General features: G+C 30.5%; 53 protein-coding genes and 1 pseudogene. 40 read left to right on the forward strand and 14 right to left on the reverse strand.

Annotated features, from left to right (window positions below; translation table 11 throughout):
- Nucleotides 1-510: 510 nt before the first annotated feature.
- Entirely contained in the window at nucleotides 511-960 is a 450-nt protein-coding gene (locus tag Q1X91_RS03540; protein WP_300753468.1) for a PepSY-like domain-containing protein, read from the reverse strand.
- A 170-nt stretch (nucleotides 961-1,130) separates the two neighbouring features.
- On the opposite strand from Q1X91_RS03540, the gene Q1X91_RS03545 reads away from it, so the two are divergent.
- Nucleotides 1,131-2,477, forward strand: a complete 1,347-nt coding sequence (locus Q1X91_RS03545) for an MATE family efflux transporter (protein ID WP_300753470.1) — start codon at nucleotides 1,131-1,133, stop codon at nucleotides 2,475-2,477.
- An 85-nt stretch (nucleotides 2,478-2,562) separates the two neighbouring features.
- Here Q1X91_RS03545 and Q1X91_RS03550 read toward each other — a convergent pair whose 3' ends face one another.
- Both Q1X91_RS03550 and Q1X91_RS03555 read right to left on the reverse strand, forming a co-directional pair.
- Complete coding sequence (locus Q1X91_RS03550; protein WP_300753472.1) at nucleotides 2,563-3,540, reverse strand: cobalamin biosynthesis protein; 978 nt, start codon at nucleotides 3,538-3,540, stop codon at nucleotides 2,563-2,565.
- 47 nt (nucleotides 3,541-3,587) lie between these two features.
- Entirely contained in the window at nucleotides 3,588-4,184 is a 597-nt protein-coding gene (locus tag Q1X91_RS03555; protein WP_300753474.1) for a histidine phosphatase family protein, read from the reverse strand.
- Nucleotides 4,185-4,552: 368 nt separating this feature from the next.
- Between Q1X91_RS03555 and Q1X91_RS03560 the strand changes: the two genes are divergently transcribed.
- The 4 genes from Q1X91_RS03560 to Q1X91_RS03575 all read left to right on the forward strand — a co-directional run bounded on the left by Q1X91_RS03560 (nucleotide 4,553) and on the right by Q1X91_RS03575 (nucleotide 11,778).
- A complete protein-coding gene (locus Q1X91_RS03560; RefSeq protein WP_300753476.1) occupies nucleotides 4,553-6,076 on the forward strand; it encodes an aryl-sulfate sulfotransferase in 1,524 nt (507 codons plus the stop codon).
- A 344-nt stretch (nucleotides 6,077-6,420) separates the two neighbouring features.
- Nucleotides 6,421-8,814, forward strand: coding sequence for a sodium-translocating pyrophosphatase (locus Q1X91_RS03565; protein ID WP_300753478.1), 2,394 nt, complete (start codon nucleotides 6,421-6,423; stop codon nucleotides 8,812-8,814).
- Between the two features lie 141 nt (nucleotides 8,815-8,955).
- A complete protein-coding gene (locus Q1X91_RS03570; RefSeq protein ID WP_300753480.1) occupies nucleotides 8,956-9,711 on the forward strand; it encodes a hypothetical protein in 756 nt (251 codons plus the stop codon).
- Nucleotides 9,712-9,945: 234 nt separating this feature from the next.
- A complete protein-coding gene (locus Q1X91_RS03575; RefSeq protein ID WP_300753482.1) occupies nucleotides 9,946-11,778 on the forward strand; it encodes a methyl-accepting chemotaxis protein in 1,833 nt (610 codons plus the stop codon).
- A 193-nt stretch (nucleotides 11,779-11,971) separates the two neighbouring features.
- On the opposite strand, the gene Q1X91_RS03580 is transcribed toward Q1X91_RS03575, so the two are convergent.
- From Q1X91_RS03580 to hisIE, 11 genes are all read right to left on the reverse strand, one after another.
- On the reverse strand, nucleotides 11,972-13,615 hold the full coding sequence (locus tag Q1X91_RS03580; RefSeq protein WP_300753484.1) for an iron ABC transporter permease: 1,644 nt from the start codon (nucleotides 13,613-13,615) through the stop codon (nucleotides 11,972-11,974).
- 5 nt (nucleotides 13,616-13,620) lie between these two features.
- Nucleotides 13,621-14,733 carry an ABC transporter ATP-binding protein gene (locus tag Q1X91_RS03585; RefSeq protein ID WP_300753486.1) on the reverse strand — a complete coding sequence of 371 codons (1,113 nt, stop codon included), beginning with the start codon at nucleotides 14,731-14,733 and terminating at the stop codon, nucleotides 13,621-13,623.
- 69 nt (nucleotides 14,734-14,802) lie between these two features.
- Nucleotides 14,803-15,828 carry an ABC transporter substrate-binding protein gene (locus Q1X91_RS03590; RefSeq protein WP_300753487.1) on the reverse strand — a complete coding sequence of 342 codons (1,026 nt, stop codon included), beginning with the start codon at nucleotides 15,826-15,828 and terminating at the stop codon, nucleotides 14,803-14,805.
- Nucleotides 15,829-15,921: 93 nt separating this feature from the next.
- A complete protein-coding gene (locus Q1X91_RS03595) occupies nucleotides 15,922-16,647 on the reverse strand; it encodes an OmpA family protein (RefSeq protein ID WP_300753489.1) in 726 nt (241 codons plus the stop codon).
- A 22-nt stretch (nucleotides 16,648-16,669) separates the two neighbouring features.
- Nucleotides 16,670-17,326: a tia invasion determinant gene (locus Q1X91_RS03600; protein WP_300753491.1), complete on the reverse strand. Its 657-nt coding sequence runs from the start codon at nucleotides 17,324-17,326 to the stop codon at nucleotides 16,670-16,672.
- Nucleotides 17,327-17,337: 11 nt separating this feature from the next.
- Nucleotides 17,338-17,601 carry a hypothetical protein gene (locus Q1X91_RS03605; RefSeq protein WP_300753493.1) on the reverse strand — a complete coding sequence of 88 codons (264 nt, stop codon included), beginning with the start codon at nucleotides 17,599-17,601 and terminating at the stop codon, nucleotides 17,338-17,340.
- A 3-nt stretch (nucleotides 17,602-17,604) separates the two neighbouring features.
- Nucleotides 17,605-18,270, reverse strand: coding sequence for a cell envelope biogenesis protein OmpA (locus tag Q1X91_RS03610; protein WP_300753494.1), 666 nt, complete (start codon nucleotides 18,268-18,270; stop codon nucleotides 17,605-17,607).
- Nucleotides 18,271-18,298: 28 nt separating this feature from the next.
- Nucleotides 18,299-19,006 carry a hypothetical protein gene (locus tag Q1X91_RS03615; protein ID WP_300753496.1) on the reverse strand — a complete coding sequence of 236 codons (708 nt, stop codon included), beginning with the start codon at nucleotides 19,004-19,006 and terminating at the stop codon, nucleotides 18,299-18,301.
- 12 nt (nucleotides 19,007-19,018) lie between these two features.
- Nucleotides 19,019-19,927 (reverse strand): hypothetical protein, encoded by a 909-nt coding sequence (locus Q1X91_RS03620; protein WP_300753498.1) that lies wholly within the window; start codon nucleotides 19,925-19,927, stop codon nucleotides 19,019-19,021.
- A 19-nt stretch (nucleotides 19,928-19,946) separates the two neighbouring features.
- The gene (locus tag Q1X91_RS03625; RefSeq protein WP_300753500.1) at nucleotides 19,947-20,480 is read right to left on the reverse strand and encodes a hypothetical protein; all 534 of its coding nucleotides are present in this window, start codon (nucleotides 20,478-20,480) and stop codon (nucleotides 19,947-19,949) included.
- Nucleotides 20,481-20,796: 316 nt separating this feature from the next.
- Nucleotides 20,797-21,462 (reverse strand): bifunctional phosphoribosyl-AMP cyclohydrolase/phosphoribosyl-ATP diphosphatase HisIE, encoded by a 666-nt coding sequence (hisIE, locus tag Q1X91_RS03630; protein WP_300753502.1) that lies wholly within the window; start codon nucleotides 21,460-21,462, stop codon nucleotides 20,797-20,799.
- Between the two features lie 409 nt (nucleotides 21,463-21,871).
- On the opposite strand from hisIE, the gene rpsL reads away from it, so the two are divergent.
- The 35 genes and pseudogenes from rpsL to Q1X91_RS03805 all read left to right on the forward strand — a co-directional run bounded on the left by rpsL (nucleotide 21,872) and on the right by Q1X91_RS03805 (nucleotide 42,497).
- Complete coding sequence (gene rpsL / locus Q1X91_RS03635) at nucleotides 21,872-22,246, forward strand: 30S ribosomal protein S12 (protein WP_013114298.1); 375 nt, start codon at nucleotides 21,872-21,874, stop codon at nucleotides 22,244-22,246.
- A gap of 14 nt (nucleotides 22,247-22,260) precedes the next feature.
- Nucleotides 22,261-22,731, forward strand: a complete 471-nt coding sequence (gene rpsG, locus Q1X91_RS03640; RefSeq protein WP_300753505.1) for a 30S ribosomal protein S7 — start codon at nucleotides 22,261-22,263, stop codon at nucleotides 22,729-22,731.
- Nucleotides 22,732-22,751: 20 nt separating this feature from the next.
- The gene (fusA, locus tag Q1X91_RS03645) at nucleotides 22,752-24,833 is read left to right on the forward strand and encodes an elongation factor G (RefSeq protein WP_300753507.1); all 2,082 of its coding nucleotides are present in this window, start codon (nucleotides 22,752-22,754) and stop codon (nucleotides 24,831-24,833) included.
- Between the two features lie 70 nt (nucleotides 24,834-24,903).
- Entirely contained in the window at nucleotides 24,904-26,130 is a 1,227-nt protein-coding gene (tuf, locus tag Q1X91_RS03650) for an elongation factor Tu (RefSeq protein ID WP_300753509.1), read from the forward strand.
- An 84-nt stretch (nucleotides 26,131-26,214) separates the two neighbouring features.
- A complete protein-coding gene (rpsJ, locus tag Q1X91_RS03655) occupies nucleotides 26,215-26,520 on the forward strand; it encodes a 30S ribosomal protein S10 (protein WP_008723370.1) in 306 nt (101 codons plus the stop codon).
- 104 nt (nucleotides 26,521-26,624) lie between these two features.
- On the forward strand, nucleotides 26,625-27,278 hold the full coding sequence (gene rplC / locus Q1X91_RS03660; protein ID WP_013114302.1) for a 50S ribosomal protein L3: 654 nt from the start codon (nucleotides 26,625-26,627) through the stop codon (nucleotides 27,276-27,278).
- A 25-nt stretch (nucleotides 27,279-27,303) separates the two neighbouring features.
- Nucleotides 27,304-27,951 (forward strand): 50S ribosomal protein L4, encoded by a 648-nt coding sequence (rplD, locus tag Q1X91_RS03665; RefSeq protein WP_012671620.1) that lies wholly within the window; start codon nucleotides 27,304-27,306, stop codon nucleotides 27,949-27,951.
- An 11-nt stretch (nucleotides 27,952-27,962) separates the two neighbouring features.
- Nucleotides 27,963-28,256, forward strand: coding sequence for a 50S ribosomal protein L23 (gene rplW, locus Q1X91_RS03670; protein ID WP_187287622.1), 294 nt, complete (start codon nucleotides 27,963-27,965; stop codon nucleotides 28,254-28,256).
- Between the two features lie 12 nt (nucleotides 28,257-28,268).
- Nucleotides 28,269-29,105: a 50S ribosomal protein L2 gene (gene rplB / locus Q1X91_RS03675; RefSeq protein ID WP_013114304.1), complete on the forward strand. Its 837-nt coding sequence runs from the start codon at nucleotides 28,269-28,271 to the stop codon at nucleotides 29,103-29,105.
- Nucleotides 29,105-29,374: a 30S ribosomal protein S19 gene (gene rpsS, locus Q1X91_RS03680; RefSeq protein WP_008723378.1), complete on the forward strand. Its 270-nt coding sequence runs from the start codon at nucleotides 29,105-29,107 to the stop codon at nucleotides 29,372-29,374. The genes rplB and rpsS overlap by 1 nt, the downstream gene beginning before the upstream one ends.
- 11 nt (nucleotides 29,375-29,385) lie before the next feature.
- Nucleotides 29,386-29,793, forward strand: coding sequence for a 50S ribosomal protein L22 (rplV, locus tag Q1X91_RS03685; RefSeq protein ID WP_300753513.1), 408 nt, complete (start codon nucleotides 29,386-29,388; stop codon nucleotides 29,791-29,793).
- A 3-nt stretch (nucleotides 29,794-29,796) separates the two neighbouring features.
- The gene (rpsC, locus tag Q1X91_RS03690; RefSeq protein ID WP_020004613.1) at nucleotides 29,797-30,534 is read left to right on the forward strand and encodes a 30S ribosomal protein S3; all 738 of its coding nucleotides are present in this window, start codon (nucleotides 29,797-29,799) and stop codon (nucleotides 30,532-30,534) included.
- The gene (rplP, locus tag Q1X91_RS03695) at nucleotides 30,534-30,947 is read left to right on the forward strand and encodes a 50S ribosomal protein L16 (RefSeq protein ID WP_008727113.1); all 414 of its coding nucleotides are present in this window, start codon (nucleotides 30,534-30,536) and stop codon (nucleotides 30,945-30,947) included. Before rpsC ends, rplP begins: the two co-directional genes overlap by 1 nt.
- The gene (rpmC, locus tag Q1X91_RS03700; RefSeq protein ID WP_013114307.1) at nucleotides 30,947-31,153 is read left to right on the forward strand and encodes a 50S ribosomal protein L29; all 207 of its coding nucleotides are present in this window, start codon (nucleotides 30,947-30,949) and stop codon (nucleotides 31,151-31,153) included. The genes rplP and rpmC overlap by 1 nt, the downstream gene beginning before the upstream one ends.
- Nucleotides 31,154-31,165: 12 nt before the next feature.
- Nucleotides 31,166-31,426: pseudogene (gene rpsQ, locus Q1X91_RS03705) on the forward strand (30S ribosomal protein S17); the annotation flags it as partial.
- Between the two features lie 107 nt (nucleotides 31,427-31,533).
- Nucleotides 31,534-31,902 (forward strand): 50S ribosomal protein L14, encoded by a 369-nt coding sequence (gene rplN, locus Q1X91_RS03710; RefSeq protein WP_013114308.1) that lies wholly within the window; start codon nucleotides 31,534-31,536, stop codon nucleotides 31,900-31,902.
- A 2-nt stretch (nucleotides 31,903-31,904) separates the two neighbouring features.
- Nucleotides 31,905-32,246, forward strand: a complete 342-nt coding sequence (gene rplX / locus Q1X91_RS03715; protein ID WP_020004615.1) for a 50S ribosomal protein L24 — start codon at nucleotides 31,905-31,907, stop codon at nucleotides 32,244-32,246.
- Nucleotides 32,247-32,261: 15 nt separating this feature from the next.
- Nucleotides 32,262-32,825, forward strand: coding sequence for a 50S ribosomal protein L5 (gene rplE, locus Q1X91_RS03720; RefSeq protein WP_300753517.1), 564 nt, complete (start codon nucleotides 32,262-32,264; stop codon nucleotides 32,823-32,825).
- On the forward strand, nucleotides 32,825-33,010 hold the full coding sequence (locus tag Q1X91_RS03725) for a type Z 30S ribosomal protein S14 (protein ID WP_008723403.1): 186 nt from the start codon (nucleotides 32,825-32,827) through the stop codon (nucleotides 33,008-33,010). The genes rplE and Q1X91_RS03725 overlap by 1 nt, the downstream gene beginning before the upstream one ends.
- Before the next feature lie 17 nt (nucleotides 33,011-33,027).
- Nucleotides 33,028-33,429, forward strand: a complete 402-nt coding sequence (rpsH, locus tag Q1X91_RS03730) for a 30S ribosomal protein S8 (RefSeq protein WP_013114311.1) — start codon at nucleotides 33,028-33,030, stop codon at nucleotides 33,427-33,429.
- Between the two features lie 21 nt (nucleotides 33,430-33,450).
- Nucleotides 33,451-34,023, forward strand: a complete 573-nt coding sequence (rplF, locus tag Q1X91_RS03735) for a 50S ribosomal protein L6 (protein ID WP_300753519.1) — start codon at nucleotides 33,451-33,453, stop codon at nucleotides 34,021-34,023.
- 10 nt (nucleotides 34,024-34,033) lie between these two features.
- Nucleotides 34,034-34,390 carry a 50S ribosomal protein L18 gene (rplR, locus tag Q1X91_RS03740; RefSeq protein WP_300753521.1) on the forward strand — a complete coding sequence of 119 codons (357 nt, stop codon included), beginning with the start codon at nucleotides 34,034-34,036 and terminating at the stop codon, nucleotides 34,388-34,390.
- A gap of 47 nt (nucleotides 34,391-34,437) precedes the next feature.
- Nucleotides 34,438-34,920, forward strand: a complete 483-nt coding sequence (rpsE, locus tag Q1X91_RS03745) for a 30S ribosomal protein S5 (protein WP_033425242.1) — start codon at nucleotides 34,438-34,440, stop codon at nucleotides 34,918-34,920.
- Nucleotides 34,920-35,099 carry a 50S ribosomal protein L30 gene (rpmD, locus tag Q1X91_RS03750; RefSeq protein WP_300753523.1) on the forward strand — a complete coding sequence of 60 codons (180 nt, stop codon included), beginning with the start codon at nucleotides 34,920-34,922 and terminating at the stop codon, nucleotides 35,097-35,099. Before rpsE ends, rpmD begins: the two co-directional genes overlap by 1 nt.
- Nucleotides 35,100-35,110: 11 nt before the next feature.
- Nucleotides 35,111-35,599, forward strand: coding sequence for a 50S ribosomal protein L15 (gene rplO / locus Q1X91_RS03755; RefSeq protein ID WP_300753525.1), 489 nt, complete (start codon nucleotides 35,111-35,113; stop codon nucleotides 35,597-35,599).
- Nucleotides 35,600-35,610: 11 nt separating this feature from the next.
- A complete protein-coding gene (gene secY, locus Q1X91_RS03760) occupies nucleotides 35,611-36,951 on the forward strand; it encodes a preprotein translocase subunit SecY (RefSeq protein ID WP_300753527.1) in 1,341 nt (446 codons plus the stop codon).
- 5 nt (nucleotides 36,952-36,956) lie between these two features.
- Entirely contained in the window at nucleotides 36,957-37,175 is a 219-nt protein-coding gene (infA, locus tag Q1X91_RS03765) for a translation initiation factor IF-1 (protein WP_008727096.1), read from the forward strand.
- A gap of 24 nt (nucleotides 37,176-37,199) precedes the next feature.
- A complete protein-coding gene (gene rpmJ, locus Q1X91_RS03770; RefSeq protein WP_008723415.1) occupies nucleotides 37,200-37,316 on the forward strand; it encodes a 50S ribosomal protein L36 in 117 nt (38 codons plus the stop codon).
- A 22-nt stretch (nucleotides 37,317-37,338) separates the two neighbouring features.
- Nucleotides 37,339-37,728, forward strand: a complete 390-nt coding sequence (gene rpsM / locus Q1X91_RS03775) for a 30S ribosomal protein S13 (protein WP_008723417.1) — start codon at nucleotides 37,339-37,341, stop codon at nucleotides 37,726-37,728.
- A 58-nt stretch (nucleotides 37,729-37,786) separates the two neighbouring features.
- Nucleotides 37,787-38,155 carry a 30S ribosomal protein S11 gene (rpsK, locus tag Q1X91_RS03780; protein ID WP_047117487.1) on the forward strand — a complete coding sequence of 123 codons (369 nt, stop codon included), beginning with the start codon at nucleotides 37,787-37,789 and terminating at the stop codon, nucleotides 38,153-38,155.
- Between the two features lie 38 nt (nucleotides 38,156-38,193).
- Nucleotides 38,194-38,820: a 30S ribosomal protein S4 gene (gene rpsD / locus Q1X91_RS03785; RefSeq protein ID WP_020004620.1), complete on the forward strand. Its 627-nt coding sequence runs from the start codon at nucleotides 38,194-38,196 to the stop codon at nucleotides 38,818-38,820.
- 30 nt (nucleotides 38,821-38,850) lie between these two features.
- Entirely contained in the window at nucleotides 38,851-39,825 is a 975-nt protein-coding gene (locus Q1X91_RS03790; protein ID WP_300753529.1) for a DNA-directed RNA polymerase subunit alpha, read from the forward strand.
- A 33-nt stretch (nucleotides 39,826-39,858) separates the two neighbouring features.
- On the forward strand, nucleotides 39,859-40,245 hold the full coding sequence (rplQ, locus tag Q1X91_RS03795) for a 50S ribosomal protein L17 (protein ID WP_096735917.1): 387 nt from the start codon (nucleotides 39,859-39,861) through the stop codon (nucleotides 40,243-40,245).
- A gap of 361 nt (nucleotides 40,246-40,606) precedes the next feature.
- Nucleotides 40,607-41,875 carry a transcription termination factor Rho gene (gene rho, locus Q1X91_RS03800; protein ID WP_245555843.1) on the forward strand — a complete coding sequence of 423 codons (1,269 nt, stop codon included), beginning with the start codon at nucleotides 40,607-40,609 and terminating at the stop codon, nucleotides 41,873-41,875.
- A 25-nt stretch (nucleotides 41,876-41,900) separates the two neighbouring features.
- The gene (locus Q1X91_RS03805) at nucleotides 41,901-42,497 is read left to right on the forward strand and encodes a Smr/MutS family protein (protein WP_300753533.1); all 597 of its coding nucleotides are present in this window, start codon (nucleotides 41,901-41,903) and stop codon (nucleotides 42,495-42,497) included.
- The last annotated feature ends 281 nt before the right edge of the window (nucleotides 42,498-42,778 follow it).

The raw sequence follows: 42,778 nt of genomic DNA on the forward strand, positions 1-42,778 counted from the left end.
GCTAAATTTAGCAATTTATCCCACATATAAAACATAATTAGTACGATTTAATAATAATTTCAATACTTGCACTTTTTGCAACTTTTTGCGGCGGGAAAAGTTGAATAAAAAAAAATTGACAAACTTAAAAATTTTTAGTATATACCTAAACAATTACAATTTGTCAAAATTAATTTTTTAAATTTAAAATATTTGCAGGGCTTTGCCCCACACCCCACTTCTTTTGTGACGCTGTCCGCCTTCGGTGTGGCACAAAGAACCATACGCTGTACTCCTGTGGCGAAAAGACTGCATTTTTAGCCTAAATTTAGGTATTACAATACATTTAATACGTATTTTAAAAATATAAAGTTATAGCAATTGCGTTTTTCGCTCTGCGTGCCGTAGGCAGCAACTTTTTTGTGCGGCAAAAAAGCTGATAATTCTATATAATGTACATCAGTTGACAAAATGAAATCGTTCCAGTATATACTATTTAGTTTATAGATGAGTTACTTTTTGTTAAATTTTTTAAGCACTTTTTATTTTTATAATATTGCCTTCGTAGTCTATATAGATATATTCTTTATTATCGACTTTAAACTCTATTCCTTTGCTTCTTTTGTATATATTATTAATGGTTTTATATTTTGACTTAATTATATTTATTATTTTAGCGTCAATAAACTTTTCAGCTGTGCTAATAGATATTGTTTGTCTATTGCCTATTATAGAAGTCCATTTGCATTTTCTATTAAAGTTAATTGATGAGCCGCCTTCAAAAATTACAGTATACCGTGAAGAAACAGAGGCACTATATACTTTATAGTCATTAAAATATTTATTTACAAACTCTTGAATATTTATGGGTAAAGAAGTGTAGGGTACAAAATTGATATTTCTATCATCATCAAAAAATATAAAAGAAGAAGATATCATATATATAAAAAGTATAAAAATATAAAATACATTTCTTTGCATAAAAATATATCCTTAAATTTATAGTTAATGATACAGTAAAATATAAATATTTCAACACTAAAGAAAAAAGTAAATTTTCGTACTTTTTCTATTGACAAAACAGTAAACATGCTTATAATACCATATTGTTTATAGCACGAAAGAAGACTATTTTTAAAAAGGAGTTTATCATGATTAATATTACGCAAAATACTAAAAACATGGAAAAATCTTTTTTTAAGTATGTTTTGCCTGCAATAATTTCAACTATGCTTGGAGGACTTTATATAGTTGTAGACGGTTTCTTTGTAGGAAATTCTATGGGAGATAATGGTCTTACTGCTATTAATTTAGTTTATCCTATAGCTACTTTAATTGCTGCATGTGCTGTCATGCTTGGTATGGGAGGCTCTGTTATAATGTCTACATACCTTGGAGCAGGCGACAGTAAATGTTTTGATAAAGCCAAATCAAATACTTTTATTACTTTAATACTCGCATGTATGATATTAACTGTTATTTTGCTTTTATTAAAAAATAAATTAATATATCTTCTAGGTGCTAGGGATAATATATTTAAACTTGCTGATGAATATATTACTGTGATAATTTTAGGAGGAAGCCTTCAGATAATATCATATGGAAGCATGCCTATAATAAGAAATTTAGGTAAAACTATTCATGCTATGGCATTTATGGGGGCAGGTCTTATAACGAACATTATACTTGACTATTTATTTTTAATGGTTTTTAAATGGGGAATGTTCGGAGCTGCACTTGCTACAATAATAGCTGAGGGTATTGTAGCTTTAATTTCTCTATATTATTTATTTATAAGAAAAAAATATAGAATAAAATTATCAGACTTTGACTTATCAATGATAAAAAGAGCAATTCAAATAGGACTTTCGCCTTTTGGTTTGGTTATGGCTCCTTCTTTGATAGTAATATTTAATAATTGGCAGTGTATAAAGTACGGGGGATATACAGCAGCTTCTGCATATTCGGTTATAAACTATATATACGGCTCTGTTATATATTTGTTTGAAGGTATTGCAGAGGGCTGTCAGCCTATGATAAGCTATTTCAAAGGTGCTCAAAGAAATGATCTTATGAAAAAAGTATTTAAAAAAGGAGTATTATTTGCTTTGATACTTGCTTCAATTATTTTAAGTATAATTTTAATATTTAAAAATAATTTTGGTATTTTATTTGGTGCTTCTATAGAGACTAATGATATTATAAGCAAAGGATTGGTTTTAATATCTGTTTCATTCATACTTCAGCCTATAGTAAGATTAGGAACAGCTTATTTTTATTCTTCAGGCGAAAGCAGATATTCAGCACTTTTGACTTATATAGACCCTTTATTTATAAGCCCTTTATGTATATTAGTACTGCCTTTATTTTTTAATCTTAACGGGGTATGGCTTGCATTGCCTTTTTCTCAGTTTATATTAATAGCATTATTTATATTTATTTTTTATAATACAAAAGATAAAGATTTTATAAAAAATACAGTATATCAAAATGAATAGTTAAGAAAAAATTAATAGTTAAGAAAATAGGTTTTAAGTAATTATTTTATTATTTAAAACCTATTATTTATAATGCAGATAATGTTTAAGCAATTATAGAAGCTATAAGCATAGATATAAGTTTTATTATTATTAAAAGAGCTAATGAAAATATAGCAGAAGTTAATATAAACTTATTGGCTTTTTCTATATGTCTTATTTCTAAATCTTCTAAATATTCACCTACTAAAGGTCTGTCATACATTTCACCGTCTTTTATATATTCTCCTCCAAGTTCTATATCTAAAGCACCTGCAACACTTGCCTCTAATCTTGATTTATTATTTTTGCCGTCTCTTTTTAATGTTATAAAAGCATTTTTATATTCATATCTTAAAATTTTTGATGTTATAATATGAACAATCGATGTAAAAAAAGAAGGTATTATATTTAATATATAACAAAGTTTTATATTAAATATTCCAAAAATATCATCACTTTTATTTTCGTCTATATAAACTGTGTCTGAAGAGCTTTCAGATAATTTATAAAGAGCTTTATATGCTATACAAAGAGGAGCTCCTCCCAAAAGCAAAAATATTGCAGGGTATATATAATCTTCAGCAATACTTATTACAGTATATTCAATAGTGTTTTTAATAATTTGCTCTTCTTCGATATCTTCTGTATCTATGTCAGTATTTTCTTTAAGCAGAGATTTTGCTTTTTTTATATCATTATTTTTTAAACTGTGATATATATGCGAGCTGATTTCCAAAGGTTTTCTGATGCCTAATGTAATATAACATAATGCCAATTCTATTATCAAACCTAAAATAAAATGAACTTTATATAAAAGCATTAAAAGAAAAAATGGTATTAAAAAACATACAGCTATAATGATTAAAGAAGATAATGTTCCTACTGTAAATGAAAGTATATTATTTTGAGTATTTACTTTTTTTCTAAATAAATCCTCAGCTATAAAATGCAGTCTTGATACAAATACAAAAGGATCAAATTTTACATTTTTAATAAATATATTTAAAAGAAAGGATATAGGTAATATTAAAAGTATTTTCATGTTAATTTATTCCAAATTAAAAGTTATTACTAATAATCATCGTAAAATTAGAACTTTTCTATAATACTTATATAATTTTTATCATCTATTTCTGTATAATACCCGCATCCGTTTTGTAAAAGGTATTCATAAAAGCCTAATTTCTGCTTATCAAATCTGCTGAATATAGACATAATAACACCACCATGCGTTACGACGGCGGTATAATTCATATTATTTTTTTTCATATCTTCTATAATAGATAAATATACCTCTTCTGTTCTTTTGAAGAAGCTATCAGGGGGTTCACCATTTGGTACATTGCTTTTCCAATTAGTTCTAAAAAATTCCTTATAATATGTATTATCTTTTAATTCATCATGATTTTTACCTTCAAAATCACCGAAGCATCTTTCTCTTAAATCATCTACAATTTCTTTATTTTCTTCATAATCATTATCATTGAAATATATTTGAGCAGTCTCCAAACATCTTTTAAGAGGACTGCAGTACAATTTTTGAACTGGTTTATACTTATCTATAATACTTTTTTTATTTATAAGAAAATCTTTTCCAGTATCAGATAATGGAGCATCAGTAGATCCTAGCCATCTTCCTTCAGCATTTAATTTTGTTTGGCCATGACGTATAAATAGTATTTTCATAATGATTACTCCATTTTTTTATTAATTTATTCAGCGTTTAGATTTACATTATAATAGCAGTTTATTTTTTTTCAATAATATTATTGATATTATTTTTATAACTTATGAAATTATGTAAAAATAGTATATGGGTTTATAAATATTATTGACAAATATAGTTATAAAATATAGAATATGCTAACTATATAATTTGGTATATTTATGAACAACACAACACAACACAACACAACAATTTTTCAATAAAATTAATCTTTATTTTTTAGCTATAAAAAAATATTCCCATAATATTGTCTTTATTAATATAAAAAAACACTATTTATTAATATCTTATGTAAAAATAACTAATATAAATATTTTAGGAGAATAATATGAAAAAACTATTATCTATTATTTTACTGATTACAAGCTTGTTTGCTTTATCTTGTAATCATAATAAGTCAAACTCTTCATCAACTAGTCCTATTGGAAAAGTAGGAGAGATAGTGGTAGATCCAAATGGAGTAACACCATTATCAGCAGTTTATACAACAGCGACAGTAAATGCTGCACCTATAACAGTAACAGTTAAAGGTCTTTATGGAGAGCCTGATATAATACATACTTATCAAGCAGGCTATGGTACAGAGTTTGAGATACATGGTATGTTTCCAGAATCTCAGAATACTATTGAAGTTAATGATGGCGGAAGAATAATAACTAAAAATGTTTCTGTAGGATCTTTACCAAATGGAATACAAAAAAAATATGATGTGGAAATTAATAATTTACCAGAAGAAAAATACAAAAATAATCCTGAATTATATTTTTTTAGTCCTAACCAAAATTGGAATGGTTGGAAAGGTATATTAGGAATGTCTGATAATGGATATATAAGATATATTAACACAGTTACTACATATTTCTCAAAAATATATATTAACAATTTGAAAATATCATTTTTTGACACTGCTGAGGGAGGAGATCCAAATTCTGGATTGTATGATTTACTTGGCAATAGAATTATAAAATATTCAACTTCATCTCATCATGATGTTATAAAAGTTCATAATAATTATATCTATTTATCATATTCAACTTGGGGATCAGAGGATAGATTAGTAGAAATAAATAGTGTAGGTTCTAAAGTAAGAGAATTAAGTTTTGGTAAATTAATACAAAATACTTTAGATTTGAAAACTTATCCTGGAGATGAAGCAATATTTAAACAAATAGCATTTGGAGAAGATGTAAATAATATTTATACTGTAAACGGACTGCAAAAATCTGCAGATTGGTTTCATGCAAATTCTTTAGTTTATGATTCGTCAACTGATATTTTATATGTTTCTTCGAGAACTAGAGCTGTACTTGCTATAGATTATAGTGAGTGGAAATTAATATGGTGGATGGCTGATGATACTTTAGCTACAAGTGGAATACCATATAATGTATATTTAAAAGATTTGAAATCATTGGAACCATATAGAGTAAAAGGGGATGTTATTAATGACGGACCTAAAAATCAGCATGCTTTATTTTTACATGAGAATGATAATTTAGGAATGTTTGATAATGGTGGCGATACTACTTATACTTCAGGATCAAGATATGTAGAATATAAAATAACAGGTACTCATGGAAATTATACAGCTCAAAAAGTTGATGAATATAAAGATGCTTCATTATATTCATCAATTATGTCGGATGTAGATTTTACAGGTGAAAATCATCAAAATTTATTATTAACATATGCATATCCAACAGCTAGAATATTAGAAGTAGAAAAAAACAGTAAAAAAGAATTATTTAAATTATCTTTGCCATTTATGACATATAGAGCAGATAAAATGCCTTTGTATTATGATGAAGGTAGGGTTTATTCAGAGGACTGTAACTTGAAAAATTCTAACTGATTTTAATTTGATAAAATGAAATTAAGGCTTAATTACAGTAATGTAGTTGAGCTTTTTATTTTTATATTGTACGAGTGAATTTTTGTAATGAATATTCCGCTTTTTTAATTAGTTTGTTTAGTGTTTAAGTTTAGATTGTAATAGCAGTTTATTTTTTTTCAATAAAATAATGTAATTTTTTAAATTTGGTATTTTACAGTTAAAATATTTTATTTTTAAAAAAGTTCAATATAGGTACGGTATGTATTAAAAATACTATAAAAAATAATTGACAATTTATGTAATTTATGCTATAATCCAAAACTGTAAAATTTTTACCAAAATTTAAAAAATAGGGTATGTGTATGAATTATGAAATATTAGCTGAAAATGCCCGCTTTTTTACAATATCAGCGGCAATACTCACATTGGCTTTCGCATTCTATTTTTATAAATGGATGCGTAAACAGGACGAAGGTAATGAAACTATGAAAGAAATAGCTTCGCATGTACGCTCTGGTGCTATAGCTTATCTTAAACAACAGTATAAAGTTATAGCTTTCTTCTTTGCAGGAGCTTTCATTATTTTTGCTATTCTTTCTTATGCATTAAAAGTGCAAAACCCTTTCATTCCTATAGGTTTTTTAACAGGCGGTTTCTTCTCAACTCTTTCTGGTTTCTTGGGTATGAAAACTGCTACTTATGCATCTGCCAGAACTGCTAATGCAGCAAGCAAATCATTAAACGAAGGTTTAACAATAGCTTTCCGTTCAGGTGCTGTTATGGGACTTACTGTTGTAGGTCTTGCTTTGCTTGACATTTCTTTATGGTTCATAGTGTTAAATTTATGGCTTGATAATAGTTTATTTGGTACAGACTTCCTAAATTTGGCTTCTACAGGAATAGCTAAAGGTACTGCTGAATACACTGCTGCTAAAATGCACTTTGTAACTACTACAATGCTTAGCTTTGGTGTAGGTGCTTCTTTCCAAGCATTATTCGCACGTGTTGGAGGCGGTATATTTACTAAAGCTGCTGACGTTGGTGCTGACTTAGTAGGTAAAGTTGAAGCAGGAATACCTGAAGATGACCCAAGAAACCCTGCTGTTATAGCTGACAACGTAGGAGATAACGTTGGAGACGTTGCTGGTATGGGAGCGGATCTTTACGAATCTTATGCAGGTTCTATACTTGCTGCTATGAGTTTGGGTTCTGCCGCTTTCGGATATATTAATCCTGATGTAAGCCCAATATATGCTGTATCCCTTCCTATGATACTTGCTGCTATTGGTACTCTTTCTTCTATAATAGGTGTATTCTTCGTTAAAACTAAAGAAGGTGCTACTATGGGAGAATTATTAAAATCTTTAAGAGTAGGTGTTTATATAAGCAGTGCTATTATTATAGTTGTTTCTTTCCTACTTGTAAAAATGCTTCTTCCAAACAATTTGGGATTATTCGTTTCTATCATTGTTGGCCTTATAGCTGGTAACGTAGTTGGTTTCTTCACAGAATATTATACAGCTGCTGAATACAAACCTACTCAATGGGTAGCTGAACAATCTAAAACAGGTCCTGCTACTGTTATTATAGGAGGACTTGCTGTAGGTATGCAATCTACTTTAATACCTGTTGTTACAGTAGTTATATCTATAATATTAGCATTTGGTTTTGCAGGCGGTTTCGGTGCTGAGGCTTCTTCTTTCTCTCAAGGTTTATATGGTATTGCTTTAGCTTCTGTTGGTATGTTATCTACTTTAGGTATCACATTAGCTACAGATGCTTATGGTCCTATAGCTGACAATGCCGGCGGTAACGCTGAAATGTCTGGACTTCCTGAGAGTGTTAGAGAAAGAACTGATGCTTTAGACTCTTTAGGCAACACTACTGCTGCTACTGGTAAAGGTTTCGCTATTTGTTCTGCTGCTTTAACTGCTATGGCTTTAATTGCTGGTTATATTGAGGAAATTAAAACTTCTTTAGGAAGAATGATCAATACAGGCAATCTTACTTCTATAGATATAGGTACTGTTCAATACACTGCTAACAGTGCTAAAGAATTATATGACAAAGTTGTTTATAGCTTAGGTATGAATGAGTTTATGAATGCTTTCAATATTCACTTAATGAACCCTAAAGTATTAATAGGTATATTTATTGGTGCTATGTTAGTATTCTTCTTCTGTGCTTTAACTATGAAAGCTGTTGGACGTGCTGCTGCAGGTGTTGTAGAAGAAGTTAGAAGACAGTTTAGAGAAATTAAAGGCTTACTTGCTGGTGAAAAAGGCGTAAAAGCTGATTATGAAAAAGCTGTTCAAATCTGTACTAAATCTGCTCAAAAAGAAATGATTGTTCCTTCTGTACTTGCTATAGTTGTACCTGTTGTTGTTGGATTTATATTTGGCGTACCTGCTGTTATAGGTATGTTAGTTGGTGGTTTAACTTCTGGTTTTGCTATGGCTGTTATGATGTCTAATGCTGGCGGTGCTTGGGACAATGCTAAAAAATATATCGAAGCTGGTAATTTAGGTGGTAAAAAGATAGTTGATGAAAATGGTAACAAAATCACTAACCCTAATCATGCTGCTGCTGTTATAGGGGATACTGTTGGTGACCCATTCAAAGATACTTCTGGACCAAGCTTAAACATTCTTATTAAACTTATGAGCTTAATAAGTGTTGTATTTGCTGGTGCAATAGTTGCTTTCTCACCAAAAATTCAGGCTCTATTAGGTATAGCTGATCAAATTATTAAGTAATCAATTTATTTAATATTAATATATAAGCTGTCTGACTTTAATTAGTTGGGCAGCTTTTTTATTTTAATTATTATTGGTTTAAAGTAATTTACAATATTCATCTTATCTTGTTATTTTTTATATCAATACTTTGGATTTATTATGAAACTATTAAAATATTTTTTATTTGTAAACATTTTAATTATAACTATTACATATACTGCTTTTGCCAGCTTAGAGATAAATTTTAATGGTCATTATGGAATTGCCTTTCCATTTAATTCTATAAAAGTAAATGATAATTATAAAAACACTATTTATGACAGCGTTGATGGTACTTTAGGTTTTGAAGGAGCTTTATTTTTCCAAATAGGAAATTATTTTAAATTATTTGAAGATGATTATACAAGCATTATTAAAGGTGTGAGTTTATTTGGAGATATTGGTTTTAGTATTAATGCTTTGATGTCTGATTATAAAGAAAATAATAGAAAATATACAGAGATACTTGGATTTTATTCTATGCTGGTTGGAGCTACTGTTAAATTAAATTTCAGTAAAATGTCTATAGGATTAGGTACTGGAATATTAGCTCCTTTATATGCTGTTGTTTCTTCAAGTAAATATGGTGGGGTTATGGTAGCACCTGATGATTTAAATAATTGGAATGTTTTTGATATGAGAAATCTATTTAAAGCTCCAATAATGCCTTATATAAAACTTACAGTTGAAGGATTTTTGTATTTAGTTCCTAATTTTGCCGTTACTCTTGGAGGCTATATGATGTATAATTTTGGTATGCAGTACAAAACAGATGTTGTGAATAATAATTTAGGTAATAATATATATAATAAATATAATTTTTCTTCTCTTTCTATCGGATTAGTTTTAGGTATATCTTTGGGCAGATATAATTGATATATTCTTATTTTAGTTTTTATATGAAATTATTAAAAAAAAATTACTTTATACACTATAAAGGTAAAAAAAATATATTTTTATTTGACTTTATGTGATTATAATTTATAATAGATATCTGAAATAATCAAAAAGTATTCATTTCTATTTAGAATATTATTACAACTATTTTTTAATTCTATTAATAATTATTGTTAATTTTTTATAAAAATGAAATATTGAAAAGGAAAATCTATGAAAAAAATTCATTCTATAAGAGTAAAAATGCCTATAGCAATTAGTATTTTAAGTACCATATTTTTAGTTTTAATAGTTGCTATATTATCATACAGATCTCATATTATTATTAAAGATTCCACATTGAACGGATTTAATAATACGGTTAATGGCTATAAGGATATGCTTGATGTTTGGCTTGATGATAATAGGAATTTAATAGAGACTTATTCTGTATCTCCTATAGTGAGAAATTATCTTTTAAATAGAAATGTAGATATTAGAAGTACACTTGCAGAATTTGAAGCTATTAATGAATATGTACTTGACATAGGTATTACAGATACTAACGGCATAATTTTAGATAATGTTAATAATGTAAAAATAGGTGAAAATATAACAACAGTAAGACCTAATATTTTAAATATATTAAAAAACAATAATAATAAAGCATCTTTTGATGATGGTATACAAAGATCAAGTGCTGACAACAAATGGTCGCTTGCAGCTATTTCTGGTGTTAATTATAATGGGGAATATATAGGAAATGTGTATATGATTTTGGATTGGGAGGAACTTGCCGTAAAACTTCAGGATTTGAAATTACCAGAAAGAACTAGAATATTTGCTATTGATGATGAAGAGACTGTTTTACTTGACACCAAAAACGAAATTAATACGAAAGCAAATGAGGCTTATGGAGAAATTATAAATAGCGGTTTATCATCAGGTGTTATGAATTATATATCTTCTGTAAGTAATGATCCTAGAACAGCAGTTTACAGCAGACTTCAAAATTTATCTTGGTATTTAATTATGGCTATGGACGATAATATTATTTATAAAGATAATAATGATTCTATAAAAATATCTATTATTATATGTATTTTATCTATCATTTTTATTAATATATTTGCTTTTATTTATATTAAAAGAGTTACACACCCTCTAAAAGTATTAATGAATCATGCTACCAGTATATCAGAGGGAAATATCAGCATAAATACTAAAAGTGCTTATGCTAAAGATGAGTTTGGAGAATTAGAAAGGGTTTTTGATATTATGAGCAGCAGACTTGCAGAGGTTGTTTACAATGTTAATAACGCTTCTAAAGAGATAATGGCAGCAGCAGAAAATATGATGGAAAGCAGCAGTGAGTTATCAGCAAGGACAGACAATCAGTCATCTAGTTTAGAAGAAACAGCAGCTAGTATTGAGGAAATGGTTTCTAATATAAAGATTTCAGCTGAGAACTCTATTCAGGGTAAGGATATGATGTCAGAGGCTATCACATTTATTGAAGATGCAGCAAATATTATATCACAGACTGCTTCAAATATAGAAGAGGTTTATCAGTCAAGTGAGAAAATAAAAGATATTACAAAGATTATTGAAGATATCGCTTTTCAAACTAATATACTTGCTCTTAATGCTTCTGTAGAGGCAGCAAGAGCTGGAGATCATGGTAAAGGTTTTGCTGTTGTTGCTTCTGAAGTAAGAAATCTTGCTCAAACTACTCAGGCTTCTGTAAAGGATATCACAGCATTGGTAGATAATACTTCAAATAAGATAGATGTGGCAACTAATACCGCTAAACAATCGCAGGATATATTTGCAAAACTTCAAAATAAAGTATTGGAAACTTCAAAGCTAATGGAAGATATTACTTCAAATGCCATAGAACAGCAGTCTGGAACTAATCAAATAAGTACTGAAGTTAATAATATGGAAAGTGCTACTACTCAGAATGCTGCTTTAGCTGAAAACTCAAGTGAGATATCAAAAAGTTTGCTTGAAAAAGCTAGATTTTTAGAAAGCAGTATTGAGTTTTTTAAGATTTCTAATAATTAAATAAGGTACTTATTTCAAAAAATAATAAGCAATATTAACTATATACCTAAACAAACTGTATTTGTTTAGGTATATAATAAAAAATTCACTGGATTTTCTTTATATTTTCTTGGCATATTCAAATACAGTATTATTTATTCTTATCAAATGTCAATGCTTATGAACTATATTTTATATTTGTTTAACTATTATACTATAAAGATATTTCTTTTTTACCAGTTAATTTGAAAAATATTATTATAGATATAACTGTTGTAATTGTCAGTATTGTAGCAAGTGCAGCAGCAGGTCCGTATGTTCCCTGTACAACAGCCTGATAAATTGCAATTGACATAGTCCTAGATTTTACCACATATAATATAACAGAAGAACTAAGTTCATTTATTATTGTTATCCAGCTTAATACAGCACCTGATAAAACTCCCGGAAGCATCATAATCAATGTTATTTTATAAAAGGTTTTGATAGGAGAAGCCCCCAAACTTATAGAAGCCTCTTCATAGCTGTTATCTATTTGATACAATATTGCCGAACTAGATCTTAAAGTATAAGGCAGTCTTCTTATAGATAATGCTATTATAATGATAATAGGAGTTCCGCTTAATATTAAAGGCGGTTTATTAAAAGCTAAAAGAAGAACTATTCCCAAAATAGAACCTGATATTATATACGGAAGCATTGATATTGTATCTATTATATCCGTAATAATATTTTTTCTTTTTGTAGAAACATATGCTAAAAGTACTGATATTATAATAACTATTAATATGCTCACAAAGCCGTATACATATGTATTTTTTATGGCAGAAGAAAATGAATCAAAAATGGTTTTGTAGCTTTCCAACGAATAACCTTTAAGAAATATAGTTCTGTTTGTTTTTAAAAAAGAAGTATATATTACAGTAATCTGAGGAAGTATAGAAGCTATTACTATAATGTATAAAAAAGAATATAGTGATACAGCTTTTATTCCTTTTAGTTTTTTAGGCTTGATTGTATTAATAGATTTCATAGAAAAAGATTTTTTATTGATATAGTATTTCTGAGTTAAAAACATTATAGTAGTTATAAATACCATTAATGTTGCCATAGCGGCAGAAAAATTAGCATTCCCTCCAACTTCATTAATAAACTCAGAGTATATTAAAGTAGGTATAGTTCTATATCCTTCTCCTATTAACATAGGAGTTCCGAAGTCTGATAAAGCATTCATAAATACTATTAAAGAACCAGCAAGTATTGTAGGTGTTATTAAAGGCAGTATAATACTAGTAATTTTTTTAAAAGAAGAAGCTCCCAAACTTTCTGAAGCCTCTATCAAAGAAGAATCCATTTTTCCCAAAGCACCTGAAACATACATAAATATAAAAGGGTATAATTTTAAAGTAAAAACTAAAAGTATTCCTGCAAATCCGTATATGTTTGGTATTTTTATTCCTAAAGTTTCAAATGATTTTGTTATAACTCCGTTTCTTCCTAAAAGCATTATCCAAGAATAAGCACCTATAAATGCAGGAGACATCATTGATATTATTATTAATATTTCTAAAAATCTTTTGCCTCTTATTTGATAAATAGTCATAAAATATGCCATCATAGTGCCTATTATTATAGTTAATATTGTTACAGATATCGTTACAGTGAAGCTGTTTATTAAAGATTTATAATAGTATTTCTTCGAAAAAAATATTATAAAATTTTCTAAAGTCCATTTTCCAGTTTCAGAGCTTTTAAAAGCACTTACAAATAAATATAATAAAGGATATACTATAAATATAGAAAATATAACAGCAATTACGATAGTAACAATATTCCAAAAATTAAGATATTTATTCATGTTTATTAGTCCCTATTCATAATACTTATACCGTTAATATCAAATATATTTATTTTTTTTATATTCGGCTTTAAATAAAGAGTTTCTCCTATATCATAAACTTTTTCATCTGATGATGAGCTTTGAGAATATTCTATTGATGACTGATTATCCAATATTTCATCTTTTTCAAAGTATAATGAATAATTTATGTATTTTCCTAAAAAAGTTTTTGATAATATTTTAGTTTTTACAGCATTATCTTTATCATCGGATATATAAAACTCTTCTGGTCTTATAGAAACTATTACTTTATCATCATGTTTAACAGTATCAATTATATTATTAATTTCAAATTTATAACCATTCATAAAGCATACAAATGTTTTTGAGTTTTCTTTTAATATTCTTGCATTAAATAAATTTGAATGTCCTATGAATGTAGATATAAAAGTATTTACAGGTCTTGAATATATATCTGTAGGTTTTCCTATTTGCTGTATTACTCCTTTATTCATAACTGCAATCGTATCTGATATAGCCAATGCCTCTTCCTGATCATGAGTTACATAAACGGTTGTTATTCCTATATGTTTTTGTATCTCTCTTATTACATCACGCATTTCTATTCTTAATTTGGCGTCTAAATTTGATAATGGTTCGTCCATAAGAAGTACATTAGGCGATATTATAATTGCTCTTGCAAGTGCCACTCTCTGCTGCTGACCTCCTGATAAATGTTCAGGCAGTCTGTTTTGATATTCTTCAATTTTTACTATACTTAATATCTCATCAACTTTATTTTTCATAGACTGTTTAGGTTCTTTTCTTAGTTTTAATCCGTATTCTACATTTTCCCTTACAGTCATATGTGGGAATATAGCATAGTTTTGAAATACCATTCCTATATTTCTTTTATATGCTGGTATATCATTAATTATTTCATTATCAAATTTTATTGTTCCGCTTTCTATGGTATTGAATCCAGCTATCATTCTTAATAGAGTTGTTTTTCCGCATCCTGAAGGTCCGAGCAATGTAAAGAACTCACCATTTTTTATTTCCAATGATAAATTAGGTATAATTGTAGTTTTATCATATTTTTTTAATACGTTTTGAATAGATATAGATACGCTCATATTATGCCTTATATAAATTTATAACATCATTATACTTTTTTAAAATATAATGATGTTATAACTATTTAATTAATAACTAGTAAACAATTCTTTAAATTTATCAAGCCATTTTTTTGTATTAGATTCTACTACGGCAGGATCTTCAACTATAATATTTATTTGTTCCATAGGAATCATTATATCAGATTTTTCAGTATCGCCTCTTACAGGTCTTCTATTTAAATCTTTAGCAAGCATATTCTGTGCTTCCAAAGTAAGACAGTAATCTACGAATTTTTTAGCATTATCTATATGTTTAGCATTTTTTACTATACAAATAACATCAGGAGTAGATCTTACACCCTCTTTCATATATACTATTTTTACAGGAGATCCGGACTGCATATATGTAATTCCAGCCTCTTCATAAGTAAGTCCTACAGCATATTCTCCATCAGCAACACCTTTATAAACACCTGAAGAACCGCTTGTCAATTTACCGTCCAAGTTGGCACATAATTTGTCTACATAGTCCCAGCCTTGTTCAGGGTCTCCTTTTCCTATAGCATAAAGTATATTTACTAAATGTTCAAAAGCTGATGAAGAAGCAGAAGGATCAGCAAATATAATTTTTCCTTTTAATTCTGGATTAAGTAAATCCTCATAACCTTCTACTTTTATATTTCCTATTAGATTTGTATTGATTATTAATATACTAGGAACCTGAGAGAATCTTGATATTGAACCCTCAGCATTTTTTAAGCCTTCCATAACATTGGCATCATTTGTAGATACATAAGTTTCAAATAAATCAGCTTTATATCTTACACCGTTTAATGAAGGTCCCCACAAAATGTCTGCTACTGGATTATTTTTTTCAACTTCAATTCTTTTTATTAGTTCTCCAGTTACAGCTGTAATTACATCAACTTTAACATCAGGGTTTTGTGCTTTAAAACCATTAACCATACTATTAATAAGTTTTTCTGGGTGAGGTGTATATATCACCAAACTGTTTTCATCATTTTGAGCAGCAGTATCATTTGCCTTATTAGAGCATGAAACTGATAACATAGCAATTGATACCAATAAAAAGCATATTATTTTACTTTTCATTAGCGTTTCTCCTAAATATTTGTAATTTTATGACTAATATTTTATTATTATATTATTTTTTTGTCAAGATAAACATACAGATTTGATATATTTTTAATTTCTTAATTTTATAATATCATTTTCATTTTTATTTTTGTAAATAGCTTCTTCTTTATCATTATTTATTATTACGAATTGGCATTTTCTATCTTTGGCATTGTAGTAATCGGAATGTGAGGAACCATATCCTATATATCTAAGTCTTTCTCTCTCTATACCTTTTTCTATTAATTTATCAAATATTGTTTTTGCTCTGTTTTCAGATAAATATATATTATAATTAGAATCTCCAGTATTATCACTATGACCTTCTATTATAAGATTAACATTATTACTATTTAAATATTTGTATATTTCTTCTATACCTTCATCATATTCTTCTTTTAATTCATAAGAATCAAAATCAAACTCTATAATATTATGAGTTAGCAATACTTTATTATATTCATTATTTATAATTATAGTCTCTTGTTGTTCTAGTTCTTTATTTGTATCGCTTATTTCTGCATTTATAATTGCAGCTTCTTGTTCCATTTCTATATCATTTGTTTCTGCAGTATATTTTTCTTCACTGCTTTTTGCGAGATTAGCAACATTTACTATTTTTTCTTCCTCAGTATAAGTTTTTGAAGCTGTTTTTACATATTCATTATTATCATTATAAAGAACTGCATGAAGCTGTTTGCTAAATGCCAATACAATGACATGCTTATTTGTAGAACATGATATAACAGTAGTAAAAATTAATAAAACAATTAATAGTAATAATTTATTTTTCATAATTCACTTCTTATAATTAATTTTATCTAATTGTAAATCTTGCTCCAAGTAAAACCTCATGAGCATTATTAAATCCAAATCCAATAATATATCTGTAACCTAAATCTATAGCAAACCAATCAAGTATATTATACACTATTCCTGCATTTATACCAAATACAAAAGAACTTCTTGTAATTATCGTTTCTCCAATATCTGTATTTTCATAATTATATTTAGTTTGGAATAATCTGTTTCCTATAGATAATCCTATATACAAGTTCATAAGAGGGGTTCTTTGATAAAGCACTTTTGAAGTAACAGTATCCAACTCACTGTTTTTTAGAAAAAATACATTTATATCATAATAAATACTTCCCATTATATTTTGCATAAAATATCCTTTATCTTTTCCTGATACAAACCCTTGAAAAGTATATTCTAAATCAATTCTAAGCGGTATTAATCTTGTTTTTCTAAATAAATCATATCCTACAGCAAGCCCGCCGCCTATATAGTTGTTTTTTTCATAAACAACACAGCCTTTTTCTAAACTGGCTTTTTCATTCGTAGTTTTTAAAGCTTCATGCTTAAAATTTAATTTAGGTGCTATATAAAGACCTGAAAATGTTGCTGAAAATAAATTTTTATTAGTAAATGCAGCAATAAAAAATAATAATATAATAACAAAACGTTTCATTATAACACCCTTTATTTTAAATAAACAAAATTATTAGTTACAATAAGTAAATGTTCTAAGTTTCTATCAAAAGCATTAACCATTTCTATTTTTTCATTATAGGAATAAAAACTATTAGAATAATGGTTATTAAAATTATAACTTCCTTTAAGATTAGTTTGAGGCGGATGTATAGTCATTTCTATATTAGGTATAGGCACTACAACTAATGTTCCTGTTTTGCAGGATATAAGTATAAAAGTTATAATTATAATTAATAATGCTGTATTTTTCATAAATTACTTCCTAAGGTCAGGTATTGGGAATCTAGCAGCTATTGCAAATTCATGGGAGAGAACATTATCAAGTCCGTATAATAGCCTGTATCCAAAATCTAAATTAAGAAAACTAGTAACATATATATCGATACCAACAGCACCCCCTATTGCAAATACTGCTTTAGGTACAGTTACAGTGGCTTTAACTTTTCCAGCATCTTCAAACCATCTGTCATAAGTGTTAGCATTTATTTTTGTACCCATAAGAAGCCCTAAATATAATGACATAATAGGAGTTCTTCTATATATTTCTTCAGCGGTAATAGTTCTTAATTCGCTTTTCTTAATATGGTATACATGAAGACTATAATAAGCTCCTGCTAATATGCTGTGCTGAGATTGTTTTACTATATTATTAATATGATAATTTCCTGTCATTCCATCTTTAAAAGTATATTCTAGTTCTAATCTTAATGGTAAACTTTGTTTATATTTGTAGAAATCAAATCCAAAAGAAAAACCTGCACCAAGATAATTATTCATTATTTTTTGATTTTTTGTATTTTTAAAACCAGAATCATTAAAGTTATAAACTATCTTAGGAGCAAGATAAAATGATTCAATTAATGGAAATAAAGATGAACTCATAAAGCAAGTAATTATTAATACTAATATAATTCTTTTCATATCAAAAACCTTAAAAAACATTACAATTTTAAAAAGATATACCAACTGCCAATCTAGGAAGAGGTATTAATCTAATACCCGGAGTAAAAGAATATCCTATATCAAGCAAAGATATATCTATAAAAGGGCGTACTTCCCAATCAGAATTAGAAAATAAATCTATTCTAAATCCCATTTCACCTGATATATAAAAATCATATACGGTTGTTTTTTTATATCTTATAGATCCGTCATCTCTTAATTCCTTACCATTTACTATAAATGTAGTCATACCAACTTTAGGAAGAAGGAAAAATCCGCTTGGCTTATCGTTTTTATTAAAATAAAATCTTACACCTATAGATGCAGGTATTGCTATTGTACTTCCATTATAGAATTTGCTTAAAATAGCAGAACCTATAATGTTTCCTGTAGCAGGATCAGCAGCAGGTTCTCCATAATCGCCGTAATGAGTATCAAAGGCATAAAAACCTAAAGTTACATCAAGTGATTGTTTAGGCAGATATGTATAATTGTATGATAATCTTATACCAAACTTACCATCATAAAATTTTCCGCTTGCACCTTCCTGAGCTTTAAATACCAAGTCTGTAATTATTGGTATAGTTCCCATAGAAAATAAAGTTGTTCCAAAGTCTATGCCTAAAGAATGTTTTAAATAAGTCTGAGCATTAACAAATGCAGATGATATAAAAATTAATAAGGATATAAAAATAATAATTTTCTTTATACTCATAATTCAAATCCATTAAAATCTTAAACTAAATCCTATTCTAGGAAATAAAGCAAATCTTATATTAGCGAGATATTTAGCCCAGTCTGGGAAACTGCTCCAAGCAGGTATATTAAATGCAGAGAAACCTGTTGTAAGAGAAGTAACTCCTCCCGTTACAGTATTATATACATTTCCAGTCCAAGGTCTTACATAATAACCTATTTCAAGAATAGCTATATCTATAGTTGGTTTAACTCTCCATTCTCTAGTAGGGAATAATTCTATATTCCAGCCTAATTCGTAAGAAATATATAATGCAGCATCATGAACAGTATGTTCCGTTTTTATTCCTGTCAAACCATTTTCTGTAGATACAGTATAGAAGAAAGCATCTATGCCGAAATGAAATGCATTATAAAATTGTCTTTTAGGTCCGTAAAATTTTACTCCAAATGATGCAGGCATAAATATAAATGAGGCTTTAAAGGAAGTATCTGTTCCTACAACACCGCTGTAAGCTCCTTGCCCTAAATCTTCTAATAGTTTTCCAGCATTTTCTTTTGAAATTATTAAACTATAAGTACTTGAATAAACTCCTATTCCTACATCTAAAGCTATTTGATTATGAACAAATAATGAATATAAAATAGATGGTATATACCAAGCAGAACCTTTAGCATCAGCATAATCAAAATATTTATTTATATTTCCTAAATCCATTCCTATTAAACCGCTTAAATTTACACCATTGTTCACTATAGTATTAAATAACAAAGGATAAAATACAGCACCTCCCGGATTAAGATTAACACTAATCATCTGTCTCCCTTTTATCCAGCTGTAATCATCTCCTGTTACTTCTGTAGATAGGGGCAATCCCTTAGCAAATAATAAAACATTAGAATAAAATAATAGAGATAATAAAAATAATAGCTTTTTCATAATTAATAACTCAATATATTTATTTTATAGCTTCGCCATCAGTAAATTTACCGCTTGATTTTGATAATATACTTTCAATTTCTGATCTTTTTTCAGCAGATAAATTAGTACCTGCTAATATTTTCTCAGAATCACTTAAATCTATTTTATCAGCACCATTATCTATTACTGATGATATTAAATTACCGACAACAGCTTCTCCGCCTTCATCATCAAGAACATCAAGTATGGCATCTACTGCATTTTTGGCATCTTCGTCCATCTTTACAACATAAAGCTCATCGCCTACAGGAGTAGCAATTATATATCCGTTGTTAGAATCTTTATATACGGCACCTATACCTAGTACGGGCTCATCAAAAGTATAATCACCGTTAAGTCCTTTGCTTCCAGATATTGTTAATTTATTGCCGCTTGCTGAAGCTCCAGCCCAATTACCGCTTTGCATTTTTGAAAGTATTAAATCATCACCTGGTTTTGTTATTTTTATGCCGTAATCTTTAGTACATGAAATTGATAAGAGAATTATTAATATAAGTAATATATTTTTCATCGTATATTTCCATAAAATAATCTATTATTTAATAGAGTGATATTGTAAACTAATATTATAATATTGCAATAAATTTTTGTAATTTTATTTTTAGTTTTTTAAAAAAATTTTATAAAATCTAGTATTATGCATATAATAGTATATTGTATATTAGTACATTTAAATAAATACGTAAAAAATATAAAAGTTTTGTAATTTTTTATCATAAATAAATTTTTTTATGATTATTATAAAATTTAATTAACTTAAAGATTTTTAAGATATGATTTTATTTAAGAAAATAATATTATGATTGTATTTATTTTTTTGAAAATTTTTATTCTTTCATGCTTTTTTGTTTTTCTTTTTTATCTATTACAGCTCTGCTTGAGAGTTCGTTTTTTATATCATTAATAGTTATATTTTTTTCAACCATTAATACTAGGGTGTGGTATAATAAATCAGATATCTCGTATATTGTTTCTTTGTTTGAATCATTTTTAGCACCTATTATAACTTCAGTGCATTCTTCTCCGACTTTTTTTAATATTTTGTCAATACCGCTGTTAAATAGGTATGTAGTATATGAACCTTCAGTTTTATTGATTTTTCTTCCCTTTATTAGTTTATAAAGTTTATCTATAGAAAAATCTTTATAATCTTCTTTTGAGAATATATCATTAAAGAAGCAGGATTCGCTTCCAGTGTGGCAGGCAGGACCATCTTTTATTACTTCTACAACTAAAGCATCATTATCGCAGTCAGTTTTTATAGCCTGTATATGCTGATAATTTCCAGAAGTTTCACCTTTTCTCCATAGTTCTTGTCTGCTTCTGCTGTAGAAACAAGTTTTACCCTCATCAATACTTATTTGCAGGCTTTCTTTATTCATATATGCCAGAGTTAATACTTCTTTTGTATAATAGTCAACAACTATTGCAGGTATTAAACCTTTGTCATCAAATTTTAATTTTTCTATTTGGTCTTGGCTTATATAATTCATAAATTAAATCCTAAATTTCTGCAAATATTATTGAGAGTAATTATGCTATAATTATAGTTTTTTTGCAATATTTATTAATGAAGATTTTTTAATAAAATCAGTATTTTTTATAAAAAATTATAAATATATAAGTACAATAAGTTCATTTTTTTTGTAAAAAAAGATAAAAAAGTATTAAAGCCTATTGATTTTTTTGTATAGCTGCTTTATAATGCTAAAACTTTCATAAAAGCGATTAAAGCGTATAGTATGTTTTCTCACTTTATTAATTAGGTTTAATACTATAATTGCTCAGTTTGTAAATACTGTTTCGTTTGAAGTTTTAATTTAATTAAAAAGCAGATGGCGTCAATTCGATTGGATTGGCTTGTAAAAAGAAAAAATAAAAAAATTAGAGGTTTTGTATTTTATGCCTACAATTAATCAATTAGTAAGAAAAGGTCGCAAGCGTATGATAAATAAAACAAAATCGCCTGCGTTAATGAAATGTCCGCAAAGAGAAGGGGTTTGTACTCGTGTAACAACAACTACGCCAAAAAAACCTAACTCAGCTATGCGTAAAATTGCCCGTGTAAGAGTAACGAATGGTATGGAAGTTACAGCTTATATACCTGGTATAGACCATACGCTTCAGGAGCACAACCGTGTACTTATAAGAGGCGGTCGTGTAAAAGACTTACCTGGTTGCCGTTATCACATAGTTCGCGGAAGCCGTGAAGCTACTGGTGTTGAAAAAAGAATGAAAGCTAGAAGTAAATATGGTACTAAGAAACCAAAGGCTTAATGGAGTAAAATAATATGGCTAGAAGAAGAAGAGCACAAGTTAGAAAAATAGATGCTGATCCTATTTACGGCAGTGTAGTGATTAGTAAATTTATTAATAAATTAATGTATGATGGTAAAAAAAGTAAAGCTGAAAATATATTTTATAAAGCTATGGATTTAGTTAAACAAAAAACAGGTAAAGATGGCTTGGAAGCTTTTAATGAAGCTATAAATAATATTAAGCCTCTTGTGGAAGTAAAATCAAGAAGAGTTGGAGGTTCTACATATCAGGTTCCTGTTGATGTAAGACCAGACAGACAAAATTCTTTAGCTTTTACTTGGCTTATAGATGCTTCAAGAAAAAGAGGCGGAAAAAGCATGATAGAGCGTTTATCAAATGAAATAGTAGATGCTATAGACGGAAAAGGTCAGGCAGTTGCTAAGAGAGATACAGTTCATAGAATGGCTGAAGGTAACAAAGCGTTCGCACACTTCAGGTGGTAGTTTTTAAGGAGAGAGTTTAAGTGGCACGTCAAATTTCATTAGAAAACACACGTAATATTGGTATTATGGCTCACATTGATGCTGGTAAGACTACTTTGAGTGAGCGTATTCTTTATTTCACTGGTAAGACTCATAAAATAGGTGAAGTACATGAAGGTGCAGCAGAAATGGACTGGATGGAGCAGGAAAGAGAAAGAGGTATTACTATTACTTCGGCTGCAACTACTTGTTTTTGGAATGGACATAGAATTAATTTGATAGATACACCTGGGCACGTTGACTTTACTGTAGAGGTTGAAAGATCTTTAAGAGTATTAGATAGTGCGGTTGGTGTTTTTTGTTCTGTAGGCGGAGTTCAGCCTCAGAGTGAAACAGTATGGAGACAAGCTAGTAATTATAAAATTCCTAGAGCTATATTTGTTAATAAAATGGACAGAATAGGTGCTAATTTCTATGCTGTTTTAGATCAGACAAGAGAAAGATTAAAAGCTAATAGTCACCCTGTTGTTATACCTATAGGTGCGGAAAGTAATTTTGAGGGTGTTATTGACTTGGTAAATATGAAAGAAATAATTTGGGTTTCTGAAGACGGCATGAAAATGGAAGAGAGAGAAATCAGAGCCGAATTAAAAGAAAAAGCAGAAGAATACAGAAACTCATTATTGGAAGCAATTGTTGAATATGATGATGATGCTATGAATAAGTTTTTTGAAGGAGAGGAAATAGATGTTCCTACTATAAAAAAACTTATAAGAACAGCAACATTGACAGCAGACTTCTTCCCAATGTTCTGCGGTACTGCATTCAAAAACAAAGGTATTCAAGTATTAATTAATGGAATAGTTGATTACTTGCCTTCTCCAGTAGACAGATCAGAAATAGAAGGTACTGATTTAGACGGTAATGTAGTAAAAAGAAAAATATCAGATGATGAGAAATTCAGTGCATTAGCATTTAAAATAATGACAGACCCTCACGTAGGAAAAATAGCTTTCTTCAGAGTTTATTCTGGTATATTAGAAGCTGGTTCTTATGTGTTTAATGCAACAAAAGGTAAAAGAGAGCGTATCGGAAGAATACTTCAGATGCATGCTAATAAAAGAGAAGAGATTGATACAGTATATGCTGGTGATATAGCAGCAGCAGTAGGGCTTAAAGAAACAACAACAGGTGATACTTTATGTCCGGAAAATGCCCCTATAATACTAGAAGCAATCAACTTCCCAGAACCAGTAATTAACGTTGCTATAGAGCCTAAAACAAAAGGCGATAGAGATAAAATGTCAATAGCTTTATCAAGACTTGCTGAAGAAGATCCAACATTCAGAGTAACTTTTGATGAAGAAACAGGACAGACAATTATCGCAGGTATGGGTGAGCTTCACTTAGAAATTATCTGTGATAGAATGAAAAGAGAATATAAAGTTGAGGCAAATGTAGGACGTCCTCAAGTATCTTATAGAGAAGGTATCAAGAAAACAGTTGAAGTTCAAGGTAAATTTGTACGTCAGTCTGGCGGTAAAGGTCAGTACGGAGATGTATGGCTGAGAATTGGTCCTAATGAACCTAATGCAGGATTTAAATTTAATAATGAAATCGTTGGAGGAGCAGTTCCAAGAGAATATATACCTGCAGTAGAAAAAGGCTGTGTAGAGGCTATGAATACAGGTGTACTTGCTAACTATCCTATGCTTGATGTTATAGTATCAGCTTATGACGGTTCATTCCACCCAGTAGACTCATCAGAAATGGCATTCAAAATTGCTGCTTCAATGGGATTTAAAGAAGGCTGTAAAAAAGCAGATCCTTATTTGTTAGAGCCTATGATGACAGTAGAAGTTGTAACTCCAGAAGATTATATGGGTGATATAATAGGTGACTTAGCTTCAAGAAGAGGTCAGGTTCACGGATTTACAGATAAATCAGGTTATAAATCAATCAATGCTACAGTACCTCTTGCAGAGATGTTCGGTTATACAACAAGTATAAGAAACGTTTCTCAAGGTAGAGCAAGCTATACAATGCAGTTCTCACACTATGAGGAAGTGCCTAAAAATGTAGCAGATGAGATAATCGGTGCTAGAATGGGTAATAACAAATAAGTAACTAAAAAGGTTACAAGTTAGATATAAAAATTAAATTTCCTAAAGGATAAATAATTGGAGGATTAAAATGGCTAAAGGAACTTACGAAGGTAAAAAGACACACGTAAACGTTGGTACTATCGGACACGTAGACCATGGTAAAACAACATTAACATCAGCAATAACAGCAGTATCATCTGCTATGTTCCCAGCAACAGTACAGAAAGTTGCTTATGACTCAGTAGCAAAGGCTTCTGAAAGTCAAGGTAGAAGAGACCCAACAAAAATATTGACAATCGCAACATCACACGTTGAATATGAATCAGACAATAGACACTATGCTCACGTAGACTGTCCAGGTCACGCTGACTACATTAAAAACATGATTACTGGTGCTGCTCAGATGGACGGTGCTATATTGGTAGTATCAGCAGAAGACGGTGTAATGCCACAAACAAAAGAACACGTACTTCTTTCAAGACAAGTAGGTGTAAATTACATCGTAGTATTCTTAAACAAATGTGATAAATTAGATGACCCAGAAATGGCAGACATCACAGTAGAAGAAGTAAAAGACGTATTAAATCACTATGGTTTTGACGGCGATAAAACTCCTATTATTAAAGGTTCTGCTATTAAAGCTATTCAAGCTATTGAAGCAGGTAAAGATCCTAGAACAGATCCAGATTGTAAATGTATATTAGATCTTTTAAATGCTTTAGATACATATATTCCAGATCCAGTACGTGAAGTAGATAAAGACTTCTTAATGTCAATCGAAGACGTATACTCAATTCCTGGAAGAGGTACAGTTGTTACTGGAAGAATTGAAAGAGGTAAAATCAAAAAAGGTGATGAAGTTGAAATCGTTGGTATCAGACCTACTCAAAAAACAACTTGTACTGGCGTAGAAATGTTCAAAAAAGAAGTAGAAGGTATAGCTGGTTATAACGTTGGATGTCTTTTAAGAGGTATTGAACGTAAAGCAGTAGAAAGAGGACAGGTATTAGCTAAACCAGGTACTATCACACCTCATAAAAAATTCGAAGCAGAAGTTTATATCTTGAAAAAAGAAGAAGGCGGAAGACACAGCGGTTTCGTAACAGGTTACAGACCACAAATGTACTTCAGAACAACAGACGTAACAGGTGTAATCAACTTACAAGAAGGTTCACAAATGATTATGCCAGGTGATAATGCTAACTTAACTATTGAACTTATCACACCAATCGCTATGGAAGAAAAACAAAGATTCGCTATACGTGAAGGTGGTAAAACAGTAGGTAATGGTGTTGTAACAAAAATATTAGAATAATTAAAGTAGAGAAATAAAAGGGTATACCTTTTTTATTAAAGATATACCCTTTAATAAATTAAGAGAAAGCGAGTAATTCAAGCTATGAAAGAACAGAAAATACGAGTTAAACTAAAAGCCTTTGATATTGAGCTTATTGATCAATCAGCTCAGTCTATAGTAGCTAGTGTAAAGAAAACAGGTGCTAGAGTATCAGGACCTATACCATTGCCTACAAGCATACGTAAGGTAACTGTAATAAGAAGTCCGCATGTAAATATTAAATCAAGAGAACAATTTGAGATGCGTATATATAAGAGATTAATAGATATCTTTGATGTAACTCCTCAAACAACAGAATCTCTTAAAAAATTAGCGCTTCCAGCTGGGGTTGATGTTCAGCTTAAATAAGCGTTTAATTAAATATTAAAGATAAAGCTCTTTACTACGTTTTATCTGTAATAGTTTGAAACAATAGAAAAGTAGTAAGTAAAATCATTATAGAGGATTCGCCGATGGTAGGAATAATTGGCAAAAAATTGGGCATGACAACAGTTTTTGATGAAACTGGCAATGCAATAGCAGTAACAGTAGTAGAAGCTGGTCCATGCACAGTTATGCAGATAAGAGATAATGAGAAAGATGGCTACAGTGCAATTCAATTAGGCTATGGTGCCGTAAAAGAAAAGCATTTGAAAAAGCCACAAATAGGTCAATTTAAAAAAGCAAATTTAGAGCCTAAGAAATATCTAAAAGAGTTCAGAATGGACAATACTAGCTCATATACAGTAGGTCAGGAACTTAAAGCAGATGTATTTCAAGCAGGCGATTTTATAGATGTTAGTTCTTTGAGTAAAGGCCGCGGTTTTGCAGGCGTAATGAAAAGACATAATTACGACGGTGGTCCTATGAGCCATGGTTCTAACTTCAGAAGAAGAGCTGGTTCTATAGGTTGTAACAGCTACCCTGCAAGAGTATGGAAAGGTAAAGGTATGCCTGGACATATGGGTAATGCTTTAACTACTATACAAAACTTGAAAGTAGTTGAAATAAGACCAGATGATAATTTGATTATGATTAAAGGTGCTATACCTGGTGCAGTTAATAGTATAGTGAAATTAACATCAGCAGCTAAAAAACGCAACAAGAAAAAGAACTCAATGAATTAATTTAGAGTAATAACAGGATGATAAAATGGAAGTAGTAATACTAAATGAAAATGGAGATAGCGTAGGCAATTTAGAGATTGTTGATGAGATATTTAAATCAGAAGTTAACAATAATCTACTTTACGAAGCAATCAAAAATGAATTAGCTAACAGACGTCAGGGAACGCACTCTACTAAAACCAGAGCAGAAGTTTCAGGAGGCGGTAAAAAACCTTGGAGACAAAAAGGTACTGGCAGAGCAAGAGCAGGTTCTACACGTTCGCCAATTTGGGTAGGCGGTGGTAAAACACATACTCCTAAACCACGCGATTATAGCTATAGATTGCCAAAGAAAATGAAGCGTAAGGCTCTATTGTCTGTTTTATCTTTAAAATATGGCAGCAATGTTCTTAAAGTTTTTGAGGACTTCACTTTTGATGCTCCTAAAACAAAAAGAATGGCTAGTTTTATAAGTAAGGTTAAAGAACCAAATACAAGAAAAGTGGCATTTGTAGTAGGTAAAGATGAATCTTTAGGTGATAATTACAATAAATTATTATTATCATTAAGAAACATTAAAGATTTAAAGCTTGTAAATGCAGACAGTATGTCTATACATCCTTTATTTTATGCTGATGAGGTATATTTTACTAAAACAGCTTTATCTAAATTAAATGCTAGAATTAAGGGTTAAAAAATATGAGCATGTATTCACTTTTAATTGAGCCTATACTTACAGAAAAAAGTAATATGCTTAGAACTGAGCCTAGAGGAACAGAAAAGCGTTATTATGTATTTAAAGTAAGACAGGACGCTAATAAAACAGAACTAATGAAAGCGGTTGAAAAAATATTCAATGTACATCCGCTAGATTGTAAGATAATAAATGTTAAGCCAAAAAAGAAAAATCGCAGAATGAGCAGACGCGGATATACACGCAGCTATAAAAAAGCGATAATAGTTCTTGACGGCAAAGAATCAATAGATATAGTAAAATAATGAGGGACACCGATGGCTATTAAGAAATTTAAACCGACAACACCAAGTTTACGCTATCGTACAGTAGTAGATTTTTCTGATATTACAACAAATGAGCCTTGTAAATCATTAGTATGCGGAAAAAAACGTATAAGCGGACGTGGTTCAAATGGTCGTATAACTATGCGTCGTCGCGGAGGCGGACATAAAAAACTATTTAGATTTGTAGATTTTAGAAGAGATAAACATGACATAGAAGCTAAAGTGGTTTCTATAGAGTATGATCCTAACAGAACTGCTCGTATAGCTTTATTACACTATACAGATGGCGAAAAAAGATACATAATATGGCCATTGGGACTTAATGTAGGCGATAGAGTAGTAAGCGGTGAAAATGCAAAAGTTAAAATTGGATGCACTTTACCATTGAAAAAAATTCCATTAGGTACTATAATACATAACATTGAAATAACTCCTGGAAAAGGCGGTCAGCTTGTTAGAGCAGCAGGCGGTGGTGCTCAGATAACAGCAAAATCAGGCGGTTATTGTGTAATAAGACTTCGCTCAGGTGAAGAAAGAAGAATACTAGAAAATTGTTATGCTACTATAGGACAAATAGGTAATCTAGATCATTTCAATACTACAGATGGTAAAGCTGGAACTACAAGACATAAAGGCAGAAGACCAAAAGTAAGAGGTGTTGTAATGAACCCAGTAGATCACCCACACGGCGGTGGTGAAGGTAAAAGCGGTCAAGGTAATCCGCACCCAGTTTCTCCAACAGGTGTACCTACTAAGGGTTACAAAACTAGAAAGAAACATAAGTATTCTGATAGATTAATAATCAAAAGAAGAGGGGGTAAAAAATAATGTCTCGCTCTATTAAAAAAGGACCTTTTGTAGATAAGAATCTTTTTAAGAAAATACAAGCTGGAGATAATAAGCACCAAATAAAAACTTACAGCCGTGCTTCAACGATTATTCCAGAAATGATAGGCTTTACTATAAATGTACATAATGGTAAAACATTTGTAGCAGTTTATATACAAGAAAATATGATAGGTCATAAATTAGGCGAATTTGCACCAACAAGAAAATTTATATCTCATGCAGGTGCCGCTAAAGTAGGTAAGAAATAAGGATTTAGACTATGGATTATAAAGTAAAGGTACGTTATTTACGCATTGGCCGCAGGAAAGTATCAAGATTGCTTCCTTTTGTTAGAGGTGAGTATGTTAATCATGCTATATCTAATCTTGCAGCAATGCCACAGATGTCATCAGTAGTTCTAAGAAAGGCTATTAAAAGCGGAATAGCTAATGCAATATTCCAATCAAGAAATATCAATCCAGATACATTATGGGTAAAAACTGCTTATGTTGACAAAGCTCCAACATTAAAAAGAATACGTGCAGCAAGCAGAGGCAGTGCTGACCCAATATTAAAAAGACTTTCACATATTACTATAGTATTAAGTGATGATAAAAAACCTGAAAAGAAAAAATTAAAAGTAAAAAGTGCTAAAGTAGAAGAAGCACCTAAAGCAGCGGAGGTATAAACTATGGGTCAAAAGGTTAGTCCAATAGGTTTAAGACTCGGAATTAACAAGACTTGGTCTAGTAAATGGTTTGAAGATAGCAGAACTTATGCAGACAGCTTGCATGAAGATTTATCTATCAGACGCTATATAATGAATTATTATTATAAAACATTAAAAGAAGAACAAAAGAAAATCGGCGGAAAAAAAGAGTCTTTTGACCCTGCTATATCTGATATACAAATAGTACGTTTCCCAGATAGAATAAATATTTTCATCTCTACTGCAAGAGCAGGTGTTGTAATAGGACCTAAAGGTCAAAGAGTTGAAACTGTAAAAACAGCAGTTCAGAAAATGGTTAAAAAACCAGTACATTTCTCTATTACAGAGATAAGAGATGCAGAGTTAGATGCAACATTAGCAGCTCAAAGCGTAGCACGTCAATTAGAAATGCGTGTTGCTTTCAGAAGAGCTATGAAAAGCGTTATAACTCAAGCTATGAAGAAAGGTGCTAAAGGAATAAAAGTTATGTGTTCTGGACGTTTAGCAGGAGCTGATATTGCTAGAACAGAACAATATAAAAATGGTTCAGTACCATTACATACATTAAGAGCTAATATAGATTACGGCACTGCAGAAGCACTTACTACATTCGGTATTATCGGAATAAAAGTGTGGATCTATAAGGGAGAAATTCTTGATAAAAAAGAACATAAGCAAGATGATGCAGGTAAAGTTATCAGTGCCAAAGGAGATAGATAATGTTACAACCATCAAGAATGAAATATCGTAAACATCATAGAGGCAGAATGAAAGGCAAATCAAAAAGAGGAAGTAATCTTACTTTCGGAGATTATGGTTTGATGGCATTAGAACCTGTATGGCTTACAGATAGACAAATTGAGGCTGCACGTATTGCTATATCAAGACATGTTAAACGTGTAGGTAAGATGTGGATAAAAGTGTTTCCAGATAAACCTTATACTAAAAAACCAGCTGAAACTAGAATGGGTAAAGGTAAAGGTAACGTTGAATATTGGGTAGCTGTAGTTAAACCTGGAAAAGTAATATTTGAAATAGCAGGTGTTCCAGAAGAGTTGGCTCAATCAGCTTTCAGACTAGCTGGTTTTAAGCTTCCTATAAAAACTAAGTTCATTAAGAGGGAGGCTATATAATGGCTAAAAATAAAAAAGATTATAAGTCATTGCCTTTAGAAGAGCTTAAAAGTGAACTTCTAAAATTAGAAAAAGAATATCAAGAGCATAGATTTGAAAAAGTAGTAGGCGATGCAAGACAAACACATCAGCTTAAAAAAGCTCGTAAAGATATAGCTAAAGTTAAGACATTTATTCGTCAATATGAACTTGGCATAAAAAAATAGTGAGGTATTACTGTGGAAAGCAAAGCAAAAAAATATAAAAGAGTACTTGAGGGAATTGTAGTTTCTGATAAAATGGATAAAACTATAGTTGTAAAAGTAGAAAGCAAGCAGAAACACCCGCTCTATGGTAAAACTATTAGTAAAAATAAACGCTATAAAGCTCATGACGAAAAAAACGAATGCCATGAAGGCGATTTAGTAAGAGTAGTAGAGTGCAGACCTCTTAGTAAAGATAAAAAATTTAGATTGACAAAAATAATTAAGAAAGCAGAACGTCTAGAGAAAGATTCTATAGACAGCGATGTAGAAAGCGTATTAAAACGTGAAAAACATGCTCCGGAAGCAGCAGTTTCTTCACAGGTTGAAGGAGAGTAAGAATTATGATACAAGTACCAAGTACTCTTAATGTAGCCGACAATACTGGCGTGAAAAAGTTAAAATGTATTAAGGTATTAGGCGGAAGCAGACGCAGATATGCTACTTTAGGTGATGTAATTGTTTGCTCTGTAACAGATATAATACCTACTTGCTCTATAGAAAAAGGTAAAGTTGTTAAAGCCGTAATAGTAAGAGTTAAAAAAGAAGTTAGACGTCCAGACGGTTCATACATACGTTTTGATGAGAATGCTGCTGTTATAGTAGATGATAAAAAAGAACCTAGAGGTAAACGTATATTCGGACCAGTAGCACGCGAGCTTAGAGACAGAGGCTTTATGAAGATAGTATCACTTGCACCAGAGGTAATATAATTATGATAAAAAAACAAGATTTAAGTAAGACAAAATATAAAGTAAAAAAAGGCGATACTGTTGAGGTAATAGCTGGAGAGCAAAGCGGCGAACGCGGCGAGGTATTGTCTATAGACAGAAAAAAAGGCAGAGTTGTAGTAAAAAATATCAATATGGTTAAAAAAACTATGCCTAAAACTCAAGAGAATCAAAGAGGCGGTATAGTTGAAAAAGAAGCTTCAATAAATATATCCAATGTAATGGTAGTGGACAAAGGCGGTAAAGCTACTAGAGTTGGAAGAAAAGAAGCAGACGGAAAATTAAAAAGATATTCTAAAAAATCGGGCGATTTTCTTGATAAGTAAGTAGGAGAATAAATTATGTCAGTATTGAAAGATAGGTATGAAAACGAAATTAAACAGTCTCTGCTAAAAGATATGAATTTAAGCTCTGCAATGGCTATCCCTAAAATTGAAAAAATAATAATTAATATGGGAGTAACTCAGGCTGTAACAGACAAAAAATATGTTGATTCTGCTGTAGAAGAATTAACTCAAATAGCAGGACAAAGAGCTGTTGTAACAAGAGCTAAAAAATCTATAGCTAACTTCAAATTAAGACAAGGTATGCCTATAGGATGCCGTGTAACTTTAAGAGGTGAGAGAATGTATGACTTCTTAGAGAGATTAATATTCATAGCATTACCAAGGGTAAGAGACTTCCAAGGTATTCCTAGAAGAGGATTTGACGGTAAAGGTAATTACAATTTAGGAATAAAAGAACATACTATATTTCCAGAAATAAGTTTTGATAAAACAGATGCTGTAAAAGGCTTAAATATAACAATAGTAACTACTGCAGATAATGACGATATGGCACGCACTTTATTAGAAAGAGTAGGTTTGCCATTCCGTGCTGCACCTAAAAGTCAGGAGAATAAATAATGGCTAGATTGGCACTTAAAGTTAAAGCTACAAAAAAACAAAAATATAAAACAAGACAATATAACAGATGCCCAATATGCGGCAGACCTCGTGCTTACATAAGACAGTACAAGATGTGCAGAATATGTTTCAGAGATTTAGCTAATAAAGGTTTAATACCGGGCGTAACTAAGTCTAGTTGGTAATTTAAGGAGTTATATAAATGAGCGTACATGATCCAATAGCAGATGCTTTAACTATAATTAGAAACGGATGTAGAGCAAAAAAAGAAGCTGTTACTATACCTTTTTCTACAAAAATGGAAAATATACTTGCAATTTTGAAGAAAGAAGGATATATTAATGACTTCAAAAAAGTAGAAGTAAAAGATAAAAATTTCTTCCGCATAGAAATAGACTTGAAATATTATGAGGGAAGTTCAGTAATAGAGGGCATTCAAAGAGTATCAACTCCAGGTTTGAGAGTTTATACCTCAGTAGACACTATACCTCAAGTAAAAAACGGCTTTGGTATATCTGTAATATCTACAAGCAAAGGCGTTATGACAGATAAAGAAGCTAGAAAAGAAAATGTTGGCGGCGAAGTTTTATGCTACGTTTGGTAATAAATTAAGAGGGTATTAATAATGAGTAGATTAGCAAACAAACCTATAGCGATACCTCAGGGCGTTGAAGTTAAAGTAGACGGACATAAAGTAATCGTAAAAGGTAAAAGAGGGGAGTTGACAAGAGAGTTTTTTGATTATATAATACTTGAACTTGAAAATAATTCTCTTTGGGTTAAACCTCCTAAGATTGAAAGTACTGACGAAAAAGCTATTAAAGAAAATAAAGCTAAATATTCTGCACAATTAGGTTTAGTGTGGAAACTTATTTCTAATATGATAGAAGGTGTAACTACTGGATATAAAAAAGTTCTTCAGTTAGAAGGTACAGGTTATCGTTCTAATGTACAAGGAGACACTATAACTTTACAATTAGGTTTTTCTAGTGATGTTAAAATGAAAATACCTGAAGGTGTTAAAGTAACAGTAGAAAAAGACACAAAGATAGTTATCGAAGGTAATGATAAAGAACAAGTAGGTGAGCTCGCTATGAATATCAAAAAGAGAAGACCTGTTGAACCTTATAAAGGTAAAGGTGTTAGATTTGAAGGCGAGCATGTGAAAATGAAAGAAAGTAAAAAAGCTGCTAAGTAAGGGGTAAGCTATGGGTTTAAGAGAAAAAATTAAAGCTCAACGTGAAAGAAGAAAAAGAAGTATACGTATAAAAATAGAAGGAAGCTCTGAGCGTCCTAGACTTACAGTTTATAAAAGTCTTAAATATGTATCTGCTCAAATAATAGATGATAGTAAAGGTGTTACTTTAGTATCAGCATCTTCTCAGGAAAAAGATTTAAAAAGCGGTAAGAATGTTGATATAGCTAAAGAAATAGGAAAAATTTTAGCCGCTAGAGCAAAAGAAAAAAATATTAATGAAGTTGTATTCGATAGAAACGGCTATATATATCATGGAAAAATAAAATCCTTGGCTGACGGTGCTCGTGAAGCAGGATTGAAATTTTAAGGAGTATGACCTTGGCACACGATATAAACAACAACGAAGAAAAAAGTATGTACGAAGAACGTCTTATAACTTTAAACAGAGTTGCTAAAGTTATGAAAGGCGGAAGACGTTTTAGATTTGCCGCTTTAATGGTTTTAGGTGATAAGAATGGTCATGTTGGTTTAGGTTATGGTAAAGCAAACGAAGTACCAGATGCTATTAGAAAAGCTATAGAGCAAGCTAAGAAAAACATGATAGAAGTTAACTTAAAAGGTGAAACTATACCGCATAATACAGTAGGCGTATTTAGAAGCAGCAGAATTATTATGAAGCCAGCTTCTAAAGGTACCGGAGTAATTTCTGGCGGTCCTGCACGTGCTGTATTAGAATTAGCTGGTGTAAAAAATATTCTTTCTAAGTCTTTAGGTAATAATAATTCAATGAACCTAGCTAAAGCTACTTTTGAAGGTTTGAAATCTTTGAAAACAGTAGAGCATATGGCTAATAAAAGAGGAATTAGTATAGACCAGATTTATGGGAGGGCAGAATAATGGCTAAAGTTGTAATAACATTAGTTAAATCTTCTATAGGCTATGAAAAGTCTCAAAGAGATACTGTTGTAGCTTTAGGTTTTAAAAAGGGTAAAAGAGTTGTAGAACATGAAGCAACTCCTCAAATAAATGGAATGATAAATAAAATATCACATCTTCTTAAAGTAGAGTATAAGTGAGGTTCTTAACAATGGCACAAGAAAATACAAAAATATTAAGAGCTCCTAAAGGTTCAAGTAAAAAACGTCATAGAGTAGGACGCGGTCAAGGTTCTGGTTGGGGCTGTACTGCAGGCAGAGGTGATAAAGGTGCTCAGTCTCGTGCTGGATACAGCAGAAGAGCTGGTTTTGAAGGCGGACAAATGCCTTTGCATAGAAGAATCCCTAAAAGCGGATTTACTAATGCAGCTTTCAAAAAATGTGTGAATGTCATCAATGTTGGTGATTTAGATTCTATTGGTAATGAAATAAGCAGAGAAACTTTACTAAAGTTAGGTTTCCTTTCATCTAAAAGAGATTACATCAAACTTCTTTCTATGGGTGAAGTTAAAAATGCTGTTACTATTACAGTTGATATGGCTAGTAAAAAAGCTATAGAAAAAATTGAGAAATCAGGCGGTAAAGTTATAATACATGAACGTAAAAAATATATTAGAAAAAAAGAAGATAAAAAATTTTAAGGTAAATAATAATGTTGAAATCATTAGCTAATATATTTAAGGTACAGGAATTAAGAAGCAGAATATTATTTACTGTTATAGCTATTTTAGTTTATAGAATAGGAAGTCATATTCCTACACCTGGTATAGATCCTACAGCCCTTTTAGGCTTTTTATCCTCATCGCAAGGCGGTGCAGGACTTTTGACTATAATGGATTTATTTTCAGGCGGTGCTTTATTTAGATTTTCTATATTGGCACTTGGTATAATGCCTTATATTTCTGCTTCTATTATAATGCAGCTTCTTGGGGTAGTAATACCTGCACTCGAAAGAATGCAGAAAGAAGGTGAAAGCGGTCGTAAAAAGATAAATCAGTATGTTAGATATTTAACACTTGTTCTTTGTATAGTACAATCTGCAGCTATGGCTAGTTGGATACAGAGCATAAATGAAGGTGCTATGATATTTATGAATCCGGGTATAGGATTTATATTATTAGTAGTTGTAACAGCTACAGCTGGTACCATGTTCTTAATGTGGCTAGGTGACCAAATTACAGAACGCGGCCTTGGTAACGGTATATCTGTTATAATTTTTGCTGGTATTGTTGCTCGTATTCCTGCTGGTGTTTACGATGTTATACAGAAAAGAGAAAGTGAATATTTAAACTCTTTAGTTATAGTTCTTTTCTTCATAATTTTCGCAATAGTTATATTCTGTGTAGTTTATGAAGAAAGCGGACAGAGAAGAATACCTGTTCAATATGCTAAACGTGTGGTTGGAAGAAAAGTATTCGGAGCTCAATCAACTCATATACCTTTCAAAATCAATCCATCTGGAGTTATACCTATAATATTCGCTTCTGCTTTAATGGCAATTCCAGCTCAGATAGCTAGTTTAACTAGAGGTGTTCAATGGAGATGGCTTGATGCATTGCTTAGATTCTTCTCTTATGGAAGCTGGGCATATATCGTTCTCTATTGTCTTTTGGTTATAATGTTTGCCTATGTTTATACATCAGTGCAATTCAATCCAGATGATATAGCAGAGAATCTTAAAAAATCCGGCGGTTTTATACCTGGTTACAGACCTGGTACTCAAACAGCAGAATATCTTAAGACAGTATTAAGCAGAATAACTATAGGCGGTTCAATATTCTTGGCAGCTATAGCAGTATTCCCAGACTTAATGTCTAAGATACCTATATTTGCTCCTTTCAGAGGTACAAATAATTCTCTTGTTTATTTGATGGGCGGAACATCAGTAATGATTAGTGTAAGTGTTGCCGTTGAGTTATTAAAGCAAATAGAATCCTATTTACAAATGCATAACTATGATGGTATATTGAAGAAATCTAAGGTTAGAAGGTAAACAATATGGCTGATAGAGAAACTATAGAAGTAGAGGGTACAGTTGTAGAGCCTCTTCCAAATGCTACTTTTAGAGTAGAGCTAGAGAATGGTCATAAGATATTGGCTCATATATCAGGCAAGATGCGTATGAATTTTATCCGCATACTTCCAGGTGATAAAGTAACTATAGAAATGTCTCCCTATGATTTAACAAAGGGCAGAATAATTTATCGTTATAAGTAATAAATTAATTGGAGATTAGTTACAATGAAAGTAAAAAGTTCTATAAAAAAACGCTGTAATGACTGTCAGATAGTTAAAAGAAAAGGCGTAGTTAGAGTTATATGTAAGAAAAACCCAAGACATAAACAAAAACAGAAGTAATTAATTTAAGGAGATAATTAATATGGCACGCTTAATGGGTGTTGAAATTAGAAACAATAAAAGAATAGAAATAGCCCTTACTGATATATACGGTATAGGTCGCACTCTTGCTCATGTTATTTGTGATAAAGCTAATATAGATTATTCTATTAAAGCTAAAGACTTAACAGATGCACAAATTACAGCTTTAAGAGATGCTATAGAAGCCACTACTAAAGTAGAAGGTGATTTACGTACAGAGCTTTACAATAATATAAAGCGTTTAAAAGATATTCACTCATATCGTGGAATGCGTCATATTAAAAGGCTTCCAGTACATGGTCAGCGTACACGTACTAATTCGCGTAATGCTAGAGGCGGCGGAGCTAGAAAAGCTATTGCTGGTAAGAAAAAAGCACCAGGTAAAAAATAATTAATGGGGGAGAATAGTGGCTACTCAAAAAGGTAAAAAAACTCTAAAAGATAAAAAAATTAAAAAAGATAGAAAAGTTGAAGCTTTTGGTATAGTACATATAAAAGCTAGCTTTAATAATACAATAGTTACTATAACAGATAGAAATGGAGACACTCTATCTTGGGCTAGTGCAGGTTTAGACGGAGATTATAAAAGCAGTAAAAAATCTACTCCTTTCGCTGCACAGGTTGCTAGTGAAAAAGCATCTAAAAAAGCTTATGAAATGGGTGTTAGAGAAGTAGAAGTTTATGTTAAAGGTCCTGGAATGGGAAGAGAAAGCTCTATCAGAGCAGTTGAAGCTTCAGGTCTTAAAGTTAAACTTATTAAGGACGTTACTCCAATGCCTCATAACGGCTGCCGTCCTAGAAAAAGAAGAAGAATATAATATTTGTATTTAAGTTGTATTAATAGGAGATAAATAATATGGCAAGATATAGAGATGCTAGTTGTAGATTATGCCGCCGTGAAAAAATGAAACTTATGTTGAAAGGCGAAAGATGTCTTACTGCTAAATGTGCTATAACAAAAAAGAGAGAAGTACCAGGTCCTGTTAACCGTAAAATGAAACAGTTGTCAGAATATGGTATTCAGATGAGAGAAAAACAAAAAGTTAAACGTATTTACGGTGTTTTAGAAAAACAATTTAGAAATTATTATCATGAAGCTATACGTGTGGCTGGTGTATCTGGTGAAAACTTACTTAGATTATTAGAATTACGTTTGGACAATGTTGTTTACAGACTTGGTTTTGCTAAAAGCAGAAATCAGGCTAGACAATTTGTAGCTCATGGTTTTATATCAGTTAATGGTAAAAAAATGTCAATTCCTTCATACAGTACAAAAGTTGGAGATAAAATCTCTTTTACTGAAAATGGCAATGCTGTAGGTGAAGTTAAAACTATAGCAGAAGGTTTAAAAAGTGAATATGTTCCAGCATGGTTAAGTTTGGATCTTTCTTCTAAAACAGGAGAAATAGTTACTTTGCCTATAAGAGATCATATAGAGTATCCTATCAATGAACAGCTCATCATTGAGTACTATTCTAAGTAATGGAACTCTTTTATAAGGGGTATTATAAGAATGGCATTAAAAGAAATATTAGAATCTATTAAACATCCTCATAGGGTTACTTTTGAGAAGAAAGACTTAACTCCTACTTACGGCAAATTTATTGCTCAGCCTTTTGAAAGAGGATATGCGGTTACTGTTGGTAATGCTTTAAGAAGAGTATTATTATCTTCTATACCTGGTTATGCTATCACTGCTATTAAAATAGATGGTGTCAGCAACGAATTTGAAAATGTACCCGGCATGAAAGAAGACACTATAGTGATGATTATGCATCTTAAAAATGTTGTAGTTTCGCTTCCAGATCGTTTGGAAACAAAAACTATTCATATGAAAAAAGAAGGTCCTTGTACTATTACTGCTGGCGATTTGGTGGCTAATGATAATGAGGCTCAGGTTCATAACCCTGATTACTATATTGCTACTATTGCAGAAGGTTATACCTTTGAAATGGATATTCAAATAGAAGGCGGATACAGTTATGTGCCTGCAGAAATGAATATTGAATTGGTAGAAGATGTTAATGCTATAGCTATAGATGCTATATATTCACCTATTGTAAGCGTTAAATATAATGTTGACCCTATAAGAGTAGGGCAGCGTATAGATTACGGAAAACTTACTCTTGAAATAGAAACTAAAGGTAATATAGCTCCTGAAAAAGCTCTTTCACAAGCTGCTAAAATCTTAAGAGATAATTTAAAACATTTTATGGATCCTGAAGAGGCTAATGGCGATGATGAAAAAATAGAAGAAACCCCTAAAGATTCTGTACTTGATTCTCTTAAGGGAAAACATATTGAAGAAGTGGAATTCTCTGTTAGAACTGCTAATTTCCTGATGGCTTCCGATCTTAAAACTTTGGATAAGGTTGCTGTAAAATCTGAATCTGATTTGTTAAGACTTATGGGGTCTAATGAAATGATTATTGAAGAAATTAAAGAAAAACTTGCAGAGTATGGTGCTCATCTTGGTATGAGAGGTTAATATAAAAGGTAATAAACTTTTAAGGATAGTAAAATGAGACATAGAGTTACAGTAAAAAAATTTAATAGAACAAGTGCACATAAAAAAGCTATGCTTTCTAACATGCTTACTTCTTTATTGAAATATGAAAAAATAGAAACTACTAAAGAAAAAGGCAGAGCTATAAAGCAATTAGCTGATAAAATTATATATAAAGCTAAAGTTGATAATGTTCACAATAGAAGAATGGCTGCTAAGTATGTTAAAGATAGGACTATACTTACTAAACTTTTTAAAGATATAGCTCCTAGATATGCTGATAAAAACGGCGGTTATGTAAGAAAAATTTTGTCATATAAAAGATTCGGTGATGCTGCAGATATGTGTGTAGTGATGCTTTGCGAATCTGATAGCTCTTCTGTTAAAACTGAAAATAAATAAATTAATTAATTAAATAAAAATAAACAAATCGGTTTATAAATCTTAATATAAGCAAATTTTATATAAATAATATCTATAGTTTTGTTATAGCGAATATTCGCTATAACTTTACGTAGATGTTGTTTATGGAGGAATTATTATGCCTTTCCAAAAAAAACGTGTAAAAGTATCTAATGAAAATGAAGAAATTGAAACTCCTGCTGTACAGCCTAAAAAAGTTGTTAGAAAAAAAGTTGTAAAACAGATTGAGGCTGCACAAGATAATAATGATATCGTTTCAAAAGATGAACAAGCTCCTAATATTAATGAAAATTATGATAATAATGTAAGCGATGAAAAAGTGAATAAACCTGTTGATGATATTCATATTAGTAAATTAAGCTGTTTAACTTTTGAGGAACTTTTAGAATTTGCTGAAGGTTATGGTATAAAAAAAGACACTTCTAATAATATCAGACGTCAAGAACTTATGCAGGCTATAGTGAGAGCACAGCATGCTATGGAAGGTAAAATTATTGCTGAGGGTACTTTAGAGACTTTGCAGGACGGTTTTGGTTTTTTAAGGTCTCAAAATAGTAATTATTTAGTTGGTCCTGATGATATATATATTTCTCCCGCTCAAATTAGACTTTTCGGTCTCAGAACGGGTGATATAATTACTGGTGAAGTAAGACCTCCTAAAGATAATGCTGGGGAAAAATTTTTTGCTTTGCTTAAAATTTTAACTGTTAATGGAGAAGAGCCTAATAATCTTTATAAAAGACCGCATTTTGATAAATTAACTCCGATTTTTCCTAATGAACGTATAGACTTGGAATTCGCACCAAATAAAATATCTACACGTATTATTAATCTTGTCTCTCCTATAGGTAAAGGTCAAAGAGGGTTAATTGTAGCCCCTCCTAAAGCTGGTAAAACTATGATGCTTCAGGAGATTGCTAATGCTATATGCAGAAACTATCCAGACATTAAACTTTTTATACTTCTTATAGATGAGCGTCCTGAAGAAGTTACCGATATGAAAAGACAAGTTCCAGAAGCTGAGGTTATTGCATCTACATTTGATGAAACTCCAGATAAACATTGTCAGGTTTCTGAAATGGTATTAGAAAAAGCTAAACGTTTAGTAGAAAATAAACATGATGTTGTTATAATACTTGATTCTATTACAAGACTTTCAAGAGCTTATAACTTAGTAGTACCAGCAAGCGGTAAGGTGTTAACAGGGGGAGTAGATTCTAATGCTCTTCATAAACCAAAAAGATTCTTCGGTGCTGCCAGAAATATAGAAGAAGGCGGCTCTCTTACCATAATAGCTTCTGCTTTGGTTGATACTGGAAGTAAAATGGACGATTATATATACGAAGAGTTCAAAGGTACTGGTAATATGGAGCTTCATTTGGACAGAAAACTTGCCAACAGAAGACTTTTCCCTGCTATTGATATAGATTCTTCTTCTACTAGAAGAGAGGATTTACTTCTTACTGAAGAAGAGAAAAATAAAATGTGGGCTTTAAGAAAGTACATGCAGTCTCAGGGTATAGATGAGGATCAATTAATAGAAACTGTTATTGATAAAATGAATTCTACTAAAGATAATGCTGAGTTTTTGAAATTATTAAATTCATAAATATTATTATTTTAGGATTCATTATATGTCAAAAAAATCTGAAGAAGAAGATAGAAAACTGTTTTTATTTTTTTTAGAACATGGATATTTTCCTGATGATTTTGATTATAAAAAAAATACTGAATATATAAAAAAAGATAATATAAACAAAAAAAGCAAAGAAGTTTATAAAAATAATAATAAAGAATTAGAAGAAAGTAATTTTTTAAAAGAAGAATTAGCTTATACAAAAGAAGATGAAGAAATGTTTTTGAGTGCAATTGAGAATCTCGATTGCACTAATCATTCTAAAAAGTCTATTCATGAAAGAAAAATCAATACCAAATTCAAACCTAATATAAAAAATGCCGTTCCAAAAGACAGACTGGATTTGCATGGACTTACAAGTGACAGAGCCTTGATAGAAGTTAAGCATTTTATTTATGAATGTAAGAAAAATAAGATGAGTCCTATTCTTATAATACATGGTAAAGGTTTCGGAAGCGAAAATAAGATACCAGTATTAAAAAATATGGTGGAATACTATTTGCAAACGGACGGAAAAAATCATATAAAGTATTATTCAGATGCCCCTCTTCATTTAGGCGGAAGCGGTGCTAAGATAATTTATTTAGATATATAAGAGTTGTTTCAAAACTACTGGATAAGATTATAATAAAATTTTTATAATTTATCAGTTAAAAAAATAATGTTTTATACATTGTATAATTTATTGTTCCAGTATATACTGAAAATTTTTAAGTTTGTCAATTTTTTATTGTTCTTTTTCCCGCCGCAAAAAGAACCAAAAAGTGCAAGTGTAAAAATAATACTAAATAGTACTAATTATGTTTTACATGTAGAATAAATTGTAAAATTTAGCCAGAAATATAGCCTTTTTGCTTCTTTGTGGCAACAAAAGAA

Origin of the sequence: uncultured Brachyspira sp. (assembly GCF_949287625.1) — a bacterium.
Lineage (GTDB): Bacteria > Spirochaetota > Brachyspiria > Brachyspirales > Brachyspiraceae > Brachyspira.

Bases quoted from the DNA above. Each gene is read 5' to 3' on its own strand.
- Q1X91_RS03540 (WP_300753468.1), bottom strand. From the start codon at position 960: ATGCAAAGAAATGTATTTTATATTTTTATACTTTTTATATATATGATA.
- Q1X91_RS03545 (WP_300753470.1), top strand. From the start codon at position 1,131: ATGATTAATATTACGCAAAATACTAAAAACATGGAAAAATCTTTTTTT.
- Q1X91_RS03550 (WP_300753472.1), bottom strand. From the start codon at position 3,540: ATGAAAATACTTTTAATATTACCTATATCCTTTCTTTTAAATATATTT.
- Q1X91_RS03555 (WP_300753474.1), bottom strand. From the start codon at position 4,184: ATGAAAATACTATTTATACGTCATGGCCAAACAAAATTAAATGCTGAA.
- Q1X91_RS03560 (WP_300753476.1), top strand. From the start codon at position 4,553: ATGAAAAAACTATTATCTATTATTTTACTGATTACAAGCTTGTTTGCT.
- Q1X91_RS03565 (WP_300753478.1), top strand. From the start codon at position 6,421: ATGAATTATGAAATATTAGCTGAAAATGCCCGCTTTTTTACAATATCA.
- Q1X91_RS03570 (WP_300753480.1), top strand. From the start codon at position 8,956: ATGAAACTATTAAAATATTTTTTATTTGTAAACATTTTAATTATAACT.
- Q1X91_RS03575 (WP_300753482.1), top strand. From the start codon at position 9,946: ATGAAAAAAATTCATTCTATAAGAGTAAAAATGCCTATAGCAATTAGT.
- Q1X91_RS03580 (WP_300753484.1), bottom strand. From the start codon at position 13,615: ATGAATAAATATCTTAATTTTTGGAATATTGTTACTATCGTAATTGCT.
- Q1X91_RS03585 (WP_300753486.1), bottom strand. From the start codon at position 14,733: ATGAGCGTATCTATATCTATTCAAAACGTATTAAAAAAATATGATAAA.
- Q1X91_RS03590 (WP_300753487.1), bottom strand. From the start codon at position 15,828: ATGAAAAGTAAAATAATATGCTTTTTATTGGTATCAATTGCTATGTTA.
- Q1X91_RS03595 (WP_300753489.1), bottom strand. From the start codon at position 16,647: ATGAAAAATAAATTATTACTATTAATTGTTTTATTAATTTTTACTACT.
- Q1X91_RS03600 (WP_300753491.1), bottom strand. From the start codon at position 17,326: ATGAAACGTTTTGTTATTATATTATTATTTTTTATTGCTGCATTTACT.
- Q1X91_RS03605 (WP_300753493.1), bottom strand. From the start codon at position 17,601: ATGAAAAATACAGCATTATTAATTATAATTATAACTTTTATACTTATA.
- Q1X91_RS03610 (WP_300753494.1), bottom strand. From the start codon at position 18,270: ATGAAAAGAATTATATTAGTATTAATAATTACTTGCTTTATGAGTTCA.
- Q1X91_RS03615 (WP_300753496.1), bottom strand. From the start codon at position 19,006: ATGAGTATAAAGAAAATTATTATTTTTATATCCTTATTAATTTTTATA.
- Q1X91_RS03620 (WP_300753498.1), bottom strand. From the start codon at position 19,927: ATGAAAAAGCTATTATTTTTATTATCTCTATTATTTTATTCTAATGTT.
- Q1X91_RS03625 (WP_300753500.1), bottom strand. From the start codon at position 20,480: ATGAAAAATATATTACTTATATTAATAATTCTCTTATCAATTTCATGT.
- hisIE (WP_300753502.1), bottom strand. From the start codon at position 21,462: ATGAATTATATAAGCCAAGACCAAATAGAAAAATTAAAATTTGATGAC.
- rpsL (WP_013114298.1), top strand. From the start codon at position 21,872: ATGCCTACAATTAATCAATTAGTAAGAAAAGGTCGCAAGCGTATGATA.
- rpsG (WP_300753505.1), top strand. From the start codon at position 22,261: ATGGCTAGAAGAAGAAGAGCACAAGTTAGAAAAATAGATGCTGATCCT.
- tuf (WP_300753509.1), top strand. From the start codon at position 24,904: ATGGCTAAAGGAACTTACGAAGGTAAAAAGACACACGTAAACGTTGGT.
- rpsJ (WP_008723370.1), top strand. From the start codon at position 26,215: ATGAAAGAACAGAAAATACGAGTTAAACTAAAAGCCTTTGATATTGAG.
- rplC (WP_013114302.1), top strand. From the start codon at position 26,625: ATGGTAGGAATAATTGGCAAAAAATTGGGCATGACAACAGTTTTTGAT.
- rplD (WP_012671620.1), top strand. From the start codon at position 27,304: ATGGAAGTAGTAATACTAAATGAAAATGGAGATAGCGTAGGCAATTTA.
- rplW (WP_187287622.1), top strand. From the start codon at position 27,963: ATGTATTCACTTTTAATTGAGCCTATACTTACAGAAAAAAGTAATATG.
- rplB (WP_013114304.1), top strand. From the start codon at position 28,269: ATGGCTATTAAGAAATTTAAACCGACAACACCAAGTTTACGCTATCGT.
- rpsS (WP_008723378.1), top strand. From the start codon at position 29,105: ATGTCTCGCTCTATTAAAAAAGGACCTTTTGTAGATAAGAATCTTTTT.
- rplV (WP_300753513.1), top strand. From the start codon at position 29,386: ATGGATTATAAAGTAAAGGTACGTTATTTACGCATTGGCCGCAGGAAA.
- rpsC (WP_020004613.1), top strand. From the start codon at position 29,797: ATGGGTCAAAAGGTTAGTCCAATAGGTTTAAGACTCGGAATTAACAAG.
- rplP (WP_008727113.1), top strand. From the start codon at position 30,534: ATGTTACAACCATCAAGAATGAAATATCGTAAACATCATAGAGGCAGA.
- rpmC (WP_013114307.1), top strand. From the start codon at position 30,947: ATGGCTAAAAATAAAAAAGATTATAAGTCATTGCCTTTAGAAGAGCTT.
- rplN (WP_013114308.1), top strand. From the start codon at position 31,534: ATGATACAAGTACCAAGTACTCTTAATGTAGCCGACAATACTGGCGTG.
- rplX (WP_020004615.1), top strand. From the start codon at position 31,905: ATGATAAAAAAACAAGATTTAAGTAAGACAAAATATAAAGTAAAAAAA.
- rplE (WP_300753517.1), top strand. From the start codon at position 32,262: ATGTCAGTATTGAAAGATAGGTATGAAAACGAAATTAAACAGTCTCTG.
- Q1X91_RS03725 (WP_008723403.1), top strand. From the start codon at position 32,825: ATGGCTAGATTGGCACTTAAAGTTAAAGCTACAAAAAAACAAAAATAT.
- rpsH (WP_013114311.1), top strand. From the start codon at position 33,028: ATGAGCGTACATGATCCAATAGCAGATGCTTTAACTATAATTAGAAAC.
- rplF (WP_300753519.1), top strand. From the start codon at position 33,451: ATGAGTAGATTAGCAAACAAACCTATAGCGATACCTCAGGGCGTTGAA.
- rplR (WP_300753521.1), top strand. From the start codon at position 34,034: ATGGGTTTAAGAGAAAAAATTAAAGCTCAACGTGAAAGAAGAAAAAGA.
- rpsE (WP_033425242.1), top strand. From the start codon at position 34,438: ATGTACGAAGAACGTCTTATAACTTTAAACAGAGTTGCTAAAGTTATG.
- rpmD (WP_300753523.1), top strand. From the start codon at position 34,920: ATGGCTAAAGTTGTAATAACATTAGTTAAATCTTCTATAGGCTATGAA.
- rplO (WP_300753525.1), top strand. From the start codon at position 35,111: ATGGCACAAGAAAATACAAAAATATTAAGAGCTCCTAAAGGTTCAAGT.
- secY (WP_300753527.1), top strand. From the start codon at position 35,611: ATGTTGAAATCATTAGCTAATATATTTAAGGTACAGGAATTAAGAAGC.
- infA (WP_008727096.1), top strand. From the start codon at position 36,957: ATGGCTGATAGAGAAACTATAGAAGTAGAGGGTACAGTTGTAGAGCCT.
- rpmJ (WP_008723415.1), top strand. From the start codon at position 37,200: ATGAAAGTAAAAAGTTCTATAAAAAAACGCTGTAATGACTGTCAGATA.
- rpsM (WP_008723417.1), top strand. From the start codon at position 37,339: ATGGCACGCTTAATGGGTGTTGAAATTAGAAACAATAAAAGAATAGAA.
- rpsD (WP_020004620.1), top strand. From the start codon at position 38,194: ATGGCAAGATATAGAGATGCTAGTTGTAGATTATGCCGCCGTGAAAAA.
- Q1X91_RS03790 (WP_300753529.1), top strand. From the start codon at position 38,851: ATGGCATTAAAAGAAATATTAGAATCTATTAAACATCCTCATAGGGTT.
- rplQ (WP_096735917.1), top strand. From the start codon at position 39,859: ATGAGACATAGAGTTACAGTAAAAAAATTTAATAGAACAAGTGCACAT.
- Q1X91_RS03805 (WP_300753533.1), top strand. From the start codon at position 41,901: ATGTCAAAAAAATCTGAAGAAGAAGATAGAAAACTGTTTTTATTTTTT.